Origin of the sequence: Candidatus Magnetominusculus xianensis (assembly GCA_001541255.1) — a bacterium.
Classification (GTDB): domain Bacteria; phylum Nitrospirota; class Thermodesulfovibrionia; order Thermodesulfovibrionales; family Magnetobacteriaceae; genus Magnetominusculus; species Magnetominusculus xianensis.
In genome coordinates, this window is the sequence record LNQR01000124.1 from 1 (window position 1) to 57,671 (window position 57,671).

The 57,671-nt window shown below is 44.7% G+C and carries 47 protein-coding genes and 1 pseudogene (1 of these 48 running past the window's edge); 27 read left to right on the forward strand and 21 right to left on the reverse strand.

From position 1 onward, the window contains the following. Positions 1-737, forward strand: a 737-nt coding sequence (locus ASN18_RS17320) for a hypothetical protein (RefSeq protein ID WP_236861813.1), incomplete at its 5' end; no start/stop codon positions are given. Between the two features lie 43 nt (positions 738-780). Here ASN18_RS17320 and ASN18_RS15380 read toward each other — a convergent pair. Then, positions 781-1,212: a cytochrome c gene (locus ASN18_RS15380; RefSeq protein WP_085053668.1), complete on the reverse strand. Its 432-nt coding sequence runs from the start codon at positions 1,210-1,212 to the stop codon at positions 781-783. A gap of 174 nt (positions 1,213-1,386) precedes the next feature. On the opposite strand from ASN18_RS15380, the pseudogene ASN18_RS15385 reads away from it, so the two are divergent. Beyond that, positions 1,387-1,643: pseudogene (locus ASN18_RS15385) on the forward strand (BrnA antitoxin family protein). 276 nt (positions 1,644-1,919) lie between these two features. Next, positions 1,920-2,630: a hypothetical protein gene (locus ASN18_RS15390; protein WP_085053669.1), complete on the forward strand. Its 711-nt coding sequence runs from the start codon at positions 1,920-1,922 to the stop codon at positions 2,628-2,630. A gap of 221 nt (positions 2,631-2,851) precedes the next feature. Here the strand turns inward: ASN18_RS15390 and ASN18_RS15395 are convergent, their stop codons facing one another. Next, complete coding sequence (locus ASN18_RS15395) at positions 2,852-3,241, reverse strand: response regulator (RefSeq protein ID WP_085053670.1); 390 nt, start codon at positions 3,239-3,241, stop codon at positions 2,852-2,854. 267 nt (positions 3,242-3,508) lie between these two features. On the opposite strand from ASN18_RS15395, the gene ASN18_RS15400 reads away from it, so the two are divergent. The 4 genes from ASN18_RS15400 (at position 3,509) to ASN18_RS15415 (ending at position 7,206) form a co-directional block, all read left to right on the forward strand. Further along, on the forward strand, positions 3,509-5,116 hold the full coding sequence (locus ASN18_RS15400; RefSeq protein ID WP_085053671.1) for a methyl-accepting chemotaxis protein: 1,608 nt from the start codon (positions 3,509-3,511) through the stop codon (positions 5,114-5,116). 179 nt (positions 5,117-5,295) lie between these two features. Continuing rightward, positions 5,296-5,601, forward strand: a complete 306-nt coding sequence (locus ASN18_RS15405) for an Hpt domain-containing protein (protein ID WP_085053672.1) — start codon at positions 5,296-5,298, stop codon at positions 5,599-5,601. A 9-nt stretch (positions 5,602-5,610) separates the two neighbouring features. Continuing rightward, positions 5,611-6,582 (forward strand): GGDEF domain-containing response regulator, encoded by a 972-nt coding sequence (locus tag ASN18_RS15410; protein WP_085053673.1) that lies wholly within the window; start codon positions 5,611-5,613, stop codon positions 6,580-6,582. 15 nt (positions 6,583-6,597) lie between these two features. Beyond that, entirely contained in the window at positions 6,598-7,206 is a 609-nt protein-coding gene (locus ASN18_RS15415) for a hypothetical protein (protein ID WP_085053674.1), read from the forward strand. Here ASN18_RS15415 and selB read toward each other — a convergent pair. The 7 genes from selB to ASN18_RS15450 all read right to left on the reverse strand — a co-directional run bounded on the left by selB (position 7,195) and on the right by ASN18_RS15450 (position 17,008). Continuing rightward, on the reverse strand, positions 7,195-9,072 hold the full coding sequence (gene selB, locus ASN18_RS15420) for a selenocysteine-specific translation elongation factor (RefSeq protein ID WP_085053675.1): 1,878 nt from the start codon (positions 9,070-9,072) through the stop codon (positions 7,195-7,197). The two genes, ASN18_RS15415 and selB, sit on opposite strands and share 12 nt — an antisense overlap. 1 nt (position 9,073) lies before the next feature. After that, on the reverse strand, positions 9,074-10,429 hold the full coding sequence (locus ASN18_RS15425; protein ID WP_085053676.1) for a TrpB-like pyridoxal phosphate-dependent enzyme: 1,356 nt from the start codon (positions 10,427-10,429) through the stop codon (positions 9,074-9,076). 243 nt (positions 10,430-10,672) lie between these two features. Further along, positions 10,673-11,035, reverse strand: coding sequence for a response regulator (locus ASN18_RS15430; protein WP_085053677.1), 363 nt, complete (start codon positions 11,033-11,035; stop codon positions 10,673-10,675). A 230-nt stretch (positions 11,036-11,265) separates the two neighbouring features. Further along, positions 11,266-11,670: a DUF5618 family protein gene (locus ASN18_RS15435; RefSeq protein WP_157073045.1), complete on the reverse strand. Its 405-nt coding sequence runs from the start codon at positions 11,668-11,670 to the stop codon at positions 11,266-11,268. Between the two features lie 110 nt (positions 11,671-11,780). Next, positions 11,781-15,047, reverse strand: a complete 3,267-nt coding sequence (locus ASN18_RS15440; protein ID WP_085053679.1) for an AfsR/SARP family transcriptional regulator — start codon at positions 15,045-15,047, stop codon at positions 11,781-11,783. A 156-nt stretch (positions 15,048-15,203) separates the two neighbouring features. Next, positions 15,204-16,064: a SphA family protein gene (locus ASN18_RS15445; RefSeq protein WP_085053680.1), complete on the reverse strand. Its 861-nt coding sequence runs from the start codon at positions 16,062-16,064 to the stop codon at positions 15,204-15,206. A 50-nt stretch (positions 16,065-16,114) separates the two neighbouring features. Beyond that, complete coding sequence (locus tag ASN18_RS15450) at positions 16,115-17,008, reverse strand: proline iminopeptidase-family hydrolase (RefSeq protein ID WP_085053681.1); 894 nt, start codon at positions 17,006-17,008, stop codon at positions 16,115-16,117. A 483-nt stretch (positions 17,009-17,491) separates the two neighbouring features. On the opposite strand from ASN18_RS15450, the gene ASN18_RS15455 reads away from it, so the two are divergent. Further along, positions 17,492-17,983, forward strand: coding sequence for a Crp/Fnr family transcriptional regulator (locus ASN18_RS15455; RefSeq protein ID WP_085053682.1), 492 nt, complete (start codon positions 17,492-17,494; stop codon positions 17,981-17,983). Between the two features lie 50 nt (positions 17,984-18,033). Beyond that, positions 18,034-18,786 carry a formylglycine-generating enzyme family protein gene (locus tag ASN18_RS15460; protein WP_085053683.1) on the forward strand — a complete coding sequence of 251 codons (753 nt, stop codon included), beginning with the start codon at positions 18,034-18,036 and terminating at the stop codon, positions 18,784-18,786. A 218-nt stretch (positions 18,787-19,004) separates the two neighbouring features. On the opposite strand, the gene moaA is transcribed toward ASN18_RS15460, so the two are convergent. The 5 genes from moaA to hemL all read right to left on the reverse strand — a co-directional run bounded on the left by moaA (position 19,005) and on the right by hemL (position 24,532). After that, the gene (moaA, locus tag ASN18_RS15465) at positions 19,005-20,036 is read right to left on the reverse strand and encodes a GTP 3',8-cyclase MoaA (RefSeq protein ID WP_085053684.1); all 1,032 of its coding nucleotides are present in this window, start codon (positions 20,034-20,036) and stop codon (positions 19,005-19,007) included. Between the two features lie 13 nt (positions 20,037-20,049). After that, complete coding sequence (locus ASN18_RS15470; RefSeq protein ID WP_085053685.1) at positions 20,050-20,784, reverse strand: hypothetical protein; 735 nt, start codon at positions 20,782-20,784, stop codon at positions 20,050-20,052. Between the two features lie 28 nt (positions 20,785-20,812). Beyond that, positions 20,813-22,024: a radical SAM/SPASM domain-containing protein gene (locus ASN18_RS15475; protein WP_236861821.1), complete on the reverse strand. Its 1,212-nt coding sequence runs from the start codon at positions 22,022-22,024 to the stop codon at positions 20,813-20,815. Then, positions 22,024-23,124, reverse strand: a complete 1,101-nt coding sequence (locus ASN18_RS15480; RefSeq protein ID WP_157073046.1) for a universal stress protein — start codon at positions 23,122-23,124, stop codon at positions 22,024-22,026. Before ASN18_RS15480 ends, ASN18_RS15475 begins: the two co-directional genes overlap by 1 nt. Before the next feature lie 118 nt (positions 23,125-23,242). Further along, entirely contained in the window at positions 23,243-24,532 is a 1,290-nt protein-coding gene (gene hemL, locus ASN18_RS15485; RefSeq protein ID WP_085053688.1) for a glutamate-1-semialdehyde 2,1-aminomutase, read from the reverse strand. Between the two features lie 281 nt (positions 24,533-24,813). Here hemL and ASN18_RS17830 point away from each other — a divergent pair, with 281 nt between their 5' ends. The 6 genes from ASN18_RS17830 (at position 24,814) to ispG (ending at position 33,436) form a co-directional block, all read left to right on the forward strand. Then, entirely contained in the window at positions 24,814-24,936 is a 123-nt protein-coding gene (locus ASN18_RS17830; protein ID WP_306689115.1) for a hypothetical protein, read from the forward strand. 189 nt (positions 24,937-25,125) lie between these two features. Beyond that, on the forward strand, positions 25,126-26,922 hold the full coding sequence (locus tag ASN18_RS15490; protein WP_085053689.1) for a tetratricopeptide repeat protein: 1,797 nt from the start codon (positions 25,126-25,128) through the stop codon (positions 26,920-26,922). A gap of 44 nt (positions 26,923-26,966) precedes the next feature. After that, a complete protein-coding gene (locus tag ASN18_RS15495; RefSeq protein WP_085053690.1) occupies positions 26,967-27,650 on the forward strand; it encodes a metallophosphoesterase in 684 nt (227 codons plus the stop codon). Between the two features lie 271 nt (positions 27,651-27,921). Continuing rightward, entirely contained in the window at positions 27,922-31,308 is a 3,387-nt protein-coding gene (locus tag ASN18_RS15500; protein ID WP_085053691.1) for an EAL domain-containing protein, read from the forward strand. Positions 31,309-31,376: 68 nt separating this feature from the next. Beyond that, entirely contained in the window at positions 31,377-32,384 is a 1,008-nt protein-coding gene (mltG, locus tag ASN18_RS15505; RefSeq protein WP_085053692.1) for an endolytic transglycosylase MltG, read from the forward strand. A 2-nt stretch (positions 32,385-32,386) separates the two neighbouring features. After that, positions 32,387-33,436: a flavodoxin-dependent (E)-4-hydroxy-3-methylbut-2-enyl-diphosphate synthase gene (gene ispG, locus ASN18_RS15510; RefSeq protein ID WP_085053693.1), complete on the forward strand. Its 1,050-nt coding sequence runs from the start codon at positions 32,387-32,389 to the stop codon at positions 33,434-33,436. 77 nt (positions 33,437-33,513) lie between these two features. On the opposite strand, the gene ASN18_RS15515 is transcribed toward ispG, so the two are convergent. The 6 genes from ASN18_RS15515 to ASN18_RS15540 form a co-directional block, all read right to left on the reverse strand. Then, on the reverse strand, positions 33,514-34,635 hold the full coding sequence (locus ASN18_RS15515) for a hybrid sensor histidine kinase/response regulator (protein WP_085053694.1): 1,122 nt from the start codon (positions 34,633-34,635) through the stop codon (positions 33,514-33,516). 72 nt (positions 34,636-34,707) lie between these two features. After that, positions 34,708-35,082, reverse strand: a complete 375-nt coding sequence (locus ASN18_RS15520; protein ID WP_085053695.1) for a response regulator — start codon at positions 35,080-35,082, stop codon at positions 34,708-34,710. 1 nt (position 35,083) lies between these two features. Then, positions 35,084-39,616, reverse strand: a complete 4,533-nt coding sequence (locus tag ASN18_RS15525; RefSeq protein ID WP_236861815.1) for a response regulator — start codon at positions 39,614-39,616, stop codon at positions 35,084-35,086. After that, the gene (locus ASN18_RS15530; protein ID WP_085053697.1) at positions 39,597-41,123 is read right to left on the reverse strand and encodes a response regulator; all 1,527 of its coding nucleotides are present in this window, start codon (positions 41,121-41,123) and stop codon (positions 39,597-39,599) included. Before ASN18_RS15530 ends, ASN18_RS15525 begins: the two co-directional genes overlap by 20 nt. A 44-nt stretch (positions 41,124-41,167) precedes the next feature. Then, positions 41,168-41,662: a putative metallopeptidase gene (locus ASN18_RS15535; RefSeq protein WP_085053698.1), complete on the reverse strand. Its 495-nt coding sequence runs from the start codon at positions 41,660-41,662 to the stop codon at positions 41,168-41,170. Positions 41,663-41,820: 158 nt separating this feature from the next. Next, entirely contained in the window at positions 41,821-42,126 is a 306-nt protein-coding gene (locus tag ASN18_RS15540; RefSeq protein WP_085053699.1) for a hypothetical protein, read from the reverse strand. A gap of 280 nt (positions 42,127-42,406) precedes the next feature. Between ASN18_RS15540 and ASN18_RS15545 the strand changes: the two genes are divergently transcribed. The 12 genes from ASN18_RS15545 (at position 42,407) to ASN18_RS15600 (ending at position 57,499) form a co-directional block, all read left to right on the forward strand. After that, positions 42,407-43,156: a competence/damage-inducible protein A gene (locus tag ASN18_RS15545; protein WP_085053700.1), complete on the forward strand. Its 750-nt coding sequence runs from the start codon at positions 42,407-42,409 to the stop codon at positions 43,154-43,156. Next, positions 43,146-43,667: a hypoxanthine phosphoribosyltransferase gene (hpt, locus tag ASN18_RS15550; protein WP_085053701.1), complete on the forward strand. Its 522-nt coding sequence runs from the start codon at positions 43,146-43,148 to the stop codon at positions 43,665-43,667. Before ASN18_RS15545 ends, hpt begins: the two co-directional genes overlap by 11 nt. Before the next feature lie 24 nt (positions 43,668-43,691). Then, on the forward strand, positions 43,692-44,063 hold the full coding sequence (gene queD / locus ASN18_RS15555) for a 6-carboxytetrahydropterin synthase QueD (protein ID WP_085053702.1): 372 nt from the start codon (positions 43,692-43,694) through the stop codon (positions 44,061-44,063). Positions 44,064-44,069: 6 nt separating this feature from the next. After that, positions 44,070-45,407 (forward strand): TldD/PmbA family protein, encoded by a 1,338-nt coding sequence (locus tag ASN18_RS15560; RefSeq protein ID WP_085053703.1) that lies wholly within the window; start codon positions 44,070-44,072, stop codon positions 45,405-45,407. 57 nt (positions 45,408-45,464) lie between these two features. Then, positions 45,465-46,622 (forward strand): acyl-CoA dehydrogenase family protein, encoded by a 1,158-nt coding sequence (locus tag ASN18_RS15565; protein WP_085053704.1) that lies wholly within the window; start codon positions 45,465-45,467, stop codon positions 46,620-46,622. Positions 46,623-46,624: 2 nt separating this feature from the next. Beyond that, complete coding sequence (locus tag ASN18_RS15570; RefSeq protein WP_085053705.1) at positions 46,625-47,407, forward strand: electron transfer flavoprotein subunit beta/FixA family protein; 783 nt, start codon at positions 46,625-46,627, stop codon at positions 47,405-47,407. Positions 47,408-47,443: 36 nt separating this feature from the next. Beyond that, the gene (locus tag ASN18_RS15575; RefSeq protein ID WP_085053706.1) at positions 47,444-48,640 is read left to right on the forward strand and encodes an FAD-binding protein; all 1,197 of its coding nucleotides are present in this window, start codon (positions 47,444-47,446) and stop codon (positions 48,638-48,640) included. Then, positions 48,637-49,560 (forward strand): ACP S-malonyltransferase, encoded by a 924-nt coding sequence (gene fabD, locus ASN18_RS15580; protein ID WP_085053707.1) that lies wholly within the window; start codon positions 48,637-48,639, stop codon positions 49,558-49,560. Before ASN18_RS15575 ends, fabD begins: the two co-directional genes overlap by 4 nt. Positions 49,561-49,589: 29 nt before the next feature. After that, complete coding sequence (gene ilvC / locus ASN18_RS15585) at positions 49,590-50,603, forward strand: ketol-acid reductoisomerase (protein WP_085053733.1); 1,014 nt, start codon at positions 49,590-49,592, stop codon at positions 50,601-50,603. A gap of 186 nt (positions 50,604-50,789) precedes the next feature. Continuing rightward, the gene (locus ASN18_RS15590) at positions 50,790-55,013 is read left to right on the forward strand and encodes a PEP/pyruvate-binding domain-containing protein (protein WP_085053708.1); all 4,224 of its coding nucleotides are present in this window, start codon (positions 50,790-50,792) and stop codon (positions 55,011-55,013) included. Positions 55,014-55,015: 2 nt separating this feature from the next. Next, positions 55,016-56,254 (forward strand): type I glyceraldehyde-3-phosphate dehydrogenase, encoded by a 1,239-nt coding sequence (locus ASN18_RS15595; RefSeq protein WP_085053709.1) that lies wholly within the window; start codon positions 55,016-55,018, stop codon positions 56,252-56,254. Between the two features lie 6 nt (positions 56,255-56,260). Then, entirely contained in the window at positions 56,261-57,499 is a 1,239-nt protein-coding gene (locus tag ASN18_RS15600) for an MFS transporter (RefSeq protein WP_085053710.1), read from the forward strand. Between the two features lies 1 nt (position 57,500). On the opposite strand, the gene ASN18_RS15605 is transcribed toward ASN18_RS15600, so the two are convergent. Continuing rightward, positions 57,501-57,671, reverse strand: partial view of an NlpC/P60 family protein gene (locus ASN18_RS15605; RefSeq protein ID WP_085053711.1) — the final stretch only. The gene runs 456 nt beyond the window's last position; only the last 171 of its 627 coding nucleotides appear in the window; its start codon lies off the right edge, out of view; its stop codon occupies positions 57,501-57,503.

A 57,671-nucleotide genomic window follows, 5' to 3' on the forward strand; every position in this document is an offset into this window, starting at 1 on the left:
ATATGGCTAGGGCTATGGATATGGCTAGGGCTATGGATATGGCTAGGGCTATGGATATGGCTAGGGCTATGGATATGGCTAGGGCTATGGCTATGGATATGGCTAGGGATATGGCTAGGGCTATGGCTAGGGATATGGCTAGGGCTATGGCTAGGGATATGGCTAGGGCTATGGATATGGCTAGGGATATGGATATGGCTAGGGATATGGCTAGGGATATGGATATGGCTAGGGATATGGCTAGGGATATGGATATGGCTAGGGATATGGATATGGCTAGGGATATGGATATGGCTAGGGATATGGCTAGGGATATGGATATGGCTAGGGATATGGCTAGGCATTTTTTATATTCCCATCGAAAAATCGATGGGAATATGTTAATCCCTCTTTGGATTAATACAATATTATTTATTCTTCACGTTGCATCAAAAAGAATGGCTGAATATGTGGGTATTAATATTAATCTATCGAAGCAGGAGTTTATTGACCTTTATGACCGTATTAAAACAGACGAAGGGGCAATTGAATATTTCGAGAGTGAATGCGGGGCTGTCGATGATTTGAGAAAGGATGAGATAAAGGAGTGGTTGAATACTTCATATTCACCGCGCGTATTGATGGAGTTTGTTGTCAAACATACCACATACAAAGAGTTCGACCCTGAACTGGCGCTTGAACCTTATCACACGTCTATAAAGGAATTCATTAACCGGGCTGAGAAAAATAAGGAGTAACTCCGCCTCATGCCCAATCAATGCCCATCGCTTGGAAATGTGTTTACTGTTTAAATGTCTTGTGGCAGTTGATGCAGCCGTCGAGGAGTTTCTTTGTAATAGATAACATCGCGTCTTTGTTTTCCTTGCGGGCGGCCTCTGCTAATTTCTCTAAGTTATGGTGGAATTCCTCGTCCAGTTTGACAAACTCGCCGATGCGTTTCTGGTTTTTTGGTATTTTTACCTTACCTGAGTGAATGCCTTCATGTGTTTTTTCACGTGTTCCGTGCATCGGCTCAAGCGCGTTGACAACCCTGCTGCCAGAACCAACGGCAACAGCAGAGACTATCTCCTTAAACACCCCATCTAAAATCAACATCTCATCGACAAGCGGGTTATCCCCAACCGCAGCCCCCGCGCTCAACACATGAAAGCCGCCAGTTAATAAAACAAGTAAAACCAAACCAATCCAAACGAATCTTCCTCTCTCTTTCATATCAAACCCCCATTGAAAATAATTTATCAGGCAATCGCCGCATGTATCATACCATAAATTCGACAGATTGACATTAAATATTCCACCTGCATATAATTGATTATTAAGCAGGATACCCTTCACTCGATGGTGGAAAGTCGGCAAGGGACATGAGTAAAAAGGAGAGAACAATCTATGAAGAGAAAATTAAAGAAAATACCGGCCTTTAACACCGAGGATGAGGAAAGAGAGTTCTGGAGTACCCACGATACGACAGATTATTTCGACTATGGCAGAGCAGAAGCGGTAGTGTTCCCAAATCTGAAACCATCGACGAAATCAATATCTTACCGGAAGCGCTTACCGAGCAGCTAAAAATGCTGGCTAAAGACGTTCCTTATCAATCACTGATTAAAATATATCTTGCGCAGAGTGCAGAATTTATGAAATGACCAAAAAGGGCAGACGTATGCAGACACAGCCTGTAATGTTAGCTACTGGCTATCAGCATTATACCACATATTTCTTTCAGTATCCCATCAAATAATACACCGGCAGATAGGAATTCATTCCATATTAAATGGTATATAAATACATATCTAAAATATCCAAAAATAATAAAAAGCCTATAAAATCACATGGTTATATTATTATTTCATCTGGCATGAAAATTGCGATTATACATGTGAGGACTTTCCTCTGAAATCACTTTTTTTAGGGAGAAGAAAATGGCTGAACAAACTTATGAAATTACGCTTAAGGATCTATTAATTAACAAAGGAGCAGCAACTGCATCTGGTAAAGTAACTAATGTTTTAGCAGCAACTTTGTTCTATCCAAGTGCTGGTCGTGGAGAAGTAGGAACTATTAAAACCATTCCCATAGTGGAAAATCAAAAAATTGATTTTACTACAAGTTCTTTTAAAAGTAGAATCATTGCCAAGGAGAAAATATCTGGAGATACACTGATAGAAATAAAAATTACTCAAACAATAGAGCTTACAGATATGGAAAAATTTGTAGTGAAGCTATTACACAATGTTTTTGGTGCTGGTGCTAAAGTTGCGACAGAAACAATTTTAGCTGGTGTTACTGCTGGCATAGGAAATGTGTTGTTAGGCGCTGTATTAAACACGAGTATTGATGAGTTACTTAAAAAGATGTTTGATGAAAATTATAAACAAATTAATATACTTGGAGAGTGTTGCATAGAGTTGAGTGCCTCAGATTTACAGATTGCAACTGCAATCACAAAAGGTACAACTTTAAGATGTCCTAAAGATATAGTTGTAGTAACGAATATGCAGACTGGCGGGCTAGAAACTTATTCACCAACACAAGCACCAAGGGATTTAGATGATGATACTAAATATACAGATGAAATAGCTGTTAATGAAGGTGACAATGGATTTATAAACATACTAATAACTCCTGTATAGTAAAGTTAAAACCGCCATAAGGAAGTCTGACCTTGTGGCGGTTGTTTTGATTTGCAGTTAAGCGCAACTGCAAGGATAAATGCATTTCAGCAGAACATGACTAAGGGCATGGCTCAATAGAGCGGGCGGTTTTGGAGAAGGCGTATCAGTCTGCTTTCTTTTTGTATACGACTATGTACGTCTTTGCAGATGGGGGAAAGGATTCGTGCTGGTTCAGTATTTTATGTGATTTTTTCGATGAAAGGTCTTAGTTTTTCATAAAACGTCTTTTCGTCTATCGTTTGTGACAGAGCTGGTTTCATTATATAACCGGTTACGGCGGCCTTGACACATGCCAGGACGCTTTCCTTGTCCTGCTTTTCGGTTAATATTACAAACGGCGTTTCCTTTATCACAGGGTTTTCTCTTACCTTTTTTAGTATCTTAAGTCCATCTACATAGCCGCTGTCCCAGTCGCTTATTATCAGCTCATATGTAATATCAGAGTCAATTTTTTTAATCCCTTCTACATCATAGTATGCCTTGTCTATCTCTATATCAGGAAAGTTCGCTTTTAAATATGCCTCAAGGTCCTTCTGCAGCGACCTGTAAAATGAGATTATCAATATCATGCTGTGCCCCTCATCATGCTACGAACCACATCATACCACGCCCCTCCATTTGAGATTACTAATGAGAAGTTACAAAAATCCCGTTTGTATTGTCAAGAGAAATATTTCACCCAATATGTCTATGCTCATATGTCCTGTCCCATATCAAACTGAATTGGATGTGTCCATGAATTCACACTGAATTGCTGCACTAAATTCATTATAATTGCAAAATAAAAAGAGGAATGATATGATACGGCTATAACGAGCTCAAAAAGGAGGCTACTTGTGAATAAAGGAATAAGTCTGTCAGTAAAGCTCTATGGAGCTATGGTCTTTATATGTGTTGCACTGATAGTTGTTGGCATTGTATCTCTCCTCAGCCTTAATTATGTCGCAGCAAGTTTTACGAGAACTATGGAAGTGGAAGGCGTTCAAATGGAAGTCGGCATGGAGGCTCAGATACAGCTTGGCAATGCTGTACATAGTTTTAAAAACTACTTATTAAGAAAAAATAGCAAATATATAGATTCTTTTCGTGAAGCCGTATCCAATATGAGGAAAGAAGTAGAAAAATATGAAAAATTAGCCGATGAGGAAAGTGAGAAAACTGTTGTCAGAGAAGCAAAAGAACACATCGTCAATTATGAAAAATCAATCGACATGCTGGTTGCCGCCCGTGCACAGAGTGATGATATAGCAGCCGTAGATAAACAAATAAAAGGAGTTGACAAACCTGTAGAAGCTGCCCTGAAAAAAATGGACAACCTCGCTATGAAGGCCCATGAGGATAAAAGGAAAGCCACGCAGACTGCCATATCCAGGATACAAACAGTTATTATAACTACCACTATTTTAGCATTGGTATTAGGGGTTTTATTCACTAGCATGTTAATCCGTAAAATACTAAAGGCAATTTTAAGTCTGAAAGAAACAGCGGAGAGGGCGTCAGATGGCGACTTAATGGTGGACGTACCAATAGTCAGTAACGATGAAATCGGAGAACTTGCACATGCCTTTAATACCATGTTGAGGAGTATGAGGAGTATCATCGGTAAGATATTTGAGGGAATCCACTTGCTTACTGAAAATGCGCAAGAGTTGACCTCGACAATGAAAACGATATTGCGCATGGTTGAAGAGCAAACAAGCAAGACCGAGCAAATATCCACATCCTCGACACAGATGTCTCAAACCGTTCTGGATATTGCAAAAAATGCCTCGGATATGGCCGAATCAGCAGCAAACACGCTGAAGGTCGCAGGCAAAGGGTCATCCGTAGTGACAAAAACTGTACACGAGGTTCAAGAGATATCCAGTACTGTCCTGTCGCTATCCAATGTTATAAACTCACTGGGAGAGCGTTCAAAGCAAATCGGCGATATTATAAGCGTCATAAAAGACATAGCAGACCAGACAAACCTCCTTGCCCTGAACGCTGCTATTGAGGCTGCCAGAGCCGGGGAACAAGGCAGGGGGTTTGCTGTTGTGGCAGATGAGGTCAGAAAACTTGCCGAGAGGACATCTACATCGACAACAGAAATCAGCTCAATGATTAATTCAATTCAGGACGAAACACAAAATGCCATAAAATCAGTACAAGATGGGACAATAAGGGTGCAATCTGGTGTAGAACTAGCAGAGCAGGCAAACATATCATTAAACGAAATAGTGGAAACAGTGAAAAATCTCCAGTCAATGGTCCAGCAAATAGCTACCTCAACAGAGGAAATGTCTACAGTCTCAGGAACAATATCCGAGGACATCATCACTGTGGCAGGGATTTCCAGTGAAACCTCCAGCAACTCACACAACGTATTAGCATCCGTGGATAAACTATCAGGCCTATCTGCGGAGCTGCGAGATATTGCAGGGCAATTTAACATTGGAACATAAGGCGCTGCTCATCACGGAAGATACTTAACATTACAAAAATCTCCCCAAAACCTAAAACTGGTGCCATAGCTGGTGGATTTAGGTTTCTTTCTAAACTTTAAAATATTACAAAGTTTATGGTAGATTATATGACTAATAGAATAGAACTACTCGTTTATATTATTTGGAGCGGAGGCTTGATGGCAGAAGACACAATAATAATAACTATAGATAGTGAACTTGCCGAACTTATCCCGGGCTATCTTGCTAACAGGCGCGATGACATCAGGAAAATGATCCTGGCCATAGATTCCGGGGACTTTGATACAATTCGTGTGATAGGACATCAACTGAAAGGTTCTGGTGGTGGTTATGGATTTGATTTTATTACCGAGGTAGGGATGGTCATTGAAAAGGACGCAATGGAGAAAAACTACGAGGAAATAAAAAGACATATCACGGCTCTCAGTGATTATCTTGACAGACTGGAGACAGTCTATGAGTAGGGGGATATTGTGTCGATACTAATAGTCGAAGATTCAGATGATATATGCTTGATTATGAACCGACATTTAACGAAAATTGGATATAAGAATATCCTGCTAGCAGCTTCTGCTGAGGAGGCATTCGATATCATAGGTTTAGATAAAGGTGACAGCGGGATAAACAAAGATGTTGAGCTTATACTTATGGATATAGGTCTGCCGGGGCTTGACGGCATCGGGGCGTGCAAAAAGATAAAATCAAACCACTGGTATAATGATGTACCTATAATCATGGTAACTGGCGACACAAGTGTAATATCGCTTGAAAACGCATTTAAGGCAGGGGCTATTGATTATATTACAAAACCGGTAAAGATGATAGAGCTGCGGGCACGCGTGGATTCGGCGCTGAAACTAAAGAATGAGATGGACAGGCGTAAGGCACGTGAAATAGAGCTGGAGGCATTGACACGCCAGCTTAAGGAGGCCAATCGAATCCTTACCAATCTGTCTTATATTGATGGACTTACTGGGGTTGCCAACAGGAGATATTTTGATGACTACTCCGAACAGGAGTGGAAAAAGGCATTCAGAGGGCATAATTTTATATCTGTGGTACTAGTTGACATTGATTTTTTTAAACAGCTTAACGACACGGAAGGTCATCTATACGGTGATGATTGTCTCAGGCGTGTAGCGGGTGCATTGAGCGATGCACTGAGACGCCCTGGGGATTTTATCGCTCGCTATGGCGGTGAGGAATTCGTCAGCGTCCTTCCTGATACAACATTGGACGGGGCAGCCCTCATAGGCGAGACGATGCGCACAAATGTAAACAGTTTAAACCTCTGCTTTGCTCAGTCAAAGACTGTGACTGTAAGCATTGGGATTGCTGGAATGATACCAGATAAATCAAGAACCCTTCAATGGTTGATTTCTGAGGCCGACCGTGCCCTTTACACGGCAAAAAAATCAGGTAAAAACCAGGTCAAGGTTTTTTAAACCGGAGGATTTATAATGCTCAGGAAATATATTGTGATTTTTCTTAGTGCGGCACTTATCCAGATTCTTTTTAGCGGTACTGCCCTGGCTGGGGCAAAAGAAAGCACAGCCTCACTGCCAGTAGGCGGCACAAGAGAGATGTGTACCTATACGGCGAAACAAGCCAGACTTGGTCAGCATAAGGCAGTCATTTTGGAAAACGCCGCTGTTGACACCAAAGTTGAAAAGACAGAAAAGGTAACCAATTTTTTAAACGAACTCAAGGGCATTATTAACGCAGCCGTATTAAAATCCCTTCGCGACACTGGCAGGTTTCAGACTGTTACCACAAAAAAGACTGAGATTCCAGATACCTATAAGTATCTTATTTGCAAATCTGATTCAGCCATTATTTATTCAAACACCCGTGAGGCCAGTTTTATGGCTGGCTACGGCGCAGGAAAGAGTAAAATAATCATGGTCTTATCGATAGAAGACCCCGAAAGCGGCGAGATACTCCTTAAGTACACGGGCTGGGGCAATATGTACGATGACTTTGGCCAGTCAACAATAGACAAACTCCGCACCGACATCGTCGATATAAGCGGCTATTTCACAGGGCTTGTAAAGGGTTTACCCGACTAAAATCTTTCTCATGCTGCCAACGCGCATAGTGATCTTTTTCCCGTCGAGATGTTCCAAAAAGGGTAGGGCGTATTTTCTTGTCGTACCTATTATCTCCCTGAATTCTGAGACAGTTATTTCCTTCTTAGCCTTTGCGAATTCCATGACAATGCCAATAATTTTATCATACGCGCCTTTATCTACATATAATGAATCATTTATTCTAACAAGAATGCCTTCTTTGGCAAGCAGTTTTAGTATATCCTCAGCCTGTTTTTCTTTTATCGAAAATGCAGCGGCAAGTTCTTCTTTTGATGGTGGCTGAAACTCTGACAGTCTTAACGTATCGATGATTTTTGCTTTAATACCCTCGTCGATTTGTGTCAAAGACGGCCTGAAATCATTCAGGTGTATTAACTCTTTATCAATAATGACTTCGTTAAATGTGCTTAGAATCTTATAAAACACCTTTACGTCTATTTGCTTAAACAGCCAGCGGAGTTCTTCCTTTGACATGCCAGACTGAAGCGGGTTTCTGTGATGATATGACCGTAAGTGAGTTATTACTGCTTCGTGTAATTGATTGATAGAGAGACTGTGGAATAATGTCTCATTTATCTCAGTAACCAGGCCATTTTTTTTCAGTGTTTCAATGGCCTTGTCTGTGATTGCTATGTCCTGAACTGCCCAGGCGTAGAGTTTTTTTCTAAGGATACCTTTAAGTGTGCTATCTTTGATTTTCTCAGCAAGTCTTGACATTATATCTCCGGTTAAATAAATATCAAAAAAGGCGTCGTCGTCTTTTTTTCTCCTTAGCGGTGGGGTTGGGTCAAGGACAAGCCCGCCCCCTATGGTGTCGACGGGCGAGAGGCGTCTGATTATAAATCGATCTCCTGCCATAGCGATAACAGGCTGTTTAAGGCGCAACTGGCAGAATGCGGACTCACCAGGCATGAGCTTCTCAACACGATATAAGATAACGCGCGCTGTTGTCTCAGACGTACCGGCATGAAAATGAACGCTTGCCCTGTTTTTCAACTGTTTGGCCGTTTTAAGCAATCTGACTTCGGCATTCAGTCTGTCTGTGGCGGCAATGGTCTCGCCGTGCGTTACGACATCACCCCTTTTTATTGCATCTTTATCGACGCCCTGCAAGTTCACAGCAATACGCTGCCCGGCAAGACCGGTCTTAACGGCCATGTTGTGGCTGTGAAGTCCGCGCACCTTTGTTCTTATCCCTGAAGGCAGAATTTCAATCACATCATCTGCTGAAATCCGACCGGAGATAGCTGTGCCTGTGACCACAGTACCAAACCCTTTGAGTGTAAACACCCTGTCGATGGGCAGACGAAAGATTCCATCGGGTGATTTGGGGGCTGTCAGAAGAGCCGTAATCTGGATCTGAGTTTTGAGCTTATCGATATTATGACCGCTCTTTGATGACACGGCAATTATCGGCGCTCCATCAAGGAAAGTCCCCGCTGTGAAGTCCTTTACCTCCTCCACTACGACTTCCACAATATCCGGTTCAACGAGGTCAGTCTTCGTAATTACCACAATACCTGCCCTTATGCCAAGCAGATTACAGATTGCAAGGTGTTCTCTGGACTGGGGCATAACGCCCTCATCAGCGGCTATGGCAAACAGGACAATGTCTATGCCTCCTGCCCCGGCAAGCATATTTTTAATCAGCCGTTCATGTCCGGGGACATCCACAATGCCGACAGTCAGACCATCGAATCTGAGGTCTGCAAAGCCGAGGTCAATAGTAATACCACGTTCTTTTTCCTCTTTCAGCCTGTCGGGGTCTACGCCTGTCAGTGCCATGACAAGGGAACTCTTGCCGTGGTCGATGTGTCCTGCCGTTCCTAAGATAACGTGCCGCATGTTAGTCAATGACTGGAAGCCGCTGCAGGGCTTCTTTTATCTTATCTTCAGGAAACGAGCAGTCGATTATCTTACCTTCGAGAAAGTCAGAGTAGGCAGTCAGATCAAGATACCCGTGACCGCTCAGACTAAACACGATGGTCTTTTCTTTGCCTTCTTCTTTGGCAAGGAGTGCCTCGTCTATTGCACACTTAATCGCGTGTGAACTCTCAGGGGCAGGGATAATCCCCTCGCTTTTGGAAAATAACAGGGCTGCCGTGAAGACCTCCGTCTGGTGATAGGCGCGTGCTTCGATAAGCCGGTCATGCGTAAGCTGCGACACAAGCGATGAGTCGGCGTGATACCTCAACCCACCGGCATGAATCCCCGGCGGTACGAAATCATGCCCCAGTGTGTACATCATAAGAAGCGGCGTGAGGCCTGCCGTGTCGCCGTAGTCATACCTGAACTGTCCTTTGGTGAGGGTAGGGCAGGACTCCGGCTCTACGGCTATTACTCTAAGTTCCCTGCCGTGTATCTTGTCATAGAGGAATGGAAAACTCAGTCCGCCAAGATTACTCCCCCCGCCGCAGCAGGCTATGACGATATCGGGATAGTCACCGGCCAGCTCAAACTGTTTCTTTAGCTCAAGCCCTATAACTGTTTGATGCAGGAGGACATGATTGAGGACTGAACCGAGGGCATAGTTTGTGTCTTTATGTGTGGCTGCATCTTCGACGGCCTCGCTGATGGCGATGCCGAGGCTGCCGTGGCTATCAGGGTCTTTTTCGAGGATAGCCCTGCCGGAGTTTGTCAACGTGCTGGGACTTGGGTAAACGGAGGCCCCCCATGTCTCCATCGATATGCGCCTGTAGGGTTTTTGGTTATAGCTGACTTTTACCATATAGACGGTTATCTCAAGGCCGAAGAACACACCAGCCAGAGATATGGCTGCGCCCCACTGACCGGCGCCGGTCTCTGTGGCTATGCGTTTGATACCGGCCTGTTTGTTGTAGTATGCCTGAGGGATAGAAGTATTGGTCTTGTGGCTTCCGGAGGGGCTTACGCCTTCATACTTATAGTAAATTTTGGCCGGTGTGTCAAGCGCCTTTTCAAGCCTGTGTGCACGGTAAAGCGGAGACGGCCGCCACAGGGTGTAGCAATCTAAAACCTCTTCAGGGATAGTAATCCAGCGCTCCTGGGTGACCTCCTGCTCGATAAGCGCCATCGGGAAAATGGCCGAAAGGTCATCCGGGCCGACCGGTTTTTTCGTTGCCGGATGAAGCGGCGGCTTTGGGATAGTCGGCATATCGGCCATAATATTGTACCACTGCCTGGGTATGTCATTGTCCTCTAAGATTATCTTTGTACGTTTCATCTGACCTCCATTCAATTTGACACGGCATACTCAGAGAGTTTAACCAATTTTGTATAATAGTGGCAATGGTTATCAGGGCAAACGCTTTAGAAACTTGCCTCTCCTGATAGGGGGAGTCGAAAACCTTCCCTACCCCCTATCAGGAAAGCATTGGTCGAAGCTAAAAGTATAGGCAATTACTACCTAATTATTCAAATGTGTTTGCCCTGCCCAAATATCATAAGCCCAAGAAAGTATCAGGGTTTATTTAACAAACGATGAGATTGTATCCAGAAGCGCCTTACAGCTTATTGGGTTTGCAACATAGGCGTCACATCCTGCATCGTATATACGCATCTCAGTTCCTCTGTTTGTGTAGTCTGTAATGGCAACCACATTTATATGTTTTGTCGTATCGTCCTGCTTCAATTGCTTTGCCGCGCTCAGGCCGTCATTCAGGGCGTGGAGGTCTATGTCCATCAACACAAGTGCCGGTTGTTGCTCTTTGGCAATTCTTATTCCATCGCCAGCGTTTGACGCTGCAAGCACCGTGTAGCCCGAACGCCGAAGTATCTCCGATACAAGTTTCCTGTTTAAGAAATCATCTTCTACCACCAGAATTTTCATTAGTTTAAAATCCTCCCCAAAGATGCCGCTGTCTTACGCCACACCAATTTGTATTTATTTTCTCCTCCCCTGAAAAATGTCAGTCTATAATAACTGACAGTCTGTTACACTTCTGTTACAGATTGGTTGTTGATTAAAAAAAGAGTGGAAAGAGTTTTAGTTATAATCATGTAGTATATGCAGCAGGAGGTGCCTATGTCTGTTAAAGAGTGGTGTATTTTGGGGCAAGCTTAGGGTAGCAACTTCTTAATGAATGCCTCGGCTTCCTTCATGAAGTCTTTGACTGCACTAACGTGAGTAAACAAACCTCTGTAATATCCGGCGATGTGCAGGGCTTCATAAAGGCTGTCAAATTCCCTGACGAGCTTGCCGTTATTTACTGACAGGTGCTTCTTTATGGCTGCCATATACCCATCTACGGACTTGGGAAGTTCTTTGCGGGTAAGGCCTTTCTTGATTAGAGCTTCGTTAAGGGCTTCCAGTATGGCAAGGTAAGCAGTGCCAAAGGCTTCACGGACTGGTTTTTTATCGAGGTAAATATTATCCTCGATAGCCGCGCCTTTTAACAGCCCTTTGGCGTTTTCCATGTACCGGAACGCCTCACCTTCTTTATATACCTGCTTATCTGACCTCATATTCTATACTGGCAGTTTCTACATCTGAATGTCAAGAAATGTGAACTCAAAATTGCGCCCTCAGACTTCCCCATACTACATACACTGTTATTTGTCAAAACCATATGTACTCATTTAACTTTAATTATCGAATCAACGAGTTTTATAGTCTCCGCAGATGGACTAATACCCAGTTGCGTCTCAAATACGTGCTTACATTGATTGTATAGTGTAATCGCCTCCGGTTTCAACCCGGCCTTTAGATAAAATGCTATCGTGCGCCTGTAGCACTCCTCTCTGAGATTGTCTGCCTCTATCGCCGACTTATAGCACTCTATGCCTTTGTCCCATTTACTAATACATTCGTAAAATGTCCCTGCCTTGCAGCAAATATTGACAAACTCATCTCTCAGTTGCTCTCTATGGTGAGCTGCCCAGGTCTGGTCCTGGTCGCCCGGAAGGAAGCTGCCTTTATATGTGTTTACGGCCTTACTGTAAAGTCGATATATGTTTTGTTCGTTGTTTGGTACGGCTGGCGTCTGCCTGAACTCATTCGCAATATCCTGCAATGCCCATATGTCTACCCAGCAGTAGTCGTGATTAATTGATATATAGCTGTCAGACGAAATGATTATGTCATATTCAGTGCTGAGCAGTTTACGCAGGCGATGGAGCGTTGTGCGATATGACACTGCCGCCGTATCGCCGTTTGCATCAGGCCACAATACGTCAGACAACTGTGTAATGCCGATTGCTTTTCCTCCGAGGGCGATGACTGCCTTCAACATTTCTAAGGGTTTCTTTTGGGTTTTGCCAGAAAACTTGACAGGCCTGCCGTCTATCTCTATGGCGAATCGTCCAAGCGTATAGATTTTTAATGGATATGGCCAGTTCTCATGCTTATAGTCACCGGGGGTAATCTCATGGTCTCTGATCATTTTATTGATGAAATCAGGTTCGATATTTCTTTCCATGGCCGCCTTGCATAGACGCGCCATGGAGCTTTGCAGGAAAAATGTAAATCTCAACCCCATTGTCCTGGAAATATTAATGCATTCTATAAATTTATTAATGAAATCTTCTTCGTCATTTTCGTACACTGATATCAGGTTTTCAAGCATTGAACAGTTATACGTGGAGAGTATACTTCCAGAAGCAATGCCGTTTTTTATGCTCTCTTTTATATGAAGCCTTGCCTCATCATAACGCCCGGCTTCCGTTAATACATATGCGGCTATGTATTCAAAAATCCCGATAACTAAAGTAAGGCCAGATTCTATTATTAACTGCAAATTTACTTCAGCGTGTTTGATAGCTGATAGGTAATTGCCCTGGCTGAGGGCTACGAGCGAGGCCACATTATGATAGTATATCCGTCCATAACACTGCACGCTGTTCAGGGCGGATTCCATTTTATTGAGATATTCTTCCGCTATTTTATTATCTCCGATAGCGAGTGAATTATAAATACCCGTACCGTAAAACATTGAATCCAGCATGTGTATATCATATTCCTCAGCAAGTTTCAGCCCTTCCTCTACAAGTCTCCGTCCCTCTCTGAATGAAGCAGTATAAAAAAGATAGAGCGCCTTCGATCTAAAGAACATTAACTTTGCAAGGATATGTGCTTTTGTTTTTTCAATAATTGGAGATAATATTTCTATTACAAAACCGGCATCATATATCTTGCCGGTCCAGAGATAGTAAAGAATGGCAGTGTGCCCAAGAGACATAAGCTGCATGAGGTTTTGAGAGCTGCGTAGTATCTTTAATGCCTGTTCTTCCCAGTAGGGCATGTTTGGATGTGTTGGCTGCCTGAACATAAGCGCCGAGAATATGCTGATAGTTAACCGCTGCCTCAGCTCAGTTGAAACAGCCTGTGTAGGGGAAACATGTTCTGGGAATTCATTTGGCGCGGTCTCAATCTTATATCGTTTCGCCATTGTATGGAATTCATGAATCCAATTATTAAGAGGGTGGAAGTCCTTCCATTCATAAACATATGTATCTACGATGGCGCAAAACGTGGAAAATAATCCCTCGGGGTCATTTATCGATTTGAATTTCACATACGCAGTCTCAAGATTTTTACGCGCCTCATCAGGGTTGGATTGTAGCTTGTTCATACCCTTCCAGTAGAGCAGCCAGGGCTGGTCTTTGAGAAAATCACTGGGGATAGCGGCAAACCATTTAACTAACAAAGCGCCTCTTCCCTGTGCTATCATCGATGGGGTGTGCTTAAGCATCAGAGATGAGAGCCTTTCAATGTCTGACGTGTCTATGCAGAGTTGGGCCGCTGTCTCAAAATGCCCGTTCTCTTCTAAAATATCCACAGCGCGGCGCGCTATTTCGGCTTCGTGCTGCTTATTAAAATAATCTTTGGCACGGATTCGTAAAAAATCTTGAAACAGGTCATGATATTGGAACATAAGCCCAGCGTCTGTCTGCTTTTGAGTAAGAAAAAACTGGCGGTGTTTCTTCGATAATATCTTATGGGTCTGCCCACAGCCGGTTAACTTTTCCGCCATTGGAAGACTGAATTCTCTGAAATACGCGGTCTTAAGCAGACACTCCCGCTCGACTGGTTCAGTCTGTTCCAATATCGCAGTGGCAAAGTAGTCAAAAACTGCCTCATTCGTACCCGTGCCTTCAATATTGGAAATAAAAGATGCGATATCTCCCCTTTCGATTGCCAAAGTCAGTCCTGCCGCCCAGCCGTCCATTTTCTTGTGCAACTGCCTGATTGTATCCTCCGGCACTTCAGATTCAGTCGAAAGCCTTACCAGCTTTACAGTATCATCAAGGGTAAATAGCAGATCATTCCAGTCAATCATGCCTAAAGCATCGTTTCTCCTGATTTCGGCATATTCTATTGGAGGCTCACCCCTGCTTATTACGACAACGGCGAATCCCTCGGGCAGCAGGGAGAAAATACCCCTCGCTATAACGTCATGAACTATTGAATCAGCATGGAGATTCTGATAGTTATCGAAAACGATTATAAAAGGGGAGGGCGAACCGGCAGAGTTCAGAGAATCTTTCAGCCCTGCGAATAACTGTTTAAAATATCTCACAGCGAAGCCCTTAACATTGTTAAAATATTCAGAGGTAAACTCCGGCAGTTCTGTTTTAAGCGGCAGGGTTGTAACGGCAAGGGTCATATAATAGAAAAAAGAGGTGGCATCGATGTCCATATCGTCCATATGATACCAGATAAAGGGATTGGCTCGGCTCTTAAGATAGCTTGCAGCCAATGTGGTCTTCCCTGAGCCGCCCGGGGCCGATACCCAGACGACCTGTTTTTGCAGGGATTTATCTAAGATGCGAAAACACGATTCCCGCTCTACCACCCTGTCAAGGTCAGGTGCGGTTATCTTTGCTAATACTGCTGCAGCCATATCTTTACTACCTCCATGTCAAACACATTAGCTGTTTCTATTATAACTTATACATGCCTTACATCTTGATTACATATAGATTACAGATTGATTACAAAATAAAAAATATTTAATTTATTTTAACATGCCAAACCTTATGTCTCTGAGAAAATCCCCTTAAAATAATTTGTACCCCAGCCTCGCATAAACAGTGTAGCCCTGAGCGGTATTTTTGGCAGCGAAATCGCCAAGACCGACAACAAGTGCGCTGAATCTTCCCGATGCCCACATAACCGACGGTCCGGCCTGAAAAACCTGCACGGCGGTGTTGGGGTTTCTTATGCCGTTAGTGTGACTGTCTGCCCCAAATGTGGCGTTTAGATGTGCCCCAAGCATCAAATCCGGCCTGACAAAATAACCGGTATAGCTTTCGATTATCGCTGAATTTCCTTCTCTTACACCTGTATCCTTGTTTTCTGTACTCATATTGTATTTGAAAGTAAGCTCTATATCTAACTTGTCAATTTGTTTAGCTGCAACTACGCTTGGCATAAACTGCCACACATTTTTCCCCATGTTTGCAGCCCTGTTCTTATTGTATGAACCGGTTGGGGCGACGAGGTAAGAGCCAGCAGCAACATATGTCCCTGTAGATTTGTCATCTACGAGCCAATAGCCAGCTACAAACATTGCATCACCTATGCCCGCATTTGAGCTGCCAGAAAGCTCAGTTGTCCCCACTGGAAGCAAGCCGCCTACTGTAAGCGCATTGCCAAACAGGGATTTATTAAACCAGCTAAGCCTTATGGTGGTCTGGTAGAGCCTTGCGCCGAGGTCGTTTGTGGATGTGGTGCCGGAGCTGTCCTTGAGCTTTGCTGCCGAATAAAACCCTGGATATAAAAGGAAATAGAGCTCATTGGGCTGCGTTAAAAGCCCCATGTTGTTTTCAAACGGGTCTACGGCCTCACAATTAACCACAAACGACATTGTTATAAGCATGACAAAAACTATGACAACTAACATTTTTAAGACCTTCACTTTTAAACCCTCCTAATTGTAACGATTATAGACCGCAACGCGGTATTAGTCTAATTGCCGGCCTCGTTTTCCCTGAGAAAACCCCTGACCGCCTCCAGATATGCCTCTGTCTGTTCCAGATGATGCATGTGGGAGGCTTCGTTTAATATTATTGTACGTGCCCCAGGTATTTTATTGTTATGAAACGCTGCTTTATCAAAATCTGGATTAACACACTCGTGAGCGCCCCATGTTAGTAGAACTGGAACTTTGATGTCTCCAAGTTTATCTGTTATGTCAAAGTCTCTAAGATTACCTGTGAAGTTAAATAAACTTTGGCCTATCATATGATTAAAGAAGGCAGTGTTTTGCTTTCCTATACTTCTGTAAAGACATTCTGGCCATGTATCAACGCGGCAGTAAACTTGTCTAAGAAATGTTGTCTGGGCCTTATCTAGCTGGTCTTGTGTGAATTTGGATGTGTCATTGCTGCGGGCGAAACGCAGGACTGTGCGGTGTTCTTCAGGCATCAAGTCAATGGCGCAGGCGATATCGTCATTCATTATCGCACCATTTAACATCGGGCCAGCAAGTATCATTGTTTTTATCGCATCACACTTGGCCTCAAGAAGACATGATACGACAATGGCGGCAGCGAATGAATGCCCTAAGGCGTGGCATTGCTTTAGTCCAAGCGCTGTACAAACCTGTGCAAGCTCACGGCCAAAGTATTCAACACACCATCTCGATGGGTCATTACTCTTGCTGGAGTTCCCGCAGTCTGTTTGATCGTAGAAGATAACAGGGCGCTCATCGGCAAGTCCATTTAAAGGTTCAAGGTAATCATGGGAAAACCCAGGCCCGCCATGAACGACAATTAGTGGAATCGCCCGATTATCAGCGCCATATATCTTGTACCATATCTTTCCGCCATCAATATCAAGATACCCTTCTTCTGTTTTCATTCTAACCTCCTGTACATTTATTTTAAGTAAATATTTATTCACATGATATCACGTCGGCATATGTGTAAATATATAATACGCGTGCATTGTATTATATAAGTATTAAACAGCGTATGAATTATGATAATGCACACCTCCTCACATCTATAAGTCATACCTGTTTACGAAACACCATCATCAGGTACAGCAAGTCCAATGATGGATTATAGTGAATTTACGCCATAATTAATGGCTGTTATGTTATGTCATGAACAAAATAAGTGTTGTTGTATAAGCATTTTTTATCTTAGACATAAACATAAATTCATTATCTATAATTTATAGTCAACATTCTCATAAGCCATTGTAGTTATTGTCACATCTTTATATCAGTGATTATAGTCACACTGCAGTAAATAAAATTTATTTACTGAGTGTGAATCTGTAACAGATTTGTAACGCATCAGATGGTAATATTGGTCACTATATTATTGAGGAGGGATTATGATAACAGTTGAGCATGAAACACAGCCGAGAAATGGATGTGAGTGTGATGAAAACCAACTCCGTCTGTTTCCATGCCTTTCAGTGGTTAGTGATGATGCTGTTGTAGCTATAGCACGGAAATCCTTTGTGAAGAGATACTGGAGGGGTGATGTATTGTTTAAGGCGTCAGACAAGGCCAAGTTCTTCTTTATAGTAGAGAGAGGGGCCATACAACTTCATAATAATTCAGAGGATGCCAGAGAGGTAGAAATCCGAGTCTTGACAGAAGGGAACTTTTATTGTGGAACACCAACATGCGCTCGTAATGATAACACGGTCAACGCGCTGGCAGTTGAGGATACGTCTGTGATAGCGATACCGCGTGATGATTTTGTGAGCGTGATTCATAGTGGACTGACAGAATTCGGGATTGAGGTCTTGACAATGGCTTGTACTCGGGTAAAACAATTGTCAACTATGATGAGAAGCATAGAGAGACACAGTTGTTAGGCGTCCCGGCATATGACCGGGTTAAATCATAATGATGGAGGATATGTGTTATGAAGAAGTCAGCGATGGTAGTGTGTATGTTGTTTGTGATGTTAATTGTATCTCAAACCGTGTATGGTCAAAGTGTAAGCGACATTCCGATGGCGTTTGTGAAGGGCGGATGTTTTCAGATGGGAGATACGTTTGGTGATGGGCAGCAAAATGAAAGGCCATTGCATAGGGTATGTGTAAGTGATTTCTACATGGGGAAGTACCAGGTAACACAGGGGCTGTGGAAGGAAGTGATGGGCGATAATCCATCTAAGCTTCAAATAGGAGATAGTTTTCCGGTAGAGTCAGTAAGCTGGAACGACATACAACGGTTTATCTCAAGGTTGAATCATATGACTGGCAAGAACTATAATTTGCCCACCGAGGCGCAGTGGGAGTATAGCTGCCGCGAAGGGGGCAAGGAAGTGAAATATGTGAAGAACATCACTGACAAAGAGCTTACTGATTACGCATGGTACAGAGGTAATTCTGATGGCACGACACACACCGTAGGGCAAAAACATCCTAACGAGCTAGGTCTTTATGATATGGTTGGCAATGTATGGGTGTGGATAAGAGATGTTTATGCCAAAGATGCTTATGCCGAAAGTGGAACAGATAATCCTGTAAATATGTCAGGCGACGGCAGACGTGTAATTCGAGGGGGTAATTTCAGTAGTGATTCAAATAACCTGAGATGCTCCAGAAGAGGCAGCTATCACCCCAACATCCAGGAACAAGACATAGGTTTTCGCCTTGTTCTTGAGCCGTAATATTGTAGGTTAAGCAGTGCTGATAACGATGTAATCTGGTAAGTAAAGCTGTTATGAAATGCGGTTATTCTGGCGTGGTGGAGACTGGGCATACAACAGTCTGGCCTGAATCACACCAGAAATAACCGCTGTCTTATTTGAATGTGTTTAAGGAATAGTCTGAACATAGTGACACAAGCAGGGTGATGAAAATTATTAAATTTTCAGCAGTGCGTTATCTAACCGCCGACGCCGGACATTATAAACGGGGCGCCTGAGGCTGTGGGTGTGTCTGTTTCTGTGCCGTCAGTGATATGGTGTCTCTCCGGCTTTAAATCTACGGCCTGAAGGATTAATCCCTGCAGCTCCTCTTTTGAGGCATTATGCCGCAGTGCGTCAAACAGACTGACTTCGATATTTGAATACAGGCATGGTCGTAATCTGCCGTCTGCTGTGAGGCGAAGTCTGTTGCATTGGGAACAAAATCGGCACGTCACCGCGCTTATTATCCCTATGATTCCATTTGTGTGCTCCGCGTGGTCAGTTACGCTGAAATACCGCGCCGGGCCGTGTTTCCTTAACTTCAATGGGGTTATGTGAAATTCCCTTTCAATTCGGCGCTTTATCTCGTCTGTGCCTATAAACCCCTTATTAAATAAATGTTCGTTTACTACTGTCGGCATCAGCTCTATAAATCTTATCTGGCAGCCTGTCTGTATCCCAAACCTAACAAACGCCTCTATCTCATCATCATTTATGCCAACCATCGGCACCATGTTTAATTTTACCGGCAATAACTCCGCCGCCTCTGCCGCCCTTATGCCCGCCATTACTTTATCGAAGTCTCCACCTTTGGTAATCTCTGCGTAACGGTCTGCCCTTAATGAATCAAGGCTTATGTTTACCCTATCAAGGCCGGATTGAGCCAAAGCCGAAGTCATCCCCGCGAGGCGCTGCCCGTTTGTCGTCAGGCTCAACTCCTCTATCCCAGGGATTTCCTTTATACCCTTCACCAGTTCATCGATGGAGTTTCTTACTAATGGCTCCCCGCCTGTCAGTCTTATCTTCTTTATCCCAAGTGTCGCAGCAACATCGACAAACCGCACAATCTCCTCGTATGTCAGGATAGAATCAGTGTTAATTTTTCCATCTTGATAGCAGCCGCTTTTCATCGTATCGGGCATACAATAGACGCACCTCAGGTTGCACCTGTCTGTGACAGATATGCGTATGTAGTCTATGGAGCGCCCAAAGTTATCTGTTAACTGCATCAGTGTCCTGCCATCAGTGTCCTGTTGATGCCTTTGACCAGGGGGATTTATCAAGGACTTCTTTTATTTTTATCAGATATCCAAATGGATAATCGGGCTGAAAGATGTGAAACTTGTCAAACTCAAAAAGTTTTCTCGACGCAAGCAAAAATCTATAGTACGGGTTATTTTTATTAAGTATTTCTATGTGGCCGTTGACCTGAAAACTAATGTAGGACACCCCCATGCCGCCGCCTGCCGAAGCGCCGTCAGCCTGATGCATCCCTACGTAGAGCAGACTTGCATTGCTGTTTTCATTGAGATTATCAAGCGTCTTTCCACCAAATATCTCAAGGCCGCCAAGAACCGATGGATCGAAATTCCCTATGTCGCCGTAGAGTTTATTAATTGCCCCAACTCTCTCTGTGATTGACTCCATGTGGGGTTTTGTCCGCGATGACACGGTAATAGTCTCAAACATCTCCGTAAAGGATGTGAGCAGTTCGTCGCGTGGTATCAATCCTATTCCCTTTACTGTCATATTAACCGGATAGCCCGTATCAACAACATCGTCATTGCCCCCATTACCCCCATTACACATGGAGGCAGGCCATGTGGCCATGACCGGCAAGTGCGCAGAGAAATAGCGCAGCGGCTTGCCTTCTTTCATTTCGTTTATAAAATTCATCCTCGACGTTACAAGCCACTCAAGACACCGCTGCGGAAGTGCATTAACAGTCTTCTTTTGTTTCATCTCTACATGGAACATATTAGGTATTACCCCCTTCTTTAGACGCTCAACGTTTATGCGATGGGCTGCGTTTTTTTACCTCATCAAGGAGTTCGGTTGTGATTAGTGTTGCGCCTTTTTCTTTGGCTGCCTTTTCTATTGCCTTAATTACCATTTTTCTCACGAATGCAGGGACTGCCTTTATTCTTTGTCTAGCAGCATCGTCCCACTGCATCTCAGATTTTAAATCGTCAGTATCTACTTTTAGCGTCTCCACGCCTTGTTTTGGTTCATATGTACAGAGCGGGTCCTCATCCATAAAGTCATCTTTTTCGGCCAGCGCCCTTGCCCTGCATCCACCGCAGACCTCAGTATATTCACAGCGTCCGCACCTGCCTCCATATTTGCCATCCCTCATGGCCCCAAGCTTATCAGAATTTTCCCATATATCGGCAATTGACTCAGACTTCACATTGCCAAGTACGTCCGGCATGTACGGGCAGGCCGTTACATTTCCATATGAATCAATGCGCATATAGGAGCGCCCTGCCAGACAGCCCCTTGTCCCCGATGGGATGTGAGCGCCGTCTTCGTGCATAAACCTGTAAATATGAGGGGCGCACCGTGCCCTGACCATAAGGCGCCGCTCTGACTGTGAGAGTTCCACTATCTTTCTTAGCGCGCTGTCATAGTTTTCAGTAGATATGAATGTCTTCATCGCCCTGCCAGTACATACAAGAAAAAAGAAGTTCACCGCCTTAGCACCCAGCTCCACACCAAGCGCAACGAACTTTTCTATATCAGCACAATTGTTGTCCATCACAGTAACGTCAAGCTGTGTCTCTATGTCGGACTCTTTTAGCAGCCGCAGGGCCTCAAGCGCCTTTGACCACGAACCACTGATGCCGCGAAATGAATCATGAGCGTCAGGGATTGAGGAATCTATGCTGATACCGGCCCCTCTGAGTCCGGCGTCTTTGAGCTTCTTTACATTGTCGCTTGTTACAAGTGTTCCGTTTGTGCCTAAAACGGTGATAAATCCTACCGCTGCCGCATGTCCTATGAGTTCATATATGTCTGGTCTTATCATAGGCTCTCCGCCGGTTACTATCAGCATCATGGATTTATTTATGGCGGCAAGGGAGCCAATTAGTGCTTTGCACTGATGTGTGTCTAGCTCCGGCGCTTCCGGTGTGCCAGCGTCTATGTAGCAATGGCCGCATGATAGGTTGCAGCGCTTTGTTATGTTCCATGAGACAATATATGGCTGATATTTCATCACATTACCCATCCCTTGTGTTCCTTGGCTCGTGAGACAAATACGCTGCACGGGGCATATCTTATGACATTTTCTGCCACAGACCCAATATCTACTCCTTCAATGTAATGTCTTCCGGTTCTCCCGATGAATATAAGTTCGGCAGATACCTTAGCTGCGTAATCACAAATGGATTTATATATATGTCCAGACAGTACCTGTTTTATCACAGGTTTGAGCCTCAGTCTATCTCCAACAAGGCCCCAACCGGCTGACATTATCCCTGCCTGGTTTCCATTGAGCGCCTCTTTCTCTGCCCTGTCAATTATCATGACACCCACCTTCTCAAGCCCTACGTCTATGAAATCGTCATGGGCCTTTTCCTGTTCTTTCGTATTAAAGGTAAACCCATCGCCCTCTATTAATGAGTCCTTCAGTCTGGCAAAGACATCCCTGTGCAGGGCAGTGTCAAATACATAGAGGAGGTGCAGTTGGGCGTCAAATGTCTCGGCAGTCTCCTTTGCCATTTTAAGTGCTGAAATCGATGTCTCACTTCCATCGAGGCACACAACAATATTTGGGCTGTCAAAGTTTACAGCCCTTTTCACCACAAGATAGTCTGCGTCAGTTGTCCTTATTACCCGCATACAGACGCTTCCGATAAAGCCTGGTTCCCTGTGGTTGAATCCAGACGCACCCAATACGACAAGCGTTGCGTCGTCCTCATTTTCTCGTATCATCTCGTTTATGGCGATAAAATTTTTACCCTCTTTTATCTTTGATTTGTAAGACACCCCAGCGGTGCTGAATAATTCCTCACAGGGTTTTAAATAAGAGATAGAGATACGCTCCATGCCTACGTTTATTAGGGTATTATGGGCATCTCTCTGTTTTTTAAGTATCTCTTCTTTTTGATATTGAACGGGAAGCGTCGGCTCCATTATCCTAAACGCACCCTCGTGCATCGAGGCATTAAAGGCGTGAATACCTGTGACAGATAAGTTTAAACTAACAGCAAGCCTCACCGCGGCATCAGAGGCTGTCATAGACAGTTCGCTGTTATCAAAGCACAGTATCACACTTTTTATCAGACCGGCAGCCATCCTCTCTATTTTACACACAAGGTTATTTAATGTACAGCAACTTTAGTCACACAACACGCCCCTCCGTAAAATGAATTGCAGCCCTCCATCGGCCTTTTAAGTATTTTCACGGCGCGATGGGGGGCGTAAGTGGCAATTACATATTTCTTAAGACTTTGTAGCTCTTCCTCATTGAGAACTGTATATCGTATTTAGAATGGGATATCGACAGGAAGCAGGTCTCAAACTGTGAAGGCGGGAAGTAGACCCCTTCCTCAAGCATAGATCTGAAATATTCAGCATATAGTTTGGTGTCTGATTTTGCGGCTGTCTCGTAGTCATAGACATCGTGTTCGGTGAAGTACTGGCAGAACATACTGCCGATGCGGTAAAATTTGATGTCTGCCTTGGCGCGTTTAATCGCGTCTTTGAATCCGGCTTCAAGGATTTCAGCCTTAGACTCAAGCAGGTCGTAAAAACCTTTTCTCCCGATATTTTTAATCGTTTCAATACCAGCGGCCATTGCTGCCGGATTCCCTGAAAGTGTACCTGCCTGATATACAGGGCCGTCAGGAGAGACCAGCGACATAATCTCTTTCTTGCCGCCATAAGCGCCCGCTGGCAATCCACCGCCGATTATCTTGCCAAGACATGTCAAATCAGGCTTAATGTCATAAAGCTCCTGTGCGCCGCCAACAGCTACCCTGAAGCCGGTTACCACCTCGTCAAATATCAGCACAATTCCGTGTTTCTCTGTTATTTCCCTCAAACCTTCAAGAAATCCGGGCTTCGGCAGTACCAGGCCCATGTTGGCCGCTATGGGTTCGACAATTATACAGGCTATGTCCTTCCAGTCAGTTTGCACAACTGCCTCGACTGCCTTGATGTCGTTATATGGAACAGTTATCGTTTCCTGTGCATAGGACTGTGGCACTCCAAGACTTGAAGGCTGCCCATGAGTAGCGGCGCCTGAGCCAGCCTTTACCAGAAGTCCATCGGCATGACCGTGATAACAGCCCTCAAATTTCATCACCTTATCCCTCTTGGTAAACGCACGTGCTACTCTGATAGCGCTCATCGTTGCCTCAGTGCCTGAGCTTACTAAACGCATCCTCTCCATAGAGGGGTAATACTTCTGTATTATCTCGCCCATTTTTATCTCAAGCAGGGTCGGCGCCCCAAATGTTACGCCGTCTTCGGCTGCCTCTGTAAGGGCATCTACTACATCCTTGTGGGCGTGCCCTAAGATTAAAGGACCCCATGACATAACATAATCGATATAGCCGTTGCCGTCAACATCGAAAATCTTTGCCCCATAAGCTGTATCAATAAAGATTGGATTGCCTCCTACGGCCTTAAACGCCCTGACAGGACTGTTTACTCCGCCGGGAAACAGCTCCTCTGCCCTCTGGAACAATTTCTTAGATGTTCTCCAGTTTTTTCTCATGCTGTTACGCTCCTTTTGTATATAGATTTGCCGCTGAATCCATGTTGACTGCCGCTTGCCTGCCGCGCTGCCTGCCGCTTAACCCATACTAATTTTACTGTTAAGCCAGAGTAACATATAATGTTTAGTAAAGTAAAGCAGTTTTGCTAACTTTGTAAAATATATTTCTAAAAAGAATTCTTCTGTCACCACGGCGGCAATAATCTAATCATAACTATCTCTCAATGTAAATGTTGTTAAATCAGCTTGTTGTAAACCATAATCAGGTTAAATGCAGGCATATGGAACAAGGCAAAGCATTTATAGACAACATACACAGAAGCGTAGAATCGAATTACGGCGATTTCTTGTGTCAGTTGGTGTGTCAGCCCAATACAGCACAGTCTGGTCTGGAAATCCTGTGATAACTATCTTACCGGAGCATAACCATCTTAATGTTAAATAAAATCTTTTATTAATAACGTTCATATTTGCTATAATTGGTATGTGAAAACTAAATATAGACATGTTTGGCGGTACAAGCCGATGGTCATCAGCCTTGTGATAATCTTTACACAAGCATGGAAAAACAAGAGGAATAACTGGAGGAGCGAATGAGATTACGTTTGTTAATCGTACTGGCAGTCGGCTTATTTATTATATTTGGCGGGACTGGTTTTGCACAGGAAAATATCAAGCAGTGGAACTGCTTCCAAAAGGTTCACGAAAAGGCGCTGACAACTGCCATTGCATTGACTCCAACGCGGTTGAGATACGCACTGATACCATTTTATGATTCTATGGTTGATGAGTTGTACAAAACCGAATATAAACCAACGGCATATCAGGACAAGAAGGTGTTTGATAATCTCTATGAAGCAGCGGTCTTTGAGGCTCATAAGCGCAACGACCTGAAAAAAGACTACTTTTCGCGTCTGATGACAGACTTGTCGATGTATATAGTACAGAAGTATTATCCAGGCCGTATAGGTGGGTTTTGCGAGGAATGGACATATTTACGATATGCACCGGTGTTTTATGGAGGGTATGACGGCGGAGATAAGAAGCCGGACTTTACGAGATACGCACCAGTAATCTATGGGGGATATGAAAAAAAGCCGCCTTACTCGAACTTTAAAAACGTATTCTTCAGCGACAACCACACTGATACACCCATCAGATATACTGGCGACATGCTCTGGCATTACAACAAGACGGTCAATGAAATAGTAAATCTGTGGATTTCCGTGTGGAAGGATGCCGACAGAAACGCCGAATCTGTAATTGAGACATACACACTGGTTAATCCCGAGGACGTTTCACCGTTTAATCAGAAGGAGCCTAAGATATATGAAATGAGAGACGACTTTGGCTTATTCATTTATGAGGAAAAGAATAAGCCTGAGACCGTGCCCTTCAGCGGTTACAGGGCGGTATATGAGATGAGGGACGACGAGGGTATGTTTGTAATGTGGGAAAACAGTACATTAGAAAGGCCTGAAAACTACACTGAGATTTATGATATTAGAAACCGACAAGGGTTTTATTTTTACAGGCAGAGGTATAAGCTGATAAAGCCGCTGAGGGTGTTTTCCTCGATGCTCAACGCCACTGACTATGCCTTTAACGCCCTTGCAAACAAGAGATATTATGAGTCGGCGGCGATATTCGGCACATTGATAGACAGGAAGAACAATGACCCGGATATGTACTATGGACTTGGCATGGCGCTGTTTAATATTGATGATTACATAAACAGCCTGATTAACTTCAGTAAGGCTGGTGACCACAAGGAAAGTCTCTATTATGTGGGGCTGATAAATGAATCCCTTGCCCGTAAGGCAGCATCGTTTGATGCAAAGGTGAGCCTGCTTGCTGACAGCGCACGTGCGTATGAAAAATACGGCATTCTGAAGAATATCCCTGAAGCAGTAGAAAAAGGCAAGTCTGTCAATGTGCAGGCCTTGCGCCAATATACAAAGGAAATAGCGGCTGTAATCTCTAAAATTATGGAGCTGAATTCAAAACACAATCTGCAGGACGCTGGAATATATATCGAGTTGGCCGACAAGCTTAATAAAGAATACGTGAAGTTATCGAATTTATCAGGGGACCTCAACGATAAATATCTGGGGACTTACATACAGACCAACTTTGACGATGTTTTAGATATAATGGAAATATGCTATAAAGACAGCCTTGACCGTGCCACAACAAGCGAGGACTTACAAGCACATCAGGATGAACTCCTAAAGGCTGTCAAAGAGTTAAGAGAAGGAGAGGGTATGTCCTGCAAGGTTCAATGTGATAATAACTATGCCGCCTGCGGGCAAAGATGCCAATCCGCACAATGTCCTGACATATGTAAAGAAGTTTTTAACCGGTGTACCAGCGAGTGTAAGAAACTCTGACAAAAATGAGAAATGCCCGTAAGGTATTATGGAATTGAGTTATTATGGAGTTTAAGAGACAGATTGCCATAGGCGACATACACGGCTGCTATGGGCTTACGGTTGATTTAGTAGAAAATGTAATAAAATTCAACCCTGACCAAGACCAGTTGATTTTTATTGGCGACTATATTGACAGGGGCACAGACAGCGCTCAGGTTGTCCAATATGTTGACGATTTAAAAAACAAATACAACGAGCAAATCGTCCTGCTTGCAGGCAACCATGAATATCTTGCCTATAACGCATTTAAAATCAGGACAGCCGAGATGTTTCAACTGTGGATAATTAACGGCGGTGTAAACACAATTGAAAGCTATGACGGCATAGAAAATGCCCAGAGATATGAAAGCTCAGAGCGGTCTTTGGTGCCTTTTGTCGAAAGGCTTGAGTTTTATTATGAAACTAAGACTCATATCTTTGTACATGGCGGGATACCAACCGGTGAGACTGTAGAGACCGCCAAAAAACAATCCCTCCTGTGGGAAAGGAACTATGAAAGATACAGGGGCAAGGACATAATCGTTGGACACACCCCGCATAAGAACGTTACGAAGTACAAAAATGCCGTAGTTATAGACACCGGGGCAGTGTTTTACGGCAAACTCTCTGCCTATGACCCGATTAACGATAAAATCTACGACACCATAGTCTCAAATCCGAGACCACGGTCGAGACAAAAGGTTTAGAGCTGCTTAGTAAAATCTATAAATTTATTACAGAATGGCTAATCTGTAACTAATCTGTCACTGCACGTAATGTACTATATCCCCGGGAAAAGTCACCATTAAGCATGGCTTGAACCTTTAGTGACAGCAACTAAAAAGTATATTGATTTTACCTGTATGGATATGGCAATATTGATAGCGTGATAGGCAGTATACACTTGATGGCGGCGCGGTAGCGGGGTAATAATATGGGTATTACAAATAACCTGAATCGACGGAGAATGTTGACAAGATGATTGATCAGTCTGTTGCTGGCAAGCGGAGATATCTGAGAAGTTATCTAAACAACAAAATCTTTACTGTTTTCATGTTAGTGGCTGCTGTAATCTTATTGATATTTACGGCAGTATTGACTAAAGACAGAGAGATGAAAAGACTTCACAAATACGCATCAGGGCAATTAAATGTATATAACAGCTATTTGTTAGACATGGTAAAAAACTACCAGGCTTACTCCAGGATACTGTCTGAGCGTCCTTTTGTCGTAGAATTTGTAAAACATCCTAACAGGGGGGCAAATATAAATGATTATTTATTTAAGTTTAATGACTCAGCAGGGGCAGATTTAACATTTATAATTAATATGGATGGTATTGTAACAGCGTCGAGTAACTATAGAACTTCATTAAGTTTAGTTGGTAGGGATTTGAGTTTTAGAGAATATTTCATAAATGCCGTAAAAGGAACTCCAGACCAGTACACAGCCATTGGCACTGTTACAAAATCACCAGGATATTATATATCTTATCCGATAAAGAATGGGAAGCAGGTAATTGGTGTTGTTGTAGTGAAATTCGATTTAAAAATATTTACACCGCCTAATGCCGGAAATAATGAAATATTTATGGTTGAAGATAGCAACGGCGTTATCTTTCATTCAAGCGACGAAAGATATGTCTATCACTCTATGACTAAGCTGCCAGAAGATGTGCTGCAACAGATAAAAGACCGCAGGCAATATGAAAACGTAACCATAATGCCGCTGCCAATTAAAAATAGGGCTGGAAAGGACACCAGAACAACTGTTACCATTAGTCAAAAGGACAAGTCTGGCACTCAAGCGGCAGATACAGAATATCTTGAGGTAAGGACACATTATAAGGACTCTGACTGGAACGTAATCTTATTTATCAGCACCGCGCCTGTTGACAGGGATGTCATTAATAATTGCATATATGTATTGCTTGCGTCGCTTGCGGTTTATCTTATTGGCATCTTTGTTCTTTACAGGACTAAATCAAAAATCGCATTGGTGGAGAGCTATAATGATTTATTACATCAGAAGAGTGAGGCAGAATTACATGTAAAGGAACAGGAAATTATTAAATCTATCCTTAAGATATCGTTGCAGCCTGATTCTCTTAAGCTGCTATTGCAAAATATATTAGAACTAATATTGCAAAACCCGTGGATATCTTTACAATCGAAAGGGTGTATATTTCTTACAGATGAGGAATCAGGGCAGCTCAGAATCGCAGCATCTCATCATTTCAGCGCCGAGCAGTTGTCGATGTGTTCCCCTCTGCCATTTGGGCAATGTCTTTGCGGGTTGGCAGCATCTTCCAAAGAGATAGTGTTTTGTCCAGACTGCAATAAAGACGAAAAACACTCAGTCAGGTATGCAAATATGGCGGCACACGGGCATTACTGTGTGCCTATTATTTCAGGGGACAGATTACTGGGGGTATTCAATGTATACTTAAACGAAGGGCATGAAAAGAAAAAAGAGGACGATGTATTTTTGAAAAGTATTGCACGTACAATTGCCGGTGTAATCATGCGAAAGGAGTCAGAGGAAAAAATAAATCAAGGTTATTTGATTCAAAACACTATAAACTCGATACTGCAATTATCGATACAGACGTTTTCATTAAATGAATATTTAGATAAGTTCCTGGAGCTAATCAGCACAGTCCCATGGCTGTCAACAAAAACCAAAGGATGTATTTTTCTGACAGGAAACAACCGTGACGAGCTTGAGATGGTGGCTCATAGGGGTTTTTCCCAGCAGTTGTTAGACCTCTGCAGACGAGTACCTGTTGGCAGTTGCCTGTGTGGACGCAGTGCTTTTACGGGGAATGTGGTATTCACCGCTGAGGTTGATGACAGCCATGATACTACTTATGAAGGCATAAGTAATCATGGGCATTATTGTATCCCTATTAAGGTAAAGGACAGGACAATTGGTGTAATAAATCTGTACGTAGAGGCAGGTCATACACATACAGCTCTGGAAGAAGACTTCTTAGTGTCTGCTGCTAACACGCTCTCAGGCATTATTGAGCGTAAGCGTATGGAAGAGAAACTGGAGTATATGGCAAATAATGACACCCTTACCGGTCTGCCCAACAGGGTATTGTTTTTTGACAGATTAAGCCATGAAATAAAAAGCGGCACCCGTTATGGATACATGCTTGGCGTTTTGTACGTAGATATAGATAATTTCAAAATAGTAAACGACACGATGGGACACGATGTTGGAGACAAGCTAATTAAATCGATTGCTGACAGATTGACCAGAACTATTCGGGAAAGCGATACCGTGTCGCGTGTGAGCGGCGATGAGTTTACAGTGATACTGTCAAATGTGAACAATGTTAACCAGATTGAGACAATCACAAGTAAACTATTAACGCATTTAAAAGAACCATATGAAGTTAACGGGCAGCCTCTCACAATAACGGCAAGCATAGGAGTAAGCATTTGCCCGTCAGATGCCAATGGTGCTGGTGAGCTGTTAAGACATGCAGACACAGCCATGTATCACGCCAAAAAAGCAGGCAAAAATAATTATCTGTTATTTAAAGCTGACATGGATGAAGAGCTAAACAGACGCATATCTGTAGAGAAAGAACTGCGCCTAGCGCTTGAGCGCGATGAGTTAATCCTGCACTTCCAGCCGCAGGTAGATATATCAACCGGCATGATTATAGGGGCAGAAGCACTGGTGCGGTGGCAGCACCCGGAAAAGGGGCTGCTGTTCCCTGATAAATTCATAGCAGTTGCTGAAGATACGGGATTAATAATACCACTAGGCGAGCAGGTGCTCTACAAGAGCTGCAAACAAAATGCCGCGTGGCAGACCAAGGGGCTGCCCCCCATACTTATGGCCGTTAATGTATCGACAACTCAGATATCATGGAACTATGATCTTGCAGAAATGGTCTTTGACGTATTGAATAAGACGGAGATGTCTCCAGAACACTTAGAATTAGAGATTACAGAAAGTTTTTGTATGCAAAATGTGGACAGCACAATATCGATGCTGCGCAGATTTAACGCAATGGGCGTCAATGTCGCTATAGACGATTTTGGCACAGGCTACTCATCGCTGAGTTATTTAAAGCACCTGCCATTTAAAAAGCTGAAGATTGACCGTTCTTTTGTAAATGAGATTACAAATGACCAGGATGATTTGACGATTGTTAAGACAATTATAGACATGTCTCACAATCTCAGATTAAAGGTAATTGCCGAGGGAGTGGAGACAAAGGAGCAGTTGGAACTTTTGCGTGAGCTTGGATGCGATGAGGTACAGGGGTATCTGTTTAGTAAACCAGTGCCACCCGAAAAATTCGCCGTTATGCTGAAAGATGGAGCTTTTCCAATGCCGCAATAGCAGGGTATACCCTGTCCAATGTTTGAGATTATTGAGATTTTTGGGGCAGCCGCGTCGGCCGAAATTATATGAAAAAACTTGTCATCGTATCGATTACAACCGTACTCTTGGGTATTATTACTTTCCTTGTGGCCGAGTTCTATGTGCCGGTTACATATAACAAGGACGAACTGGAGGTACAAATCCCTAAAGGCTGCTCTCTCAGGCGGGCAATCAATATTCTCATGGAAAAGGGGGTCTTAAGACAGCTCTCAATTGTGTTTTATGCCGCCAAATACAAGGGTATTGACAGAAACCTGAAGCCTGGCATCTATGCCTTCCACACCGGCACAACCCCCCTTGAGGTACTCACAATTCTCATCAAAGGCGACACACTAAAGGTTCCCCTGATGGTTGTCCCAGGTGAGACTCTAAAAGAAATTGCTACAAAATTTCCAAATTTCAACGGCACGGAGGCAGATGAATTTCGCAGGCTTGCGTATGATAAGGCATTTCTAAACTCTATCGATATTAAAGCGGCCTCTGCCGAGGGTTATCTGTATCCTGAGACATATATATTTGAAAAAGGCATAACCCCCAAAGAAGGCATAACAACAATGGTGCATCAGCTCAGAAAAAGCTATCCATCGAATTTTAAAGACAGACTGAAAGCCGTCGGGCTGACAGAACATCAGCTTTTGACGCTTGCCTCTATTGTTGAAAAAGAGGCAAAGGTGGACACAGACCGTCCTCTTATAGCGGCAGTCTACTTCAACAGGCTTCATACAGGAATGCCCCTTCAGGCTGATCCAACTAGCATCTATGGCGTAAAGGATTTTAAATATGGCGTCTCAGCAGGAGACCTTCGCAATGACACACCTTATAATACTTACCTGCACACAGGGCTCCCTCCAGGGCCTATTGCATCGCCTTCGCTGAAATCCATAACCGCAACGCTTAACCCTGCAAAAGTGCCTTATCTGTATTTCGTGTCCAAAAAGGACGGCACACATTTCTTTTCTGAGACCTACTCGCGGCACAAAGAGGCCATTAGGATATATTCACAACAGACCGCACCTAAAAAAGGAGATAAATAACAATGTCTCAGACACGCACACGCAAAATATATGTCGGCACTGTAGCAGTAGGCGGCGATGCCCCTATCAGCGTTCAATCGATGACAAAGACCCCTACTACAGATGTTCAGGCGACTGTAAATCAGATAGCGGCGCTCAAAGAGGCAGGCTGTGACATAATCCGTATCGCAGTTTTAAACGACGATGCTGCCGAGGCCCTCAGCAAAATCAAACGCTCTGTCTCTATTCCCATCATTGCAGATATCCACTTTGACTGGAAACTCGCCCTAAAGTCCATAGCTGGCGGCGTCGATGGACTGAGGATAAATCCTGGCAACATTGGGGCGCTCTGGAAGGTCAAAGAACTCGTCAACGCCTGCAAAGACAAGGGAATCCCCATTCGCATTGGCGTAAATGCCGGCTCACTGCAAAAAGACATCCTGATGAGCTATGGTCATCCCACACCTGAGGCTATCGTGGAAAGCGCCCGAAGACATATCGAAATCCTCGAAGAGATGGACTTTAATCTCATCAAGGTATCCCTGAAGGCGTCCAATGTGCCATCAACGGTTGAGGCATACAGGGCATTTTCACGCCAGTACGACTATCCCCTGCACATAGGTGTCTCAGAGGCCGGGCCGCCCCCCTCAGGAATTATCAAGAGCGCGGTCGGACTTGGCATCCTGCTGTATGAAGGCATAGGGGACACAATGAGGGTCTCCCTGACTGCCCAGCCGGAGGAGGAGGTCAAGACCGCCTACTCAATATTAAGATCAATCGGTCTTCGGGCACACGGTATCGATATTATATCATGCCCCACCTGCGGGCGCACAAGAATCGACCTTATCAATCTCGTAAAAGAGGCCGAAGAACGTCTAAGACCTCTGAAAAAAACAATCACAGTTGCCATAATGGGCTGCGAGGTTAACGGTCCCGGTGAGGCAAAAGAGGCAGACGTAGGGATAGCAGGCGGCAATGGGGTAGGGCTGCTGTTCAAAAAAGGCGTAGTCGTGAAAAAGGTCATGGAGTCTGAACTCCTTGACTGCCTAGTTGAAACCATATCAACTCTTTAAAAGGGCGAAGCCCCAAAGAGCCCCAAAGAGGGGGTGCAGGGGACAAGTTCCCTGCCGGGAGTTTGAGGGCAGAGCCCTCATTCTTTAAGAACTATTTTGAACTCAGCGCCGCCCTCTATATTTGACGCTGTCAGCCGCCAGCCCATGTTTGTCTCTATTATCGTCTTAGACATATAAAGACCAATGCCCGTGCCCATATCCGGCGCTTTTGTCGTAAAGTAGGCGTCAAATATCCTGCCGATTATTGCTTCAGGGATACCGCCTCCGGTGTCACGTATGGTTATGGCCATAGCAGTGATGTGTATGTCAATGGCAGCTTTGGGGTTATTTGGATGAGTAAGAATTGCATCTCTGGCATTATTTATAAGATTCAGAATGACCTGTTTGAATTCGTTTGGATAGCCGGTTGTACTAAAATCATCCCCTGAGCAGCTAATGTTAATGGCTATGCCGCTTTTGGCAAAGTAGGGGGAGAACATGGAGATGACCTCTTCGATTGCATTTTTTACGCTAAAACTGGTCTTTGCTTTAGATGGACGGAGAAAATTTCTGAAATCGTCGGCTGTCCTAAGCATAAAATCTGTTTGGCTGATTATTGTGTTTACCGAGGAATGCAGGTATTGCTTGTCAAGCTCGTTATGGATAAAGGCGTCCTCAAGGTCCTGAGCCGTTGATGAGATTGCGTTTAACGGCTGCTTCCACTGGTGGACTATCATGCCCAGCATTTCACCCATTGCCGCCATTTTAGACTGCTGCACGAGTAACTGCTCCCTGCTTTGGCGTTTTGCAATTTCTGCGTCTATCTGTTGTTGTAAGGATTTTTGCAAAAAGTATAGTTTTAGATGAGTGCTTACACGGGAGAGGACCTCATCTCTCTGAAAGGGTTTACAGATATAGTCAACCCCTCCGCATTTGAATGCGTTGACCTTTTCGTTTACATCTGTTAGGGCGCTTATGAAAATCACGGGTATCCCCGCTGTTTTTGGGTTGGACTTCAGGGAGCGGCAAGTCTCATATCCATCCATGCCAGGCATCATGATATCCAGGAGGATGATATCAGGCATGTGCTTATTTACCATATCAAGCGCCTCCTGTCCGCCATATGCTGGCAGTACAGTATACCCCGCTGCCTTAAGCTGAACATCCAGCAGCCTTACATTTATGGGTTGATCATCAACGACTAGTATACAGTTGTTCATAGTTTTACCTTATAAAAGAATGAGGGCTCTGCCCTCAAACTCCCGGCAGGGAACTTGTCCCCTGCACCCCCTCTATTTGGCTTCGCCCAATTTAAAAAAAGATGAAACCGTATCCAAAAACTCTTTATACCTTATAGGCTTCGATACATAGCCGTCACATCCGGCCTCTCTCATGCGCTCCTCGTCCCCTTTCATTGCAAAGGCAGTAAGGGCAACCACCTTGATATGTTTCGTTTCCATATCTTGCTTCAACAGCCTGGTTGCTGTCAGGCCGTCCATCCCTGGAAGCTGTATGTCCATCAGGACAAGCGCGGGCTGCTCCTCTTTGGCAGTCTTGATTCCATCGACAGCGTTTACCGCCTCAAGCACCGTGTACCCTGAACGCCGGAGTATCTCCGCCGCTAACTTCATGTTTAAGGGATTATCTTCAATAATAAGGACTTTCATATCATTTTCTCGTCTTCAGCAGCAGTTCTATATTTTTTATAATAGATTCGTTAGAGGATGGTTCTTTCTCAAATATTGTCTCTACCCCTGAGAGAAGCTCCTGGCGCTCTTCTTGTGTCAATATCTTCGCTGTTAGAATAACAACAGGGATGTCTCTTGTGGCGTCGCTGCCCTTGAGTTCCCTAAGGACTTCAAAGCCGTTCATCTCTGGCATCATCAGGTCAAGAACTATAATATCAGGTCTGTTTGCTGCGGCACTCCTGATACCCTCCATCCCCCCATACTCTTTCAGCACCTCGTAGTGGTCTTCCGTAAAATAGGAGGCAATAATCTTAATTGCCTTTGGGTCGTCATCTATGAGTAATATCCTATGCTTTTTGTTTTTTTGAGCCGTCCCAAGCAGAGATTCTACGACACTAAGCATCTCCTTGTGCCTGACAGGTTTTCTCAAAAACGCACCGGCACTCAGCGTATCCCCTTTGCTTTCCCCTGCGATGGCAGAGACTATAACAAGTGGGATGTCTGCGAAGTCAGGATTTTCAGATTTTTTCTCTAAAAAGGTAAATCCATCCATCTCCGGCATCATCAGGTCAAGCGTTATAATATCAGGCTTGCGGCTGCCCATCAACTCAAGCGCTGCACGTCCATTTTCTGCCTGCATTACTGTGTAGCCTTGCCGCTCAAGGGATAGTCTCATCATGTTAGACTGTGCAGGGTCATCTTCAATGACCAGTACGGCGGGTTGCAGCGGCTTGTGCGTAATGTCTTCAACTACCGGTACCGGCGCTGCGGCCTTGTCGTGAATTTTGGTGCGCATAGCCCGTCTTGCCTCGGCAATCAAGTCTGTCTTGTTAAAATTCCCCTTTTGGACTATCTTCAGGACATTGTTGTTCAGCTCTCTACGGTCGTCTTCTGTTATTATTTTTGCGGTGAGAATTATGATATGTATCGAAGCGGTCTCAGGCACATCCTTAAGGGCGCGAACGACATCGAAGCCTGTCATCTCCGGCATCATCAAATCAAGCACTATCAGGTCTGGCATCTCACGTTTTGCTGTATCAACAGCCTCCTGTCCGCCATATGCCTTAAATACCTCACAGCCTTCGTTCTGGAGATATTGGGAGACTATCTCAACCGCCTTTGGGTCGTCATCCACTACAAGCACCTTTAATTGCTTTGCCGTGTCTTCAGGTAATATGCCGAGGTGTCTGACAGCCGCAATAAGTTCATCCTTTGATACCGGCTTTTGCAGCACATTTGACGCCCCAAGTGAAAATCCCTCGGATTTATCTGACACCATTGATATTATCACTACAGGGATATGTCTTATTTCATCAGTTTCCTTCATTTTTTTAAGAAAATCCAACCCGTGCATGTCTGGAAGCATGATGTCAAGGGTGATAAGGTCTGGGATTTCCTGCCCGGCAAGCTCAAGCCCACTCAGAGCAGTTGCAGCCTGAATTGTCCTGTAACCCTCGGACTCAAGTTGAATACTCAGGAGTTCGGCTGACATCGGGTCGTCCTCCACGATAAGCACAAGCGGTTCATGTTTTTTTTGGGGAGGCTGACCTAGTGATGCCACTTGTCCTTTCTCTTCTGAATAACGAATTGACGGCGGCTCAACCTCCAACGACATATTCTCTCTGTAGGGGATTCTAAATGTAAACTTGCTGCCTTTGCCTTCCTCGCTCTCAACTTCTATTGTGCCGCCATGCAGCTCTATAAGGCGTTTTACCATAGCAAGGCCCAGCCCCGTGCCCTCATATTTTCTCGATAATGAACCGTCTATCTGCTCAAATGGCCTGAAGAGTTTTTTCATACCCTCTTCAGACATACCAATTCCTGTGTCGGCTACGAAGACCTCAAGGAATTTGCCGCTGTCGGCAGTAATAACGCTGGCGTCCAGGGTTACTGAGCCGTGTGCAGGGGTAAATTTGACCGCATTAGAAAGCAGATTATAGACAATCTGTTTGAATTTCCTTGAGTCTGCATACATCTCACCGACAGATTCCTGTATATTGAGTTTAAGGGCTATGCTGTTTGCCTGTGCCTTTTCTTTTATTATCGAGAGGCTGTTTCCAAGCATATATGGGATATCAAGCCTGTCAAGGTCAAGAGACATCTTCCCAGCCTCAATTTTTGATAGATCAAGAATATCATTAATAAGAGACAGCAGGTGCTGCCCGCTGGTGAATATATCCACGACATATTCCTTTTGCCCCTCGCCAAGGTCGCCCAGGATGCCGTCTTTGAGTATTTCCGAAAATCCGATAATCGCATTGAGCGGCGTCCTAAGCTCATGGGACATGTTGGCCAGAAACTCAGATTTCAGTCTGTTTGACTCCTCAAGCTGGATGTTCTTTTGCGCTATCTCGCTGCCCCTAAGTTTAATCTGCTCAGAGAGTTCTTTCATGTCATTATATTGGCGCAGGTTCTGTAGGGAAATACCAATGTTTATCGAAAGCCGCTCGATAAATCCCCTGTCTAAATCACTAAGCTGAGTAACAGAGGCGATCACAAGTACACCCATTACCTTTCCCTGGTAAAAGACAGGCTGGACAATTACAGCCTGCGGCGTTATAGAGAGAAGCCCTGTTTCAATCGTAAGGGGAAACTGTACGCTGCCCTTTATCTCGATGGCTTGGCCGCTGAGTACGGACTGTCCGACTATCCCTTCCGAAAGCTCGAATTCCTTCCTCATAGAACCTGAAATCCCATAGGCAGATTCACATATGAGCTTCCCCGCCCACTCGTCATATGTATAAAATGCCATACTGGGGTATGGCAGGGAGTTTGACAGCAGCGACAACATATCCATGACAGCCTGCCTCTGGTCAAAGGTTGTATTGAATATCGATATTGCTTTTGCATATATTGTATCGTAGTGAGCCCTAATTTCAAGTTCGGCGTTCTTTTTGGCTGCATCTGCTTCGGCTAGTTTTCTCGCCGTTATGTTATTTTTTATCGCCACGAAATGTGTTATTTCACCATTTTTGTTTCTTATCGGGGTAATTGTCGCGTCTTCATAGTAAATCTCGCCATTTTTCTTTTTATTGCTGAATTCACCGCGCCAGATGCTCCCGCCAAGTATAGTATCCCAGAGTTCCTTATAGTATGACCTGAGCTGATGACCGGATTTTAGGATTCGCGGGTTTTTTCCTATTGCCTCGGCACGCGTGTAGCCGGTCACACGCTCAAAGGCTGGATTGACGTATTCAATGTTTCCGTTATAGTCAGTTATCACTACAGACTCCGATGACTGCTCAATGGCGTTGGACAGTTTCTGCATCTCCATCTCCGCCTGCATCCTATCAGACATATCACGGATTATGGCGTTAAACACACGACCTGTTTGTGTTACGCTTTCACTTACAGAAAGATCAACATCAATTATATCACCCTCTTTCTTTTTTGCTTTTACCCTGACCGTCTGCCCAATTATTTTCTTTATGCCTGTTCCAATATAATTCTTTACATAGGTTTCGTGGGCAGAATGATACGGCTCAGGCATAAGTATATTGACATTTCTGCCAATGACCTCGTCGGATGAATAGCCAAATATCTTCTCTGCCCCTTTTGTGAAGAGTAGTATAGACCTGTCTTCAGGGTTTATCGAGATAATAGCGTCGGCTGCGCTGTCAAAAAATGACTGCATTCTGGTATTGGCTGTTGACAGCTCCAAAGTCCTCTGTTGAACCTTGGTTTCCATGTCCCTGAGAGACCGCGCAATAGTCCCTGTCATCGTGTTAAAACGCTCTGCCAGCACCATCAACTCGTCTGCTGCCTGAACCTTGACCGAAACAGAATAATTGCCGCCGATTATCTTTTCAGTATCTGCTACCAGTGTGCTTATCGGTTTGAGTACCCGGCGCCGCAGATAAGATAAATTAAACATCATTAAAAGAATGGCTATCGCTGTAACAAGGTACCTTCCATTGATAAAAACCTGCTCTATTCTTTCTATTTTTTTTACCATCTGCGTAACAATTCCATCGAGGTCTACCTCTACGAAATCATGTATTGCTTTTCCATATTCCCGTGTAAGTCTGCCCCTGTCTTCGGGCGCGGCCATGAACAAGGAATTAAGTTTAGGCTTAAACTCCTCTTCCCACCTATGGATTAGTTGTATCAGATTTTTATCTAAGTCCTTGTCTGTAACATCGGCAATGTTGTACTTTGTGCTGCCGTTTTTAAGGGAGTTGAGGATTTCCTCAAATCTGTCCATTTCCATTTTTACATGACCTAGGGTTTCTTCTCTTTGAGGGGATTTTTCACTTAATGACCTGGTAACTAAATACGCTATCTGAAATGCCCTCATCCTCTCTGAACCTGCAAGGTTTATCGCCTTGCTAAAACCACCAATCTTTTTTGAAAACCACGCCCCTGAGCTGATGGTGAATACAAATAATAAAGTTATCGAGGCAAAGATCAGGCGAAAAGACCTTTTCATAGGTGTAAACTCACGTTCCGGCGATATGTTTTGTTCATTCATAAATTCTCTACGATTAATCACATCAGCCCTTGAGCCTCTCATATACCTCTTCAAACTGGGAGGCGGTCTCAATGAATGCCTTAAGTACATCAGGGTCAAAGTGGTGCGGGAGCGTTCTGCCATCCCCTTCAGTGATTATTTGATACGACTTAATGTGGTCGAAGGCAGGCTTATATGCCCTTGAATTTCGCAGTGCATCGTATTGGTCGGCTATGTTGATTATCCTGGCTTCTATGGGAATCTCCTGCCCTTTTAATCCCATGGGATAGCCGGAGCCGTCCCATCTCTCATGATGTGAAATAGCAATATTTTTTGCTATTTCAAGCCTGCTATGGTCGCCGATTATCTTCGTCCCATAATATGTATGGTTTTTCATGATGGCGAATTCCTCATCTGTCAGTTTGTCCTTTTTCTTTAGAATGTCTGGGTTGACATGGATTTTACCTACATCGTGCAGCGGCGCCTGAAAGCGTATAGCGTTTACAAAAGGCTCATCCAAACACAATATCTTTGCCATCAGTGCGCCATACTCTCCAACCCTTATTATATGGTTGCCCGTATCCTCGTCATTTACCTCGGATGCCCTTGCCAAGGCATATATCGCATACTCAAACGCGTTTTCAGTCTCTGTCAACTGCATCGACAGCGACCGCAGAAACAGGCCCTGCATAACCAGGTTCTTCAAAATAGAGGTGTCGTATTTCTTAATCGGTCTGCCGTAGTTAAGCGCAAATACACAGAACTTCCCGCCAAAATACCAGATAATATTAGATACCTTAATGCCCTTTGACTCAAGTATTGAAACGAACGTATCTATCCCCGCCTCGCTCATATCGTCTTTGTTGGCGCAGGAGAATATCTGTTGTTCAGTCTTTAGGTGAGGGCAGTTTTCACATTTAATTGCTATGTCAAGCGACGATTTCACCACCCGTCTGTCTATTAAATCATACTTAAGCCAGTGCCAGTTGTTGAATTCATCGGCAGTATGTATGATAACCATGTTGGGTTTATCCAGCTCAAGCGCGTGCTGCCTTATTAGTCTGCCTACGATTCTGTCAATATTTGACATGTAACTAAATTTAGCCGGATCGAAATCCTGCATCGCCTGCTCTCCGAACGAGGTCAAATCCCCAATGCAGTTATAGGCAAAAAGCAGGTCGTCATTTAATGCCTTCATCTTAAGCAGCATCTTAATGCGCGCCAGCACCTCAGCCGCGTCAAACGGTTTTGAAATAAAGTCCTCAGCCCCGGCCTCGATGCCCTTAATCCGGCTCTCTGTGTCACTAAGTGCCGTTATCATAATAACCGGTAAATTCTTATACCGTTCGTCTTCCTTTATCTCCTGGCATACCTTAAACCCATCCATACCGGGCAGCATAATATCCAAAAGCACAAGGTCAACCCTATGTTCATCGATTAACTTAAGGGCCTGAAGGCCGTCAACGGCCATCTTAACTTCATATCCCTTATGGATAAGTATGGTGTTAAGGAGTTTCAGATTTAATGGTTCGTCATCGACACATAAGATAACAGGCTTTTTGTCACTCATGGATTCCCTCGTATATCTTCGATTTATTCATTCGCATTAGATTATTAACTCATTGAAAAAGCAGGCTTATTGCTTTCCTTTTCTGTTTCATACAGGGACATCGCTACTTCCATTACACGCTCTGCCCATCGTTCGTCATCCTTGTTTAGCTTCATTTCTATGGAGAAGTCTCTTATGTCCGGGATTGTTAGCTTGTACGGGTTTTTTACGCTTTCCGGGTCAATGTAGATGTGGCGCAGTTGATGTCTTACTATCCTTACCTTGTCTTTTTTTTCAACGTGTGTAAAGACCATCTTGTCGAGATATAAGAAAAAATCATATCCCTCTTCATTAATCGTCGCGTCTTTCGATAACAGCCTGTTGAGTTCGTTTGCCTTTTGAATCCTGCCGAGGACGAGGTTCCCCTTGCTTTTTCTCGCCTTCAGGTCATATATGATTTTTATGTTTACGTTTACCAGTTCAGGGAAGAACTCAGCCCTGACCTCATCTACAATAGCTGCCGCCTCAGTTGGTGCGTCTTCGTATCTTATGAATATCACAATATACTCCTTTCTTTATAGTTAATTTCTGTTGCATTATATCATATGGCGGCAAGTTATAAATATAGCTAATCGTATATTTAGAATACTCTATCTTGTTTTCCAGATATTATTTAAGCTATTTAAGCGATAGGGCAGTGTGGCGACTATTTTTTCTTCTATTTCTTCAACAGAGGGAGAAAGGTATCTTTAATTGAATCAACGATGGATGTTGCCTTTGCTATACTGGTTTTTGTCATAGCGAAGACCTTTGTGGTATTTTCTATTACCATTATAGTAGCGGTATCAACTTGCTCGCTGACACTTTCCTCCAGTACATCGATAGTACCTTTTAACTTACCCTGAAGTCCATCGACTACAGACTTTGGCGACGTAACAAGAGTTATCGCAGCGCCCATGAAACTTCCAAGGAACACCGATGCAAACACTATAGCGCCAGAGAGCTTTTGCTTAGGATTTATCATATGCCTCTATTTTCAGTTATCTCCACACAGTTATTGGGTACACAGCCTTAACCACCTGAACCAAATCTAACTGATGATACATAATAAAATAATGTTTTGTCAATCACTATTTATTATTCTGTCAAAATACTAACACTGAGTGGGCAGCGCAGTTGATTTTAATTTGACGCATAAAGTAATATATAACTTTGCGGGTGTGGCTTAAGAGCGTCTGAAAAGTATACGATATGCTATAATTTCTACAAGTAATACTTTAAAGAGGAGATGATTTCTAAAAGTAATGCTTAAGACGGCTGGTATCATTATAATTGGCGACGAAGTCCTGTCAGGCAAGGTAGATGATATAAACTCAGGTTTTGCTGCAAAGGGGTTGCGCTCCAAGGGTATTGACGTTCGCCGTATTTCTGTTATATCTGACGATGTCGATGAAATAGCTGCCGAGACAACAGCTTTTTCTAAAAAATATGACTACGTATTTACATCGGGCGGCCTTGGTCCTACGCATGATGATGTAACAATTGAGGGCATATCGAAAGGTTTTGGCGTTAATATCGCAATTGACGGCGATTTAAAGGCAATACTCACTGCCCACTATGGAGACAAGCTCACCCCTGAGAGATTAAAAATGGCAGAAGTCCCCGAAGCCTCCGTTCTTATCAAGCACAGCACCATAAAATTCCCTATTATCCATTATAAAAACGTGTATATACTGCCAGGACAGCCGGAGTTGTTTAAGGACAAGTTTAAAGTCCTCAAGGAGAGCTTTAACGAACGCCCGATTCTCCTTGCAAAGGTCTATATTACAGAGTACGAATCCGAGATAGCGCCATTTTTAAACATAGTGGTTAACAGCAATAAAGACGTGAAGATTGGCTCGTATCCGGTTATGCATAATGCTGAATACCGCGTCATGCTCACCCTTGAGTCGATGGACGCCTCTGCCCTTAGAAATACCGTGAAGATGTTAACCAACGGAGATTTTAAGGATAAGATACTTAAAGTCGAAGGGGAGGGCGCAGATGGTGTTTGACAGGCCATTGCTCACCGAAGAACAAATCCAGGCAAGGGTAAAAGAACTAGCCGGCAGGATTAATTCAGACTACAAGGGAAGGGAAATCCTGGCTATTGGGATATTAAAGGGTGCTTTTATGTTCTTTTCAGACCTCGTCAAGCACATTAATGTGCCGTTGACTGTGGACTTCATCGTCTCATCAAGCTATGAGGATACTACCACAACGGGAAAGGTCAACATACACTTAGATGCAAGGAAACCTGTAACTGATAAGGATGTTCTTATTATCGAAGATATTATTGACACGGGGATTTCCCTGAATTATATTAAAGAAAAACTTTTACAGAAATCACCAAACACGCTGAAAATATGTGTATTACTAGACAAAAAAGAGCGCCGCTTAGTAGAGGTTGACGTCGATTACACGGGCTTTGAAATCCCTGATGAGTTCGTCGTGGGTTATGGTACGGACTATAACGATAACTATAGAAACCTCCCATATGTGGCTATACTAAAACAACCCGGATAAACATAAAGAGGTACTTAATAAATCATGTATGAACTAATGATAGAGACAACATTTTGTGCTGCACATCAGCTTAGAAACTATAAGGGCAAGTGCGAAGAACTCCACGGTCATAACTGGCGTATTCAGGTTTATGTCCAGGCCGAAAGGCTCAACGACATCGACATCGCTATGGACTTCCACGACCTGAAGCGCTACGCCAAAGAGGTCACTGACCAGCTTGACCACGCATTTCTCAACAACGTGTTTCCATTTACGGAGATAAACCCATCTTCAGAGAACATTTCAAGATGGATTTACGACTCCATGAAGAAGAAAATCGTCGAAGAGACTGTCAGACTTACGGCGGTTACCGTATGGGAGTCCGATTCGGCATCTGCCACTTACTATGAAGATTGAGCAAATATGGAAATAGAGTTAATTAACGAGATATTGGACTACTTATCATCAGGCAAAGGTTTAATAGGCGAGGTCTATGTCTCATCTGCAAAAAATATAACCGCAGAGTCCAAAGATGCTTCAGTTGATGCGCTTGAAAGGGCAGAGGCGTCGGGGCTTTCAGTACGGGTTTTAGATGGTCAGAGACATGGTTTCAGCTACACGAACGATTTATCAAGATGGCGGGAGGCTGTTGATATGGCAGTCACAACGGCAGCCTTTTTAGAAGAAGATAAAAACTGGTCATTTTGCGGTCGATTGCCACAAAGCGTCAGCCACGTTATCACATATGATGACGCCGCCTTTGCCATGACAGAGGCTGACATAGCAGGCATGGCCATAGGGGTTGAGCGCGCCGCACTTGCGGTTGATGCAAGGGTGAAAAAAGTAAGGAAGGCGTCGGCCTCTGTATCTTCTGGCGAGGTGTATATTGCCAATACAGAGGGGCTTAGCGGTAGTTACCGCTTTACGTCGTGTTCTCTTTCAGCGATGGCGATGGCAGAGTCCGGTGGTGACAGCCAGATGGGATGGGACTATGAGTATGACAGGATTCTCGCTGCGGTCTCACCGGAGAGGGTGGGCGCTGCGGCGGCAGGGCGGGCACTGGAACTCCTCAACGCAAGACATTTTAAGTCTGTAAAGATACCCGTAATATTAGAAAACTCCGTAGCCGCAGATTTTCTCAGCCTATTGGCTTCGTCTCTGTCATCTGAGAATGTCCAAAAGGGTAAATCCATACTGGCAGGGAAACTTTCTCAGAAGATAGTCTCTGAAAAGCTGAATATAACAGATAACGCGCTCCTTGATGGCAAGGCAGGCAGCCGCCCGTTTGACGGCGAAGGGGTGCCTTCACAAAGGAATGCCCTTGTGACAGAGGGCATATTAAATGGATTTTTATATAATATTTATACCGCTTCAAAGGGCAGTACTTTATCGACGGGGAGTGCTGCAAGGTCAGGGATTTCAGGGATTCCAACAGTCGGGGTGTCCAATCTTTACATAGAGCCAGCCTCATCTGATACAATGGCAGTTGAAGAGATGTTTTCCACGGCCGCTCAGTGTCTGTTCGTTACAGATGCGATGGGCATACACATGGCAAACCGCATCACAGGGGAGTTTTCAGTCGGTGTGAGCGGTATGTGGATAGAAAATGGTAAAAAGGCATATCCTATTAAAGAAGCCGTTATCTCCGGCAACTTCCTTGATATGTTTAAAGATGTGGAGGCAGTTGGCAGTGACTTAAAGTTCTACGGCAAGATAGGCAGCCCGTCACTGCTGATAAGGCATATGGATGTAAGCGGCTGATAACACGCCGTTTATTTATCATATATTTAGAGTATAGTTTACAAAATTGGAGGCAGCATGGATTACTTTTTAAACGAAGAACAACAGATGATAAGAGATACGGCCCGCCAGATAGCGCAAGAGAAAATCATACCTGTCAGGGCAGAGCTTGACGAGAAGGAACTATTTCCTACTGAAATAATCAAAGTACTGGCACAGTCAGACATGTTTGGGCTGTTCATCCCGGAGCAGTACGGCGGGCTTGGCAGGGGCGCTTTAGAGCTGTGCCTTGCAGTTGAGGAGTTGAGCCGTGCATGTCTGGGTGTTTCGACAAGTTATGCGGCCAATGCGCTTGGAACATATCCGATACTGTTGTTTGGAACTGACGAACAAAAGAAGAAATTCCTGCCTGACATAGCGTCAGGGAAAAAACTCGTTGCCTTTGGCCTTACTGAGGCCAATGCCGGCAGCGACGCAGCAGGCATACAGACTACGGCCACAAAAAGCGGCACCGAGTACATCCTCAACGGCACAAAGCAGTGGATAACAAACGGCGGAGAGGCCGACATTTATACAGTCATAGCGATGACTGATAAATCGCGCGGTGCGCGCGGCGCATCTGCCCTGATAGTGGAAAAGGGTACGCCCGGCTTTACATTTGGAAAGAAGGAAAAGAAGATGGGCATAAGGGCCTCAACCACATGCGAACTCGTGTTTGATGATTGCCACATACCAAAAGACAACATACTTGGGCGCGATGGAATGGGGTTTATAGTAGCCATGAAGACACTCGACCAGTCACGCACGGGGGTAGGGGCACAGGGTGTAGGTGTAGCACAGGGTGCATTTGAGGAGGCGGCAAACTTTGCCCGTACACGCGTACAGTTCGATAAACCTATCATAGGTTTTCAGGCCGTCCAGCACATGCTTGCCGACATGGCAATTCAAATAGAGGCAGCTAGAGCGCTGGTCTATAGTGTTGCACGATATGTAGACAGCGGGGCAAAGGACATTACAAAGTCCTCTGCAATGGCCAAGACCTTTGCAACAGACGTTGGCATGAGGGTCACTACAGATGCCCTTCAGGTGATGGGCGGCTCCGGGTACATGAGAGATTACCCTGTTGAGAAGATGATGCGCGACGCCAAGATTCTCCAGATATATGAAGGCACAAATCAGATACAGAGAAATGTCATCGCCCAAAACCTGATTAAAGAATTCTCGAGGAACAAGTAACGATGAAAATCATAGTTTGCATAAAGCAGGTACCCGACACCTCCGAAGTAAGAATAAACCCGGAGACAAACACATTGATACGCGACGGTGTGCCTAGCATAATAAACCCATATGATATGCACGCAGTTGAGGCAGCCCTCTCAATAAAGGATGAGCTTGGTGCAGAGGTAACGGTACTGACCATGGGACCGCCACAGGCCGAGGCTGCACTCAGGGAGACAGTCGCTATGGGGGCAGACGACGCAGTACTGCTTACTGACAGGGCATTTGCGGGTTCGGACACATGGGCAACCGCGTACACGCTGGCGGCTGCGATAAAATTCCTGGGTGCTGACATTGTACTGTGCGGCAAGCAGGCCATTGATGGTGATACCGCTCAGGTGGGCCCTGCCATTGCAGAGTTTATGGACATACCGCATATCTCATACGTCAGCCAGATAGCCTCCGTATCGGGTGATAATATAACGGTAAGAAGACTGATGGATGAGGGTTATGACGTAGTGGAAGCGCCGCTTCCTGTACTGCTTACGGTTGTAAAAGAGCTGAACCAACCAAGAATGGCGTCATTGAAGGGGAAGATGCGGGCAAAGAAAATCGAAATCAGAAAGCTGACCCACAAAGAACTTGCGCTGGATGAGAACAACCTCGGCTTGAAAGGCTCTCCGACACAGGTAAAGAATATCTTTGCGCCGGAGATGAAAAAAGACAGGATTGTAATAGCCGGTACACCTGAAGAACAAGCCGGTGAGCTGATTTCAATCCTAAAGGCCATTAAATGTATATAAAAATATTGCACAGTAATATTTTAAAGAGGAGTAACCATGCAGATTAAGGTGGACAGGGAGTTATGCACGGGGTGTCAGACATGCGTTTCCTCGTGCCCGTATGACTCAATAGTGATGTCTGAAGATAAGGCGCTAATAAACGAGTATTGCCAACTGTGCCGCGCGTGCTTGAGTGTGTGTCCGGAGGGGGCGATTAAGGAATATAAAGATTCCCCCGCAGAGATAAAACAGGGAGACCTGACCGACTATAAGGGTGTTCTTGTTTTTGCAGAGCAGAGGGAAGGGCACATTGCCCATGTAGCATTTGAGCTTCTCTCAGCAGGCAGGACTTTGGCCGACAAGCTGTCTGTCCCGCTTAGTGCGGCGTTGTTTGGAGCCGGTGAGTTAGCGGCAGCGGAGCTTATCAAGTGGGGGGCTGATACAGTCTACTTGTGTGATGACGCCAGTCTCACGAGATTTAACGACGAACCATATTCGGAATTGCTGTCAAAGATAATAATCGAGCACAGGCCTGAGATAGTCCTTGCCGGGGCAACAGCGGTGGGCAGGTCGTTTTTCCCGCGCGTGGCAGCGCGCCTTCATGCTGGATTGACGGCAGACTGCACATCTCTGGAGATCGAAAAAGGGACGCGCAATCTGCTGGCAATAAGACCGGCCTTCGGAGGAAATATCATGGCGACTATTCTGTGCCCAGACACAAGGCCACAAATGGCCACAGTGCGCCCGAAGGTTATGAAAACCAGCGGCTATGATACAAATAGAAAGGGAGAGATTATAAAAATAGATAAACCACAAAAGGCATCCCGCACAAAGGTTGTTGATGTGGTAAAAGATGATTCATTATTCAATATAAGCCTGCAGGATGCCGAGGTGATAGTCTCTGGAGGGCGCGGGCTTGGCGGTGCAAAGGGATTTGAGGTGCTCAGAGAACTTGCCGGGCTTCTTGGTGGCACGCTTGGGGCCTCAAGGGCGGCAGTCGATGAGGGGTGGATTCAATACGGTCATCAGGTTGGTCAAACTGGTAAAACTGTATGTCCTAAGATATATATCGCATGTGGAATATCTGGCGCTGTGCAGCACATGGTAGGAATGCAGTCATCGGATATAATTGTGGCGATAAATAAGAACCCGGAAGCGCCGATATTTAATATAGCCAACTATGGCATCGTAGGCGACCTCTATGAAGTCATTCCATTAGCAATTAAGAAGATAAAAGGGGACAAAGGCATATGAAAAGAGCTGCGTTCGTTTTTCCCGGGCAAGGTTCCCAGTCCGTTGGTATGGGGCTTGACTTTTATGAAAAGTTCGACGAGGTACGGGCTGTATATAAAGATGCCTCAGATGCCCTTGGCTATGACATATCGGAGTTATGTTTTAATGGCCCAAAGGATGAGCTTAATAAGACATTTCGCACGCAGCCATGTATCTTAACAACCAGCATAGCCGCCTTCACCGTACTAAAATTAAAAGGCTTTAAACCAGATGTAGTAGCAGGACACAGCCTTGGCGAGTACTCTGCCCTGGTAGCAGCCGGTGTGCTGCAATTAAAGGACGCCGTTGTCCTAACTGAGAAAAGAGGCCATTTTATGCAGAATGCTGTTGCAGAAGGGCAGGGTCTGATGGCCGCCATAATTGGATTAGGCAGAGAGACAGTGGACAGGATTTGTATGAACTCCACTTCAGGGTACGTCTCACCGGCAAACTATAACTGCCCTGAACAGATAGTGATAGCAGGTGAGAAGCCGGCTGTAGAGGAGGCCATAAGGCTTGCCAAGCAGGAAGGCGCAAAGCGCGCAGTTGCCCTGGCTGTCAGTGTGCCCTCTCACTGTACTTTAATGATGAGTGCATCAGAGAGACTTGGCGAATATATGGAGACCATCCCGTTTAATAAGCCTGATATACCTATTGTAAATAATGCCGATGCAATAGTGCTGGGTACGGTTGACAAGATTAAGTCCTCGCTTGTCAGGCAGCTCAACAGCCCCCTGTTGTGGGAGGATTCGATAAGGACTATAGCTAGTATGGATGTTGAGGTGTTTGTTGAACTCGGGCCGGGCACTGTCCTAAGTGGTCTGATAAAACGCATCGTTTCAAATGTTGCAATATACACCGTTAACGACAGTACCACATTGGAGCGCTTAATAAATGCGTAAAAAATAAAACTCGGAGGGTGTTTTTCATGATCAAGATTTACTATGACAACGATGCAAAACTTGATGTATTAAAGGGAAAGAAGATAGTCATCATGGGCTATGGCAGTCAGGGTCATGCCCACGCCAATAATCTCAAGGAAAGCGGCATGGATGTAAGCATTGGGCTGAGAAAGGGCGGCAGTTGGAAGAAGGCAGAGGAGGCAGGCTTTAATGTTATGCTGCCATCTGAGGCAGCAAAAGTTGCAGACGTGATAATGATTCTCCTGCCCGACGAGTATCAGGCAGATATTTATAATAACGAGATAGCCCCGCACGTAAAAAAGTCCGCCTATATAGCCTTTGCCCACGGCTTCAATATTCACTTCGGGCAGATAGTGCCGCGTGCCGATGTAAACGTGTTTATGGCAGCCCCGAAAGGCCCAGGGCATCTTGTCAGGAGCGAATATGTAAAGGGCGGCGGCGTACCGTGTCTGATAGCAGTGCATCAGGACCCGTCAGGGGATACGAAAGACATAGCATTAGCCTATGCCAGTGCAATTGGTGGCGGCAGGGCAGGCATCATCGAGACTGACTTTAGAGAGGAGACCGAGACTGACCTCTTTGGAGAGCAGGCAGTATTATGCGGCGGTATCACTGCGCTGATTCAGGCCGGGTTTGAGACCCTCACCGAGGCTGGCTATGCACCTGAGATGGCATATTTCGAGTGCCTGCATGAGGTAAAGCTCATTGTTGACCTGATATATGAAGGCGGCATTGCCAACATGCGCTACTCTATCAGTAACACTGCCCAGTTCGGAGATTTAACGCGCGGCCCAAGAATTATTACCGAAGAGACAAAGAAAGAGATGAAAAAAATCCTCAATGAAATCCAATCTGGGGTCTTTGCCCGTGAGTGGATTTTAGAGTGCCGTGCCAACAAACCTGTATTCAATGCCCTGACACGAAAGGGTGAGTCTCATCAGATAGAGGAAGTCGGCGGCAAACTCAGGGCCATGATGCCGTGGTTGAAAAAAGGTAAACTCGTGGACAAGTCGAAGGCTTAGTTTCCGTCATTTTTTGACAAAGAAATCTCTGATGGCTTCTAATCAATATCTATAGGACTCATCAGAGGTTCTATGGGGGCGAGGGATTAGCCCTTTTTAGATGGAATTCAGGGTTATGTCCCATTGATAAAAAAACTCCCATTGAAAGACCTTCCCAAAACCTGTGTTCTGTGATATAATATACACATGACAGAAAAAGCACAGACTTCAGTTGCTCTGAAGAAAAATATTGCCGAATACACTGTCGATGTGACCATTGACACTAAGTATCAGCCCATACAGGAGGTCATGGCGCGCTACCACGGACTTCAGGACGGCCTGACCACTTATCTTAAGGAACTCTGCCACCCTTACAAGAACTGGCAGTATATTGTCAAAGAGACATGGACATATTGCCTTGGGTATTTCTATGAACTCACCACACACCCAAGAGGGCCGGAGGCGGCTGCGCTTTATATGAATACAATATTTGAGGCCCTCAACGCTGCTAAAGACACACAGGTCTCTTCCGATGCCTTCAGCCTCTTTTACCTCTTCAGCCAGAAACTTATCAAAGATACCCCTAAGGACGTGATAATTGAAAAATATCTGCCCGTTGTCAACAGGGGCTTTGCGATGGCCGACCAACTTCCTGATGAGCGATTTGTCATTCTTGCAAAAAGCCACTACAGGTTAAACAAACTTGCCAGAAATTTCTATGACACAATATCAGAATCTTCAGACATTTCAGAAATTGGTAACTCCCAATACATGTCTATTAACTCACTGATGATTCACTATCTGCGCTTTACCTACTCATACTGGCTTTCAGAGAAAAACCCGAAGGACTGGTTTTCAGAGGACACCGGCAAGGCGATAAAACCCCTGATGTCGGAGATATTCGAGCCAATCTCCCACGAGGGAATCAATAGTTATGTCACACGCCTTGATCAGACTATTAATAGTAAAGACAAAGCGTTGCGGGATAAACTTAAAGAGATGATAGAGTTACCGGGCTACGGCGACATCGTCGCTCATTTTAATAAAATCCCTTCAATAATCAACCAAAGCCAACTCGACGAGACACTCAAGCACCAGTATGAACTCATCTTTCTTTTTCATATAATGAACACCCCGGGGCTTTCCACAATTCACGAAGAGACCATCAGGGAGATTAACAGAATCATAAAATACCTTATCAACCACAGTGACTATGACAACAACAAGACCCTGATTCAAAAGACTACCGGCATACTGAAAAACACAGTCCGCCAATACCCAAACACAGTCCTGCGCTGCGTACTAAACATGGGCAAAGGCGTTTATGAAAGCAACAACAGCGCCCTTGTGAATTTCTTTAACCACTCGATTATCTCCCTCGGCTTTCAAACGCCGGATTTCCAGGGCATCAGCAACGACTGGCAGATTATTGGCAACTCTGCGCACATTGAAAATATTCGCACATGCATGGAACTCATAAGGCTTAACCCCAGTTGGTCAAAAAAGCTCATCTCATCGCTTATCGTAAATCTCTCCCTCTGCGGCGTTATCATCAAGGACACAGATTTGTTTCCACGTGAAATAACTAATTTCTTAAATTCCGATACAAAGCAGGTCTATAACCTGATTAAGCAGCTTATGAGGCTCTTCCCCGCATATTTTAACGAACTTGGCGCCGAGGGGCAGCTTCGGGATATTTCTACAAGGATGGATGAGTCCTGTAAGCGCAATGATACGCTCATCCATTTTCTCAGAAAACAAAGCCACGTAGAAAGCTCCAACAAAATACTCTCTGTCGTTGAGGCCGCCCTCGAGTTCTGGGTGACCCGTAATAAGGAAGTACTCAGTGGCTACCTGCCGCCTGATATTTATTCGCAGCAGGAAAACTCTGGTCAGTATGTTGACGGCGTCCATACAGTAATTAATCAGATATTTCAACTAAATGGAATGAAAACTGTAAGTGATTTATTAAGTCTTGGGGATGACTATTTCGGCGGTGTTCTAAGCGCAGTCGGGCAGGACTACGCAGCCGACCTTGAGAAAGTCGCCCTTACGATTTCATTTTATAAGCTCCTTCACCAGAAGTACTCCTCCGGCTTCGGTGAAATAGACAGCGTAATCGCGCAGGTTCACACGAGTGCATTTCCAGAGCTTGACAATCTCGTTAAGGCGATTTCAGAGCCGACTACATACGCTAAACTCGAAGGGGTACTTAAGCATCTGGTAAAACTTAAGGAGCTTATTCAATCCCCGAAACAGTTTGAGGTTCGTGAGGACATCTACAGGAAGCGCCACATATCCACTGAGATACCATCTATGTACGGCAGCTATCACGAGGTGAAGTTCGACGCCCTGGGGCTTACCTTCAGGCTTGAGACGCTGGTAAATACTCTGTTTGAGGAGTTGATAGACGGGGTTGACCTGAGTTTTATCACGCGGGCCACACTAAGCAGGATTTACGACTATCTGAAACTCTATAAGCAGGCCCTGATAGTTGACGGCATCGCCATCAGGGAGTTCAACAGACAGCTCTTCCTGCTTGAGACGGGCTTGTCGCTCAGGGGCTTTACGTTTTCTCAGTATGTCGATATATTTAAGGAGCTATCACATGTTATACGAAATATAGTAAATGATTACTTTAATAATATGCACATTGAAACACTTAAAGAAATACTTGAGCAATTGCCAAGGCATAAGCTGCTTCCAAAGTATTGTTCAGATGATTCAGACGATGCCGATGTTTTCGACAGGGTATCTGAGGTCTTCCTGCGCGATACAATAGCCATGTCTTTAGGGCTTCAGAGCCTTGATTTGTTTATCACCAGGGTTGTCAACACCCTTCGGCGTGAGGCAGAGAGAATCCCGGCAGACAAACACCACCTGCTTGTCACATATAATCCAGATAACGCCGTTACATCGATAGTTGAACCAGTGCTTAAGGTGTCTAATGTTGTTCAGATGGGCAGCAAGGGGTTTAATCTTATGAGGATGAAGACTATGGGGCTGCGTGTGCCGCCAGGGTTTCTGATTACCTCAGACGCCTTTAAGTGCAGGGAGCTGTTCGATATATATGAGGCTGCTCAACTGAATTTCAAAGAACGCGTGGACACAGAAATTACCAGGCTTGAGAGGCTCACAGGCAAGGAATTCGGCAATCCCCAAAACCCGCTCCTTGTCTCCGTAAGGAGTGGTTCAGCCATATCGCAGCCCGGGATGCTTGATTCATATCTGAACGTGGGAATGAACGAGGCCGTAGTCAAGGGTATGATAGAACATAATGCAGGCAATGAGTGGTTTGTGTGGGACTGCTACAGGCGGTTTATTCAACACTACGGCATGTCCTTTGGGCTTGACCGCGACAGCTTTGACGCCATAATTAACCATTATAAGGACAAGTACCATGTGTTTTTAAAGAAGAAATTCACCCCAGCACAGATGAAAGAAGTAACCATGTCCTATAAGGATTTCGTGGTAGGAAAGGGGATAAAGCTGGAAGAAAGACCTAGAGAACAGCTTTATATTGCCATTAGGAAGGTTTTGGATTCATGGGATACTGATAAGGCCAGAAGTTATCGAAGAATAATAAAAATCTCCGATGACTGGGGAACAAGCGTAACGGTTCAGCGCATGGTATATGGCAATATAGGCGACACATCAGGCTCTGGCGTATTATTTACGCACAATCCTAAGCTCTCCGAGTATGAGCTGAAGCCCTGGGGGGATTATGCCATATGCGTCCAGGGCGATGATATTGTCTCTGGTCTGGTTCAGACACATGCCATATCCTTAAACCAGGCCAGACGTGAAAACAGGCCGGTTGAGTATTCACTGGAGAGGCGTTTCCCTGAAGTCTACAATGAACTAGTCGAAACTGCCCGTTTTCTGATAGAAGAGAGGGACTGGAATCCCCAGGACATAGAGTTTACGTTTGAAGGAGAACATAAAGAATCAGTTTATATATTACAGTCCAGAGATATGGAAATAAGGGAAAAACCACATGAACACTCATTTGCAATAACTGCTGAGCTGCCACAGTGTTTGCTTGGGCACGGCATTGGGGTAAGCGGCGGGGCGATGGCAGGTCGTGCGGTGTTTACAATGGAAGATATAAGGCACTACAGGAAGGTTGAGCCGCAGACGCGCCTGATTCTGATTAGAAGAGACACCGTCCCGGATGACATCAATGAAGTCAATGCCGCAGACGGCCTTTTGACCGCTCGCGGCGGGGCAACAAGCCATGCGGCAATTGTGGCATACAGGCTGGGCAAGACATGTGTGGTGGGCTGTGTGGATATGCTGTTCTATGAAAAAGAGAAAAAATTTATTTTAAACAACAGGACAATCGCCTCCGGAGATTTCATAAGCATAGATGCTGTTGAGGGGGCAATATATGAAGGCGAAATGAAGATAAACAAACAGGAGAAAAAATAGCAATGGGCATAAAATTAGGCATAAACGGTCTTGGAAGGATTGGAAAGCTCCTCTTGTGGCGGCTTGCCGCAGCGCGTGATTTTGATGAGATAGTTGTAAACACCGGCAGGGCGGCAGGCAAATCACTAAAAGACATTGCCTACTACATCGAGAGGGATTCAACCTATGGTTCGTTAAGAAAATACCTGTACGGCTTTAAAGACCAACAGGCAATCGCCGATGTCGATGACGCAGCCGGGACAATGACAATTAACGGCGTGAAAGTTACAGTGCTGAGGAAGTCGAGAAACCCGAAGGATATAGGCTGGAGGGATTACGGCGTAGAACTTGTGGTTGACGCATCAGGTGCGTTTGTTGACCCTGTCAAGCCTGCCGACGACCCCAAGGGCGCCCTGCGCGGGCATCTTGATGCGGGTGCAAAGAAGGTCATTCTCAGCGCCCCGTTTAAGATAAAGGACAAATCAAAGCCCATGCCCGATGACGCCGTAACTGCCGTCATGGGTATCAACGAACACGACTACAACCCGGCGAGGCATAAAATAATCTCAGCCGCGTCGTGTACTACTACGTGCCTTGCCCATATGTTTAAGCCGCTAATCAATAAAATAGGGCCAAAGAAAATCCTGTCCGCCTCAATGGCCACAGTCCACGCCGCTACAGGTTCACAGGAGGTGCTTGACAGGCTTGCCAAGTCCGGCGATAAGGATTTAAGAAAGAATCGCAGCATATTTAATAACATAATACTTACAACAACCGGAGCTGCCGACACGCTGGCGCTTGTCATACCAGAGATGTCGCAGATAGGGTTTATTGCTGAGTCTGTGCGAATCCCCACGACAACCGGCTCGCTTGTCATTCTTACTGTAAATATTCAGGAAGACCCTGAGAGGATATTAATAGACGGTGACTACATCAATGCTATCTACAAGGAGGCCGCAGAAAGTTCCCAGCACAGGCTTGTTGTCTATTCGGATGAGCAAAACGTGTCGTGCGATATAATCTCAATGCCCCTTGCCGCCGTAGTAATTGAAGGACACGAGACACACACGCGCACGGCAGAGATAACATTTGACGCGGAGCGGCTCACCGGTGTGAAAAAAGAACTGCTCGAAGGTCTTAAAGATAACATGGTTCGTATTCCCCTAACTCAGGCCGTGATATACGGCTGGTACGACAATGAGATGGGCAGTTACGTAAACGTCCTGTCGATGCTTACGAAGATGATTGTCGAAGATTTTTAACAGGCTGTGAAAACGGCCAGCCGTCTGTTCAGCAAGGAAATCTTCAGTTGGTGTTTGTATGATTTTGCTAACTCATCGTACTCTGCGATAATTGCTACGGTCATATTTCCGGTTTACTATGTCAATGTCATAGTAGGCAACGATGCCGGTATTGGGGATTTGTGGTGGGGTAGGGCGATCTCCCTGAGCATGGCGTTTGTGGCTCTTAGCTCACCGTTTTTGGGCGGCATAGCTGATTACGGCGGTACTCGAAAAAGATTTCTAATCGGCTATTCGATGGTGGCGATTCTCTCAGTGGTGCTGATGTCTGCGCTTGAGGCAGGGATGGTGTTCGTGGGGTTTTTGTTGATAGTAGCAGCGAATATTGGCTTTGAGGGCGGGTTAGTGTTTTATAACTCATACCTGCCGGTGATAGCACAAAGGTCACATCAGGGAAGGGTCTCGGCATGGGGGTTTGGGCTAGGGTATATTGGGTCGTTTACGGCTTTGATATTGTCATTACCGCTTGTTAAATCAGACCAGTTAAGTCTTGTATGGCCGCTTGTAGGGATAATATTTTTTCTATTTGCCTTGCCGGCATTTGTTAATTTACCGTCTGATAATAAGACAACCCTGAATGGAAAGGGATTTGTTAAGGCTGCCATGTACAATGCCTCGCGGCTCTTTGGCTCGCTCAGGGAATTGTTAAGAGAACGGGAGCTGAGGAGGTTTCTTATTTCATATTTTATATATGAAGACGGTACGAATACAGTCATAGTGTTCTCAAGCATATTTGCTGCGGCAACACTGAATTTTACCAACTCAGAACTGATATATTTATTTATGACGGTGCAGGTGACGGCCTTTGCGGGGTCGATGATAATGGCAAAGCCGATTGATGTGTGGGGGCCGAAGAAGGTAATCGCCATATCGCTGGTGTTGTGGAGTGCTGTGGCGATAGTGTCATATTTTGTAACGGCGAAGTCAGAGTTTTTTGTTGTTGCAACGACGGCGGGGTTGGGGCTTGGGACGGTGCAGGCGGCATCGCGGGCGTTTTTTGCCGGATTTATACCGCAGGGCCGGGAGTCAGAGTACTTTGGCGTCTACTCGATGATAGGAAAGACATCGGCCATACTGGGGCCGTTGATATTCGGCATGACATCGGCATATTTCAAGAGCCAGCGACCGGCAATTGTGTCGATTTCACTGTTTTTCATCATAGGGTTTATATTATTGATGAGGGTTAAACCACCTGTTAAGGGTTAAATCACTGTATCAGAGTGGAGGTTTCTCTGCCCGCATTAACTTCATAGCCTTTAGTCTTTTTCTCCTCGAAAACCTCTAGTTTCCAACGTCTGAAGGAATCAAATCTTTTCTTCCAATAGTAAATCCAGCTCTCGGACTTTGTTGAGCGTTCTATGACGCCGGAGGACGATGA

Bases quoted from the DNA above. Each gene is read 5' to 3' on its own strand.
- ASN18_RS15380 (WP_085053668.1), bottom strand. From the start codon at position 1,212: ATGAAAGAGAGAGGAAGATTCGTTTGGATTGGTTTGGTTTTACTTGTT.
- ASN18_RS15390 (WP_085053669.1), top strand. From the start codon at position 1,920: ATGGCTGAACAAACTTATGAAATTACGCTTAAGGATCTATTAATTAAC.
- ASN18_RS15395 (WP_085053670.1), bottom strand. From the start codon at position 3,241: ATGATATTGATAATCTCATTTTACAGGTCGCTGCAGAAGGACCTTGAG.
- ASN18_RS15405 (WP_085053672.1), top strand. From the start codon at position 5,296: ATGGCAGAAGACACAATAATAATAACTATAGATAGTGAACTTGCCGAA.
- ASN18_RS15415 (WP_085053674.1), top strand. From the start codon at position 6,598: ATGCTCAGGAAATATATTGTGATTTTTCTTAGTGCGGCACTTATCCAG.
- selB (WP_085053675.1), bottom strand. From the start codon at position 9,072: ATGCGGCACGTTATCTTAGGAACGGCAGGACACATCGACCACGGCAAG.
- ASN18_RS15425 (WP_085053676.1), bottom strand. From the start codon at position 10,429: ATGAAACGTACAAAGATAATCTTAGAGGACAATGACATACCCAGGCAG.
- ASN18_RS15430 (WP_085053677.1), bottom strand. From the start codon at position 11,035: ATGAAAATTCTGGTGGTAGAAGATGATTTCTTAAACAGGAAACTTGTA.
- ASN18_RS15435 (WP_157073045.1), bottom strand. From the start codon at position 11,670: ATGAGGTCAGATAAGCAGGTATATAAAGAAGGTGAGGCGTTCCGGTAC.
- ASN18_RS15440 (WP_085053679.1), bottom strand. From the start codon at position 15,047: ATGGCTGCAGCAGTATTAGCAAAGATAACCGCACCTGACCTTGACAGG.
- ASN18_RS15450 (WP_085053681.1), bottom strand. From the start codon at position 17,008: ATGAAAACAGAAGAAGGGTATCTTGATATTGATGGCGGAAAGATATGG.
- ASN18_RS15455 (WP_085053682.1), top strand. From the start codon at position 17,492: ATGATAACAGTTGAGCATGAAACACAGCCGAGAAATGGATGTGAGTGT.
- ASN18_RS15460 (WP_085053683.1), top strand. From the start codon at position 18,034: ATGAAGAAGTCAGCGATGGTAGTGTGTATGTTGTTTGTGATGTTAATT.
- moaA (WP_085053684.1), bottom strand. From the start codon at position 20,036: ATGCAGTTAACAGATAACTTTGGGCGCTCCATAGACTACATACGCATA.
- ASN18_RS15470 (WP_085053685.1), bottom strand. From the start codon at position 20,784: ATGTTCCATGTAGAGATGAAACAAAAGAAGACTGTTAATGCACTTCCG.
- ASN18_RS15475 (WP_236861821.1), bottom strand. From the start codon at position 22,024: ATGAAATATCAGCCATATATTGTCTCATGGAACATAACAAAGCGCTGC.
- hemL (WP_085053688.1), bottom strand. From the start codon at position 24,532: ATGAGAAAAAACTGGAGAACATCTAAGAAATTGTTCCAGAGGGCAGAG.
- ASN18_RS17830 (WP_306689115.1), top strand. From the start codon at position 24,814: ATGGAACAAGGCAAAGCATTTATAGACAACATACACAGAAGCGTAGAA.
- ASN18_RS15490 (WP_085053689.1), top strand. From the start codon at position 25,126: ATGAGATTACGTTTGTTAATCGTACTGGCAGTCGGCTTATTTATTATA.
- ASN18_RS15495 (WP_085053690.1), top strand. From the start codon at position 26,967: ATGGAGTTTAAGAGACAGATTGCCATAGGCGACATACACGGCTGCTAT.
- ASN18_RS15500 (WP_085053691.1), top strand. From the start codon at position 27,922: ATGATTGATCAGTCTGTTGCTGGCAAGCGGAGATATCTGAGAAGTTAT.
- mltG (WP_085053692.1), top strand. From the start codon at position 31,377: ATGAAAAAACTTGTCATCGTATCGATTACAACCGTACTCTTGGGTATT.
- ispG (WP_085053693.1), top strand. From the start codon at position 32,387: ATGTCTCAGACACGCACACGCAAAATATATGTCGGCACTGTAGCAGTA.
- ASN18_RS15515 (WP_085053694.1), bottom strand. From the start codon at position 34,635: ATGAACAACTGTATACTAGTCGTTGATGATCAACCCATAAATGTAAGG.
- ASN18_RS15520 (WP_085053695.1), bottom strand. From the start codon at position 35,082: ATGAAAGTCCTTATTATTGAAGATAATCCCTTAAACATGAAGTTAGCG.
- ASN18_RS15525 (WP_236861815.1), bottom strand. From the start codon at position 39,616: ATGAGAGGCTCAAGGGCTGATGTGATTAATCGTAGAGAATTTATGAAT.
- ASN18_RS15530 (WP_085053697.1), bottom strand. From the start codon at position 41,123: ATGAGTGACAAAAAGCCTGTTATCTTATGTGTCGATGACGAACCATTA.
- ASN18_RS15540 (WP_085053699.1), bottom strand. From the start codon at position 42,126: ATGATAAATCCTAAGCAAAAGCTCTCTGGCGCTATAGTGTTTGCATCG.
- ASN18_RS15545 (WP_085053700.1), top strand. From the start codon at position 42,407: ATGCTTAAGACGGCTGGTATCATTATAATTGGCGACGAAGTCCTGTCA.
- hpt (WP_085053701.1), top strand. From the start codon at position 43,146: ATGGTGTTTGACAGGCCATTGCTCACCGAAGAACAAATCCAGGCAAGG.
- queD (WP_085053702.1), top strand. From the start codon at position 43,692: ATGTATGAACTAATGATAGAGACAACATTTTGTGCTGCACATCAGCTT.
- ASN18_RS15560 (WP_085053703.1), top strand. From the start codon at position 44,070: ATGGAAATAGAGTTAATTAACGAGATATTGGACTACTTATCATCAGGC.
- ASN18_RS15565 (WP_085053704.1), top strand. From the start codon at position 45,465: ATGGATTACTTTTTAAACGAAGAACAACAGATGATAAGAGATACGGCC.
- ASN18_RS15570 (WP_085053705.1), top strand. From the start codon at position 46,625: ATGAAAATCATAGTTTGCATAAAGCAGGTACCCGACACCTCCGAAGTA.
- ASN18_RS15575 (WP_085053706.1), top strand. From the start codon at position 47,444: ATGCAGATTAAGGTGGACAGGGAGTTATGCACGGGGTGTCAGACATGC.
- fabD (WP_085053707.1), top strand. From the start codon at position 48,637: ATGAAAAGAGCTGCGTTCGTTTTTCCCGGGCAAGGTTCCCAGTCCGTT.
- ASN18_RS15590 (WP_085053708.1), top strand. From the start codon at position 50,790: ATGACAGAAAAAGCACAGACTTCAGTTGCTCTGAAGAAAAATATTGCC.
- ASN18_RS15595 (WP_085053709.1), top strand. From the start codon at position 55,016: ATGGGCATAAAATTAGGCATAAACGGTCTTGGAAGGATTGGAAAGCTC.